Source organism: Kitasatospora sp. NPDC127111 (genome assembly GCF_042677465.1).
Classification (GTDB): domain Bacteria; phylum Actinomycetota; class Actinomycetes; order Streptomycetales; family Streptomycetaceae; genus Kitasatospora.
In genome coordinates, this window is sequence record NZ_JBHXTG010000009.1 from 55,753 (window position 1) to 111,160 (window position 55,408).

General features: G+C 75.3%; 51 protein-coding genes, 1 pseudogene and 1 riboswitch (2 of these 53 running past the window's edge). Of the genes and pseudogenes, 28 read left to right on the forward strand and 24 right to left on the reverse strand.

All coding sequences use genetic code 11. The annotated features are described in order from the left end of the window. Positions 1-1,325 carry the 3' portion of an amino acid transporter gene (locus tag ACFVHB_RS08390; protein ID WP_380317080.1) on the forward strand. It extends 559 nt beyond the left edge of the window, so 1,325 of the gene's 1,884 nt are visible here — the last part of the coding sequence; the start codon falls outside the window, past its left edge; it ends in the stop codon at positions 1,323-1,325. 13 nt (positions 1,326-1,338) lie between these two features. Here the strand turns inward: ACFVHB_RS08390 and ACFVHB_RS08395 are convergent, their stop codons facing one another. The 4 genes from ACFVHB_RS08395 to ACFVHB_RS08410 all read right to left on the reverse strand — a co-directional run bounded on the left by ACFVHB_RS08395 (position 1,339) and on the right by ACFVHB_RS08410 (position 7,588). Next, positions 1,339-1,608: a GlsB/YeaQ/YmgE family stress response membrane protein gene (locus ACFVHB_RS08395; protein WP_380317083.1), complete on the reverse strand. Its 270-nt coding sequence runs from the start codon at positions 1,606-1,608 to the stop codon at positions 1,339-1,341. Positions 1,609-1,732: 124 nt separating this feature from the next. Next, a complete protein-coding gene (locus tag ACFVHB_RS08400; RefSeq protein ID WP_380317086.1) occupies positions 1,733-4,126 on the reverse strand; it encodes a collagenase in 2,394 nt (797 codons plus the stop codon). A gap of 377 nt (positions 4,127-4,503) precedes the next feature. After that, on the reverse strand, positions 4,504-4,704 hold the full coding sequence (locus tag ACFVHB_RS08405) for a hypothetical protein (RefSeq protein ID WP_380317089.1): 201 nt from the start codon (positions 4,702-4,704) through the stop codon (positions 4,504-4,506). A gap of 172 nt (positions 4,705-4,876) precedes the next feature. Continuing rightward, entirely contained in the window at positions 4,877-7,588 is a 2,712-nt protein-coding gene (locus ACFVHB_RS08410; protein ID WP_380317092.1) for a LuxR C-terminal-related transcriptional regulator, read from the reverse strand. A gap of 289 nt (positions 7,589-7,877) precedes the next feature. Between ACFVHB_RS08410 and ACFVHB_RS08415 the strand changes: the two genes are divergently transcribed. From ACFVHB_RS08415 to ACFVHB_RS08435, 5 genes are all read left to right on the forward strand, one after another. After that, positions 7,878-8,339: a DUF6325 family protein gene (locus tag ACFVHB_RS08415; RefSeq protein ID WP_380317095.1), complete on the forward strand. Its 462-nt coding sequence runs from the start codon at positions 7,878-7,880 to the stop codon at positions 8,337-8,339. 76 nt (positions 8,340-8,415) lie between these two features. Then, the gene (locus tag ACFVHB_RS08420; RefSeq protein ID WP_380317098.1) at positions 8,416-8,697 is read left to right on the forward strand and encodes an SHOCT domain-containing protein; all 282 of its coding nucleotides are present in this window, start codon (positions 8,416-8,418) and stop codon (positions 8,695-8,697) included. A 142-nt stretch (positions 8,698-8,839) separates the two neighbouring features. Continuing rightward, entirely contained in the window at positions 8,840-10,480 is a 1,641-nt protein-coding gene (locus ACFVHB_RS08425; RefSeq protein WP_380317101.1) for an MFS transporter, read from the forward strand. Between the two features lie 124 nt (positions 10,481-10,604). Beyond that, entirely contained in the window at positions 10,605-11,228 is a 624-nt protein-coding gene (locus ACFVHB_RS08430; RefSeq protein ID WP_380317104.1) for a hypothetical protein, read from the forward strand. A gap of 152 nt (positions 11,229-11,380) precedes the next feature. Continuing rightward, positions 11,381-11,746, forward strand: coding sequence for a hypothetical protein (locus ACFVHB_RS08435; RefSeq protein ID WP_380317107.1), 366 nt, complete (start codon positions 11,381-11,383; stop codon positions 11,744-11,746). Positions 11,747-11,796: 50 nt separating this feature from the next. Here ACFVHB_RS08435 and ACFVHB_RS08440 read toward each other — a convergent pair whose 3' ends face one another. After that, positions 11,797-12,609, reverse strand: a complete 813-nt coding sequence (locus tag ACFVHB_RS08440) for a HEAT repeat domain-containing protein (protein ID WP_380317109.1) — start codon at positions 12,607-12,609, stop codon at positions 11,797-11,799. A 355-nt stretch (positions 12,610-12,964) separates the two neighbouring features. On the opposite strand from ACFVHB_RS08440, the gene ACFVHB_RS08445 reads away from it, so the two are divergent. Further along, on the forward strand, positions 12,965-15,082 hold the full coding sequence (locus ACFVHB_RS08445; protein ID WP_380317112.1) for an MMPL family transporter: 2,118 nt from the start codon (positions 12,965-12,967) through the stop codon (positions 15,080-15,082). A gap of 96 nt (positions 15,083-15,178) precedes the next feature. On the opposite strand, the gene ACFVHB_RS08450 is transcribed toward ACFVHB_RS08445, so the two are convergent. Then, on the reverse strand, positions 15,179-15,904 hold the full coding sequence (locus ACFVHB_RS08450; RefSeq protein WP_380317115.1) for a TetR/AcrR family transcriptional regulator C-terminal domain-containing protein: 726 nt from the start codon (positions 15,902-15,904) through the stop codon (positions 15,179-15,181). A 143-nt stretch (positions 15,905-16,047) separates the two neighbouring features. On the opposite strand from ACFVHB_RS08450, the gene ACFVHB_RS08455 reads away from it, so the two are divergent. Next, positions 16,048-17,232 (forward strand): FAD-dependent monooxygenase, encoded by a 1,185-nt coding sequence (locus ACFVHB_RS08455; RefSeq protein WP_380317118.1) that lies wholly within the window; start codon positions 16,048-16,050, stop codon positions 17,230-17,232. Between the two features lie 24 nt (positions 17,233-17,256). Here the strand turns inward: ACFVHB_RS08455 and ACFVHB_RS08460 are convergent, their stop codons facing one another. Then, the gene (locus tag ACFVHB_RS08460; protein WP_380317121.1) at positions 17,257-19,176 is read right to left on the reverse strand and encodes a hypothetical protein; all 1,920 of its coding nucleotides are present in this window, start codon (positions 19,174-19,176) and stop codon (positions 17,257-17,259) included. Positions 19,177-19,559: 383 nt separating this feature from the next. Between ACFVHB_RS08460 and ACFVHB_RS08465 the strand changes: the two genes are divergently transcribed. Together ACFVHB_RS08465 and ACFVHB_RS08470 are read left to right on the forward strand one after the other, a co-directional pair. Beyond that, on the forward strand, positions 19,560-20,192 hold the full coding sequence (locus ACFVHB_RS08465; RefSeq protein ID WP_380317124.1) for a CBS domain-containing protein: 633 nt from the start codon (positions 19,560-19,562) through the stop codon (positions 20,190-20,192). 148 nt (positions 20,193-20,340) lie between these two features. Further along, positions 20,341-20,991, forward strand: a complete 651-nt coding sequence (locus tag ACFVHB_RS08470; RefSeq protein WP_380317127.1) for a beta-glucanase — start codon at positions 20,341-20,343, stop codon at positions 20,989-20,991. An 87-nt stretch (positions 20,992-21,078) separates the two neighbouring features. Here the strand turns inward: ACFVHB_RS08470 and ACFVHB_RS08475 are convergent, their stop codons facing one another. Further along, the gene (locus ACFVHB_RS08475; protein ID WP_380317130.1) at positions 21,079-21,450 is read right to left on the reverse strand and encodes a hypothetical protein; all 372 of its coding nucleotides are present in this window, start codon (positions 21,448-21,450) and stop codon (positions 21,079-21,081) included. Positions 21,451-21,592: 142 nt separating this feature from the next. Here ACFVHB_RS08475 and ACFVHB_RS08480 point away from each other — a divergent pair, with 142 nt between their 5' ends. Then, a complete protein-coding gene (locus ACFVHB_RS08480; protein ID WP_380317133.1) occupies positions 21,593-22,027 on the forward strand; it encodes a hypothetical protein in 435 nt (144 codons plus the stop codon). 64 nt (positions 22,028-22,091) lie between these two features. On the opposite strand, the gene ACFVHB_RS08485 is transcribed toward ACFVHB_RS08480, so the two are convergent. Then, entirely contained in the window at positions 22,092-22,502 is a 411-nt protein-coding gene (locus ACFVHB_RS08485) for an organic hydroperoxide resistance protein (RefSeq protein ID WP_380317136.1), read from the reverse strand. 141 nt (positions 22,503-22,643) lie between these two features. Between ACFVHB_RS08485 and ACFVHB_RS08490 the strand changes: the two genes are divergently transcribed. Together ACFVHB_RS08490 and ACFVHB_RS08495 are read left to right on the forward strand one after the other, a co-directional pair. Next, positions 22,644-23,174, forward strand: a complete 531-nt coding sequence (locus ACFVHB_RS08490; protein WP_380317139.1) for a MarR family winged helix-turn-helix transcriptional regulator — start codon at positions 22,644-22,646, stop codon at positions 23,172-23,174. Positions 23,175-23,498: 324 nt separating this feature from the next. Further along, entirely contained in the window at positions 23,499-24,968 is a 1,470-nt protein-coding gene (locus tag ACFVHB_RS08495) for a cytosine permease (RefSeq protein WP_380317142.1), read from the forward strand. A 138-nt stretch (positions 24,969-25,106) separates the two neighbouring features. Here ACFVHB_RS08495 and ACFVHB_RS08500 read toward each other — a convergent pair whose 3' ends face one another. The 11 genes and pseudogenes from ACFVHB_RS08500 to ACFVHB_RS08550 form a co-directional block, all read right to left on the reverse strand. Continuing rightward, complete coding sequence (locus ACFVHB_RS08500) at positions 25,107-25,619, reverse strand: hypothetical protein (RefSeq protein ID WP_380317145.1); 513 nt, start codon at positions 25,617-25,619, stop codon at positions 25,107-25,109. Positions 25,620-25,725: 106 nt separating this feature from the next. Further along, positions 25,726-26,259, reverse strand: a complete 534-nt coding sequence (locus ACFVHB_RS08505; RefSeq protein ID WP_380317148.1) for an NUDIX hydrolase — start codon at positions 26,257-26,259, stop codon at positions 25,726-25,728. A gap of 183 nt (positions 26,260-26,442) precedes the next feature. After that, positions 26,443-26,829, reverse strand: a complete 387-nt coding sequence (locus ACFVHB_RS08510; RefSeq protein WP_380317151.1) for a VOC family protein — start codon at positions 26,827-26,829, stop codon at positions 26,443-26,445. A 147-nt stretch (positions 26,830-26,976) separates the two neighbouring features. Beyond that, positions 26,977-28,194: pseudogene (locus tag ACFVHB_RS08515) on the reverse strand (methyltransferase). Positions 28,195-28,531: 337 nt separating this feature from the next. Further along, positions 28,532-29,530 (reverse strand): STM4011 family radical SAM protein, encoded by a 999-nt coding sequence (locus tag ACFVHB_RS08520; protein ID WP_380317154.1) that lies wholly within the window; start codon positions 29,528-29,530, stop codon positions 28,532-28,534. Then, positions 29,527-30,861, reverse strand: a complete 1,335-nt coding sequence (locus ACFVHB_RS08525; protein ID WP_380317157.1) for an STM4012 family radical SAM protein — start codon at positions 30,859-30,861, stop codon at positions 29,527-29,529. The genes ACFVHB_RS08520 and ACFVHB_RS08525 overlap by 4 nt, the downstream gene beginning before the upstream one ends. Then, positions 30,858-31,805, reverse strand: a complete 948-nt coding sequence (locus ACFVHB_RS08530) for an STM4013/SEN3800 family hydrolase (RefSeq protein ID WP_380317365.1) — start codon at positions 31,803-31,805, stop codon at positions 30,858-30,860. The genes ACFVHB_RS08525 and ACFVHB_RS08530 overlap by 4 nt, the downstream gene beginning before the upstream one ends. 35 nt (positions 31,806-31,840) lie before the next feature. Further along, positions 31,841-33,061, reverse strand: a complete 1,221-nt coding sequence (locus tag ACFVHB_RS08535) for an STM4014 family protein (RefSeq protein WP_380317160.1) — start codon at positions 33,059-33,061, stop codon at positions 31,841-31,843. Positions 33,062-33,071: 10 nt separating this feature from the next. Next, on the reverse strand, positions 33,072-34,016 hold the full coding sequence (locus tag ACFVHB_RS08540; protein WP_380317164.1) for an STM4015 family protein: 945 nt from the start codon (positions 34,014-34,016) through the stop codon (positions 33,072-33,074). 67 nt (positions 34,017-34,083) lie between these two features. Further along, positions 34,084-35,037: an STM4015 family protein gene (locus tag ACFVHB_RS08545; RefSeq protein WP_380317167.1), complete on the reverse strand. Its 954-nt coding sequence runs from the start codon at positions 35,035-35,037 to the stop codon at positions 34,084-34,086. A gap of 200 nt (positions 35,038-35,237) precedes the next feature. Continuing rightward, on the reverse strand, positions 35,238-35,801 hold the full coding sequence (locus tag ACFVHB_RS08550; protein WP_380317170.1) for a DUF6221 family protein: 564 nt from the start codon (positions 35,799-35,801) through the stop codon (positions 35,238-35,240). A 225-nt stretch (positions 35,802-36,026) separates the two neighbouring features. Between ACFVHB_RS08550 and ACFVHB_RS08555 the strand changes: the two genes are divergently transcribed. The 4 genes from ACFVHB_RS08555 (at position 36,027) to ACFVHB_RS08570 (ending at position 39,900) form a co-directional block, all read left to right on the forward strand. Further along, complete coding sequence (locus ACFVHB_RS08555; protein WP_380317173.1) at positions 36,027-36,353, forward strand: hypothetical protein; 327 nt, start codon at positions 36,027-36,029, stop codon at positions 36,351-36,353. 92 nt (positions 36,354-36,445) lie between these two features. After that, complete coding sequence (locus ACFVHB_RS08560) at positions 36,446-37,567, forward strand: DUF6745 domain-containing protein (RefSeq protein WP_380317176.1); 1,122 nt, start codon at positions 36,446-36,448, stop codon at positions 37,565-37,567. Positions 37,568-37,693: 126 nt separating this feature from the next. After that, positions 37,694-38,617 carry a MerR family transcriptional regulator gene (locus tag ACFVHB_RS08565; RefSeq protein WP_380317178.1) on the forward strand — a complete coding sequence of 308 codons (924 nt, stop codon included), beginning with the start codon at positions 37,694-37,696 and terminating at the stop codon, positions 38,615-38,617. After that, complete coding sequence (locus ACFVHB_RS08570; RefSeq protein ID WP_380317181.1) at positions 38,614-39,900, forward strand: glycosyltransferase; 1,287 nt, start codon at positions 38,614-38,616, stop codon at positions 39,898-39,900. Before ACFVHB_RS08565 ends, ACFVHB_RS08570 begins: the two co-directional genes overlap by 4 nt. A 102-nt stretch (positions 39,901-40,002) precedes the next feature. On the opposite strand, the gene ACFVHB_RS08575 is transcribed toward ACFVHB_RS08570, so the two are convergent. Next, positions 40,003-40,431, reverse strand: coding sequence for a VOC family protein (locus ACFVHB_RS08575; RefSeq protein ID WP_380317184.1), 429 nt, complete (start codon positions 40,429-40,431; stop codon positions 40,003-40,005). A 188-nt stretch (positions 40,432-40,619) separates the two neighbouring features. On the opposite strand from ACFVHB_RS08575, the gene ACFVHB_RS08580 reads away from it, so the two are divergent. The 7 genes from ACFVHB_RS08580 (at position 40,620) to lepB (ending at position 48,070) form a co-directional block, all read left to right on the forward strand. Further along, the gene (locus tag ACFVHB_RS08580) at positions 40,620-41,264 is read left to right on the forward strand and encodes a lysophospholipid acyltransferase family protein (protein WP_380317187.1); all 645 of its coding nucleotides are present in this window, start codon (positions 40,620-40,622) and stop codon (positions 41,262-41,264) included. 281 nt (positions 41,265-41,545) lie between these two features. Continuing rightward, on the forward strand, positions 41,546-42,151 hold the full coding sequence (locus ACFVHB_RS08585) for a hypothetical protein (RefSeq protein ID WP_380317190.1): 606 nt from the start codon (positions 41,546-41,548) through the stop codon (positions 42,149-42,151). 196 nt (positions 42,152-42,347) lie between these two features. Beyond that, positions 42,348-43,106: a class I SAM-dependent methyltransferase gene (locus ACFVHB_RS08590; protein ID WP_380317193.1), complete on the forward strand. Its 759-nt coding sequence runs from the start codon at positions 42,348-42,350 to the stop codon at positions 43,104-43,106. A 225-nt stretch (positions 43,107-43,331) separates the two neighbouring features. Next, positions 43,332-44,264, forward strand: coding sequence for a RimK family alpha-L-glutamate ligase (locus ACFVHB_RS08595; protein WP_380317196.1), 933 nt, complete (start codon positions 43,332-43,334; stop codon positions 44,262-44,264). 113 nt (positions 44,265-44,377) lie between these two features. Then, positions 44,378-44,552: riboswitch (M-box (ykoK) riboswitch) on the forward strand. A gap of 359 nt (positions 44,553-44,911) precedes the next feature. After that, positions 44,912-46,084, forward strand: coding sequence for a magnesium and cobalt transport protein CorA (locus tag ACFVHB_RS08600; RefSeq protein WP_380317199.1), 1,173 nt, complete (start codon positions 44,912-44,914; stop codon positions 46,082-46,084). Positions 46,085-46,276: 192 nt separating this feature from the next. Then, positions 46,277-46,969 (forward strand): helix-turn-helix domain-containing protein, encoded by a 693-nt coding sequence (locus tag ACFVHB_RS08605; protein ID WP_380317202.1) that lies wholly within the window; start codon positions 46,277-46,279, stop codon positions 46,967-46,969. Between the two features lie 54 nt (positions 46,970-47,023). Continuing rightward, positions 47,024-48,070 (forward strand): signal peptidase I, encoded by a 1,047-nt coding sequence (gene lepB, locus ACFVHB_RS08610; protein WP_380317205.1) that lies wholly within the window; start codon positions 47,024-47,026, stop codon positions 48,068-48,070. Between the two features lie 72 nt (positions 48,071-48,142). Here lepB and ACFVHB_RS08615 read toward each other — a convergent pair whose 3' ends face one another. Beyond that, positions 48,143-49,090: an AraC family transcriptional regulator gene (locus tag ACFVHB_RS08615; RefSeq protein ID WP_380317208.1), complete on the reverse strand. Its 948-nt coding sequence runs from the start codon at positions 49,088-49,090 to the stop codon at positions 48,143-48,145. Positions 49,091-49,235: 145 nt separating this feature from the next. Here ACFVHB_RS08615 and ACFVHB_RS08620 point away from each other — a divergent pair, with 145 nt between their 5' ends. The 3 genes from ACFVHB_RS08620 (at position 49,236) to ACFVHB_RS08630 (ending at position 51,746) form a co-directional block, all read left to right on the forward strand. Further along, positions 49,236-49,952, forward strand: a complete 717-nt coding sequence (locus tag ACFVHB_RS08620) for an SDR family oxidoreductase (RefSeq protein ID WP_380317211.1) — start codon at positions 49,236-49,238, stop codon at positions 49,950-49,952. Positions 49,953-50,191: 239 nt separating this feature from the next. Continuing rightward, the gene (locus ACFVHB_RS08625) at positions 50,192-50,458 is read left to right on the forward strand and encodes a hypothetical protein (protein WP_380317212.1); all 267 of its coding nucleotides are present in this window, start codon (positions 50,192-50,194) and stop codon (positions 50,456-50,458) included. Between the two features lie 94 nt (positions 50,459-50,552). Further along, positions 50,553-51,746 (forward strand): trans-sulfuration enzyme family protein, encoded by a 1,194-nt coding sequence (locus ACFVHB_RS08630; RefSeq protein WP_380317214.1) that lies wholly within the window; start codon positions 50,553-50,555, stop codon positions 51,744-51,746. 84 nt (positions 51,747-51,830) lie between these two features. Here the strand turns inward: ACFVHB_RS08630 and ACFVHB_RS08635 are convergent, their stop codons facing one another. Both ACFVHB_RS08635 and ACFVHB_RS08640 read right to left on the reverse strand, forming a co-directional pair. Next, on the reverse strand, positions 51,831-53,777 hold the full coding sequence (locus tag ACFVHB_RS08635; RefSeq protein ID WP_380317217.1) for a penicillin-binding transpeptidase domain-containing protein: 1,947 nt from the start codon (positions 53,775-53,777) through the stop codon (positions 51,831-51,833). 422 nt (positions 53,778-54,199) lie between these two features. Next, a complete protein-coding gene (locus ACFVHB_RS08640; protein ID WP_380317220.1) occupies positions 54,200-54,670 on the reverse strand; it encodes a MarR family winged helix-turn-helix transcriptional regulator in 471 nt (156 codons plus the stop codon). Between the two features lie 92 nt (positions 54,671-54,762). On the opposite strand from ACFVHB_RS08640, the gene ACFVHB_RS08645 reads away from it, so the two are divergent. Then, positions 54,763-55,408, forward strand: the 5' portion of a protein-coding gene (locus ACFVHB_RS08645; protein WP_380317223.1) for an SDR family NAD(P)-dependent oxidoreductase. It continues 200 nt past the right edge of the window; 646 of the gene's 846 nt are visible here — the first part of the coding sequence; its start codon is at positions 54,763-54,765; its stop codon lies off the right edge, out of view.

Below are 55,408 nucleotides of genomic sequence, written 5' to 3' on the forward strand. Positions count from 1 at the left end.
AGGTGCTGCGGTCCCCGCACCTGGTCGGGGACTGGGCGGACGCGCTCACCGCGGAACACGGCAACGCCATCGCCATGATCGGCGTCGCCCTGGTGGTCTTCCCCAAGCTGGCGCTCGGCCTGTCCGGCTTCGAGACCGGCGTCGCCGTCATGCCGCACATCGAGGGCGACCCGGAGGACACCGAGGAGAAGCCGACCGGCCGGATCCGCGGCGCCCGCAAGCTGCTCACCACCGCCGCCCTGATCATGAGCGTCTTCCTGATCACCACCAGCTTCATCACCACCCTGCTCATCCCCAAGGCCGCCTTCGAGCCCGGCGGCCCGGCCAACGGCCGGGCGCTCGCGTACCTGGCGCACGAGTACCTGGGCAACACCTTCGGCAGCGTCTACGACCTCTCCACCATCCTCATCCTCTGGTTCGCCGGGGCCTCGGCGATGGCCGGCCTGCTCAACCTGATGCCCCGCTACCTGCCCCGTTACGGCATGGCCCCGCACTGGGCGCGCGCGGTGCGCCCGACCGTCCTGGTGCTGACCGCCATCGCCTTCCTGGTGACCTGGATCTTCGACGCGAGCGTGGACGCCCAGGGCGGCGCGTACGCGACCGGTGTGCTGGTGCTGATCAGCTCGGCGGCCATCGCCGTCACCATCGCCGCGCACGCGGCCGGGCAGCGCAACTGGACCATCGGCTTCGCGGTGATCGCGGCCGTCTTCCTCTACACCACGGCGGTCAACATCGCCGAGCGGCCGGACGGCGTCAAGATCGGCGCCTGCTTCATCGCCGGCATCATGCTGCTCTCGCTGCTCTCCCGGCTCAAGCGGGCCTTCGAACTGCGGGTCACGGACGTCGTCCTGGACGACGCGGCGGAGCGGTTCGTCCGCGACTACACGCACCGCCCGATCCGGCTGATCGCCAACGAGCCGAACAGCCGGGACCTCGTGGAGTACCAGGAGAAGAAGCGGCAGATCCGGGCGGACAACGACATCCCGGCCGAGGACGACCTGGTCTTCGTCGAGGTCACCGTGCGGGACCCCTCGGAGTTCGAGGCCGTGCTGCGGGTGCACGGGGAGGTGCTGCACGACCGCTACCGGGTGCTCTCGCTGGAGAGCTCCAGCGTGCCGAACGCGCTGGCGGCGCTGCTGCTGACGGTCCGGGACCGGACCGGGCAGCAGCCGCACATCTACTTCGAGTGGACCGAGGGCAATCCGTTCGCCCAGTTCCTGCGGTTCTTCCTGTTCGGGCACGGCGAGGTCGCGCCGGTCACCCGCGAGGTGCTGCGCGAGGCCGAGCCGGACCGCGGCCGCCGCCCGCGGGTGCACGTCGGCTGAGCGGCCGGTGACGTCATCTGCCCGGGCGGGACCTGCTCCAGGCGGGGGCGACGAGGGCGACCAGGGCGACGGCGAAGCCGAGCTGGAGCGCGTGGCGGGTCCAGTCGATGCCGCGGGTGCTCCCGACCCCCAGCCAGCCGGCCACCCCGTTTCCCAGCCAGGCGCCGGCCGCGCCGAGCAGCATCGTCAGCCACCACGGGATCGCCTGCGGGCCGCGCAGGATCAGCTTGGCCAGCACACCCAGTACGAATCCGATGAGCAGGATCCAGAGCAGCTGGAACATCGCGGACCACCTCCTGAGGTGTGTCGTCCCATGCTCGCCCGGATCGCCCGTTCCGGCACGTCGGAGACCAGCCCGTGCCCCGGCGGCCCGTGTCCCGCCGGGGCACGGGCTCGGCCGGGCCGGATCAGCGGCGCAGCGGCCCCTCGCAGGTGTAGGCGGCGGTACCGCCCCGGCCGCCGGGCCAGATCTCGACCTTGCCGAAGGAGCAGTTCATGTCGTTGAGGTTGTTGGCGCCGGCGACGTTCTTCGTGCGGCCGAGGATGAAGTAGTCGACGGTGTCGGACATGTCCTTGAAGACCTGGTCGGGGTTGCCGGCGTCGGTGAGGTTGGCGGTGACGAGGCCGGTGCAGACGAAGCGCATCGGCTTGTTGTCCCAGTCGCCGTTGTCCTTGCAGGACGGGGTGGCGCCGGTGGCCCGGACGATGGCGTCCTGGACCTCGGACGGCCAGGCGTGGTCGAGCCGCTCGTTGGGGGTGTAGGTGGTGACCGGGACGTAGAGCTTGTCGACCTCGCCGATCCGGGCGTCGAGGAAGGCGTCGTACTCGGCCTGGAGGGCGGCGTCCGCGCCGACGCGGTTGCGCCAGGCGTTGAAGCCGGCCGGGTCGTCCGCGCGCTGGTAGCCGTACATCTCGCGGAGCAGCGACGGGTGGCGGAGCCAGAGGAACTCGAAGAACGTGCCGGCGTAGTTGTAGAAGTGGAACGCCGGGGTGGACTCGTAGCCGGCGTGGATGAGCTGGTCGACGGTCAGCCGGGGGATGCCCTTGGCCTCGTCGGCGGCGAGCTTGCGGACGAGGGACTTGCGGACCAGGATGCCCTGGTCGCGGGTGGCGCCGTCGAAGAACTCCGCGGTGCCCTCGTCCATCGCGGTGGTCATGTTGTCGGCGTACCAGCGCGGATCGTTGAAGTAGCCCGGGGTGGCCCAGCGGCCGTTGAGGTAGTGCACGTACTCGTGCCGGAACAGCTCCTCCAGGGTGAGCTGGGAGTCCTGGGGCACCCGGCGCTGGTAGGTGTAGAAGGTGGCGCCGCGCTCGATGTAGATGCCGCCGTTGGCGGTGCCGTAGCCGGTCAGCACCGGGTGGTAGACCTCGTAGTCGGCGCGCGACGAGTACAGGTGGATGTGCAGCGTGGTGTTGGTGTCGCCGGCCAGCGGCTGGTCGGTGCCCAGGACGCGGAAGTACTGGCTCTTCACCTGCTTGCCGGCGTAGTACATCTGGTCGACGGTGGCCTTGTCGAGCGCGGTGCGGACCTCGATGGCGCCGTTGTCGTAGCGGTAGGTGTGCGGGAAGAGCCGGTCCTCCAGCTGGCTGACGCAGACGCCGTACTGCTCGCAGACCCCGTAGAAGGCGGCCCAGCCGATGAGCTTGGCCCACGGGTCGGAGTACTCGCCGTACGTCGCCTTCGTGGCGTCGAGGAGCGGGCCGAGGTCGGCGACGACGCCGTCGCGCAGGGCGGCTATCTGGCCGAAGCGGCCGTACTCGGCCATCGCGTCGCGGGCCGCCCAGGCGGTCTTGGTGCCCTTGAGGTGGCCGTAGGAGGCGAAGGCGCGGACGGTGGCGCGGTAGCCGGGGTCGGCGGCGACGGCCGCCATGAACGCCTGGTCCTGGTTGCGGATGCCCAGGTAGTTGAGGTTGAGGGCCTGGAGCACCGCCTTGCTCCACTGGGCGTTGTCCGCGACGGTGGTGCCCGGGGCGAGGACGGACAGGATCCGGCGGGCCAGGGTGAGGTTCCGCTGGCGCAGGCCGTCGCTGCCGGCGGTGATGGCCGTCTCGCGCAGGATCGCGGCCGCCCGGTCGGTGAGGTCGAAGGCGTGGGCGCTCGCGGTGTAGGCGTCGATGGCGCGCTGGATCGCGGCGAGCGTGTCGGCGTCGGTGACGTCGATCTCGCCGTGGCCGTAGTCGTGGTAGACGGTCGCGTGCAGGAACGTCCACAGCTCGTAGAGGTGCGAGGAGCCGGTGCCGTCGTCGGTGGCGGACAGTTCGGTGACGCGGTCGGCCACGGCGCGCACGTGGGCGTCGTCCATGGTGGTGGCGAAGCGGGCGTCCCAGGTCCACAGGATGCCCTTCAGGCAGCCGTCCGCGCTGACCGCGGGGTCGGTGAGGAACGCGACGAGCTGCTGGGGGCCGAGGCCGGTCATGCCGTCGAGGGTGCAGGGGACGCCGGCGGCGGTGGTCGGGGCGGCCGTGCCGGCGGTGTCGGAGGCGATCTGATCGGCCGTCGGGGCGGGGGCGCCGGGCTGGTCGGCCAGCAGACCGGGGATCAGGGAGTCGCCCAGCGAGCCGCCGCCGGGGGCGGGTGCGGCGCTGCCGGGCTCGGCGACGGCGTCGCCGAGGCGGTCGACCTCGTCGTAGGCGGTCCGCTCGGGGACGTCCTGCGCCGTCGTGGGCGCCACCGGGGTGGGCGCGGTGGGGGCCGCCGGTGCGGACGGTGCGGCCTGGGCGCTCTGCAGCGCGGGCAGCGTGAGGGCGGCGGCGAGCGCGGCCGCGAGCAGGATGCGACGTGCGGAGGGGGAGGATGACACCGGGTCTCCTTGCAGGGGGCAGCGGCCGGCCGGGCACACGGTGGCGCGGGCGGCGGCTGCCGGGGTGGGGGTGGGTGAAGGTGCTTCACGGGAGCCGGACAGGGGGCTCCGGCGGTGCATGCGCGGTGCTGTGCTGTGCGGGGCTGTGCTGTGCGCGGTGCTGTGCGGGGCGGTGCGGGGCGGTGCCGGGCGGGAGGATCTCCGCCGTCGGAGGCGTGGCTGGGCAGCCCGGGGCGGCGGCCGCGTTCCGGGTCCGCGGCTGCCGTCGGCGTGATCAGTAACATAGTAATGTGAAATTGCACACGCAAGGGGTGGGAGCCGCCGTTTTCCGCACCCCGCCCGGGGGAGGGTGAATTCGCGTCAGTCCGGCAGCGCCCTCATTCCACCAGTTGCCGGAACTCGGTGACCCGCAGGCCCAGCGCCTGGAAGCGGGCCAGCAGGCCGTACAGGTGGGCCTCGTCGACGATGTGGCCGACCAGCACGGTCTCGCCCGCGAGGAGGCAGCTCTCCAGGTCGGGGAATCCCTCGCGCCGCAGGACGTCCGACATCCAGCCGGCGACTCTGATCTCGTAGCGCATGCGTGGTTCCCCGGATCGGACGTTCCCGGACCGGTCGTTCCCGGACCGGTCGTTCCCGGACCGGTCGTTCCTGGCTCGAACGAGGCCCGGCGGGCCGGTGGCCCGGTGCCGGCCTTCATCCTGACCGGGCCCGCGCGCTCCGGGCATCACCCGACCGAGGTGAACCCGCCCGCTACAGCAGGTGCAGCCGACGGGCCTGCCGGACGGCGTCGGCGCGGCGGGTGGTGCACAGCTTGCGGTTGATGCTCTTCAGATGGGTCTTGACCGTGTTGACCGAAAGGTTGAGCTCGTCCGCGACCTCGGCGGTCGACATCAGTTGCGCGACCCGTTCGAGCACCTCCTGCTCGCGCGCGCTCAGCGGCTCGACCGGCGGCGGGGCGGCCACGGGGGCCGGTGCCCCGCCGTCGGGCAGCAGGTCGGACAGCCACCCGTGGGCGGAGGCCAGCACCGGCCGGCCGCGCAGGAAGGACCGCAGCGACGGGCCGGCCTCCAGGAAGGGCCGGCGCAGCCGGTCGGGCCGGGCCACCGCCAGGGCGTGCGCGACGAGGCGCAGTGCGGCGCCGTCGTGACCGGTGGCCAGATCCGACTCGGCCCGCACCAGCAGGGCGCGAGTGGCGAGGGCCGGGGCGCCGCCGACGTCCCGGGGGAGGGCCTCCAGCGCCGCCTTCCGGTCGCCGCGGGCCAGGTGCGCCCGGGCCGCGACCAGGGCGGCCTCCGGGCCGCAGGCCCGGGCGGCGTCCAGCGCCTCCAGGGCCGCCCGGGGGTCGCCGGTGCCGAGCAGCGCCGCCGCGGCGACGGCGGCCGCGCGCTCCCGGGCCCAGGGCGACGCCTCCCAGGCAGGTGCGGCGGGCGGCCGCCCGTCCGGCGTTCCCTTCGAACGCCCGGGCGGCGCCGGGCGGCCGAGCACGGCGAGGGCTTCGCGCGGGTCACCGCCGGAGAGCGCCAACCGGGCCCGGGTGACGCCGAGCTCCGCCTGCTGCAGGGGGTTCCCGGCGCCTTCCCGGTCCTCCTCGGCGCGCCGGAGGCTGAGCCGGGCCGCCGGCAGGTCGTCGCGCTCCGCCGCGACCTCCGCCAGGACGAGGTGGGCGAGGCCGCACCCGCTGCTCCCGGCCGGCCCCCGCGTCCCCGCGTCGCCCACCGCGTCGAGGGCGTGCGACTCGGCCCGGCCCGGGGCGCCCCTCAGCAGTTCCGCCAGGGCGAGCAGGCTCCGCGACTCCGGCAGGACCACCGGACGGCCCTCCCCGGCCCTCCCGCCGACCGCCGCGAGCAGGCCGGCGCGGGCCTCGTCGACGTTCCCCGCCCACAGCCGGGCGGTGGCGAGCGCGGCCGACGCCAGCGCGGACAGCTCCGGATGGTCGCGCCACCGCTCGGGGACCTCCCGGCGCAGCCGCTCGACGGCGCGCGCGGCCTCCTCGGCTGCCGCGCCGTCCCCGTCCGGGCGGGCCGCCAGCAGGCGCAGGCGCAGCACGGCCGCGGTCAGCCTCGCCGGGACGCCGTCGGCGCCGGGGACGGCCGCGCGCCGCTGGGCGCGGTCCAGGTGGGCGGCGGCGGTTTCGGGGTCCCGCGCGGCCAGCGCCCGGGCGGCCCGGACGAGGTCCGCGGCCGCACCGCCGGTGCCCGGCGGCATCGCGGTGAACACCCCGGTCGGCGCCGCGGCGGCCCGGTCGCCGAAGAACTGCCCGATGGCGAGGTCCTCGACCAGCCAGCTCGCCGCGAGCTCCCACTCCGCCGCGGCGGCCGCGTGCCGCAGCGCCTCGTCGAGCAGACCGGCCGCGTGCAGCCAGCGGGCGGCCGCGGCGTGCAGCTCCTGCGGCAGACCGGGGTGGCAGGCCCGCAGGTGCACCCGGAGGATCTCCGCGAACAGCGGGTGGTGGCGGTACCAGGAGTGGCCCAGCGGGGTGATGAACGCGTTCGCGCGGGCGAGCTCCTCCAGCGTGCGCTCCGCGTCGTCGCGCCCGGTCAGGGCGTTAGCCAGCGACGGGTGGGTGCGGTCGAGCAGGCTGGTGCGCAGCAGCAGGTCGCGGGTCGGCGCCGGCTGGGCGTCCAGGACCTCGGCCAGCAGGAAGTCCGCGATCACGCTGTGCCCGGCCTCGAACTCCTTGAGGTAGCGTTCGCGGTCCTCGGCGTGTTCGGTGGCCAGCGCACACAGGCGCAGGCCGGCCGCCCACCCCTCGGTACGCCTGGTCAGGGCCCGGACGCCGTCCTCGGACAGGGCGAGGCCGTGGCGGCGCAGCAGGACGGCGGCCTCGCCGGGGGTGAAGGCGAGGTCGGCGGCGCGGACCTCGGTGATCTCGTCCGCCGCGCGGTAGCGGTGCAGGGGCAGCAGCGGTTCGGTGCGGCTGACCAGGACGAGGCGCAGACCGTCCCCGGCGTGCCGCAGCAGGGTGTGGAGGTCCGCGGCGAGGCCCGGGGCGGTCAGCCGCTCGAACTCGTCGAGGACGAGGACGACGGGCTCCCGGCGGCCGGCGAGGGCGCCCGCCAGGAGGGCCGGCAGGCCCGGGTCGGCCCGCCCGGAAGGGCGGGCGGGCGCCGGTTCGGCCGGCAGGGGGACGCCGGTGCGGCGGAGCGCCTCGGCGAGCAGGGCCGGGAGGGCGCCGGGCTCGCCGTCCTGCTCCTCCAGGGTGAGCCAGGCGGCGGGGCCCGGCAGCGGCGCGGTCCGCACCCAGTCGCAGACCAGCAGGGTCTTGCCGGCGCCGGCGGGGCCGTTGACGAGGACCAGCGGGTGCTCCCGCACGCCGCGGGTGAGCCGGTCGGCCAGCCGCGCCCTGCGGACGAACGTCGCGGGGACGGGGGGAACCCGCAGGCGGGTGGCCAGGACGGTGTCCGCGGCGGACGGTTCCCGTCCCGGGGGGACGGCGGTCCGGCGCCTCGGCGCTGAGGTCATGGTCATCACCAGCCGTAGTGCCGGACGGGCGTCCGGCGGGGTGCCCTCCCTCGATCCTCGAATGGCCGTCGTCCGGCTGCAACGGCTGGACGGCCCGGATGCGCGGGCCGGGTGTCGCCGGGCCGGTCGGCCGCCGGGTGCCGCCGGGTGTCGCAGGGTCACCCCAAAGAGGTGATCCCGTCGGCGCGGGGCGGCGGTAGCGTCACAGCGGGACGGATCCCCCGGGAACCGGGCCCGGAGCTCGCCCCGGTGCGTCCCGCCGACCGGACCTCTCTCACCAGGAGCGGACGTGAGCAACGAACCCAACAGCGCGCGGCAGCTGGACGAGCCGGGCCCGATCGACTACGTGGTCGTCGAGTTCCCCGGCAGCCGGATGACCGGGGAGGGCATGCCCGTTCTCGTCGACCTGGTCGACCGGGGCATCATCCGCATCCTCGACCTGACCTTCATCAAGAAGGAGGAGGACGGCTCGGTCATCGGCCTGGAACTCGCCGACGTGAACGGCGACGGCGAACTCGACCTCACCTTCTTCGAGGGCGTCTCGTCCGGCCTCATGGGCCAGGACGACCTCGCCGAGGCCGGTGCCCTGATCGGGCCGGGCGACTCCGCCGCGGTGCTGCTCTACGAGAACCTGTGGGCCGCACCGCTGGTCGCGGCCCTGCGCCACGCCGGTGCCCGCATGGTCGCGAGCGGACGCGTGCCCGTCCAGGACGTCATCGAGGCGCTGGACGCGCTCGACACCGTGAGCTGACCGGGGCCGCCCCCGGCTCCGTCCGCCCGCACCCCAAGCCTTCGCACCCCAGCTCTCACACCTCAGGCAGGAAGTCATGCCCGGACTACTTCGAGGAGTCGCACGGACCGCGGTCGTCGCGGGGACGGCCACGGCCGTGTCCAACCGCGTCTCGCGCCGTCAGGCCGGCCGCTGGGCCCAGCAGGAGGCGGCCCAGCAGCCCGTTTACGAGCAGCCCGCGCCGCCGCCCGCCCCGGCACCCGCCGTCTCCATGGAATCCAAGCTCGACCAGCTGAAGGACCTCGCGACGCTCAAGGAGCAGGGCGTCCTGACGGAGGAGGAGTTCGCGGCCCAGAAGGCCCGCATCCTCAACGGCTGAGCCGCAGCCGCAACGGCCCGCCCCGAGCCCGCGCCGCGCCCCAACCCGGCGCGGCCGGTGCCGGGTGGCGCGCCCGCGGTCAGGCGGCCCGGGAACCCCTCGTCCTCAGGACCCCTTGGCTCCAGGACCCCTTGGAGGAGTCGTGAACCGCTGGAAGGCGTTAGCCGTGCTCGGGGCGGCCCAGTTCCTGATGGTGCTGGACGCCTCGGTCATGAACGTGTCGATCAGCCAGCTGGTCGAGGACTTCGACACCGAGGTCACCGCGATCCAGGCCGTGATCACCCTCTACACCCTGGTGATGGCGGCCTTCATGCTGACCGGCGGCAAGATCGGGGACATGTTCGGCCGGCGCCGCGTCTTCGTGGTCGGTCTGGCCGTGTACGGGGTCGGGTCCGGGCTGACCGCGGTCGCGCCCACGCTCGGGGTGCTCGCCCTCGGCTGGTCGGTCATCGAGGGACTGGGCGCGGCGCTCGTCCTGCCCGCCCTGGCGGCCCTGGTCGCCGGCACCTACACCGGCCGCGACCGGGCGGTGGCCTACGGCGTCGTCGGTGGCCTGGCCGGCGCGGGCATCGCCGTCGGCCCGCTGCTCGGCGGCTGGGTCACCACCTACCTGACGTGGCGGCTGGTCTTCGCCGGGGAGGTGGTCCTGGTCCTGCTCATCCTGCTGCTGATGCGCTGGATCCCGCGCGAGCCGCCGCCGGCCCATCGCACCTCCCTCGACACGGCCGGCGTGGTGCTGTCGGCGGCCGGGCTGGCCCTGGTGGTCCTCGCCGTGCTGCAGAGCGGCACCTGGGGCTGGGTCCAGCCGCGCAATCCGCCGTTCACCGTGCTGGGGTTCGCGCCCACCCTGTTCGTCGTCGCCCTCGGCGGCGCGCTGCTGTACCTCTTCTGCCTGCACGAGCGGCGGAGGGAGGCCCGCGGGCGGGAGCCGCTCGTCTCCCTCGACCTGTTCGGCAACGGCGCCCTGCGGTCGGGGCTGACGACGCTGCTCAACCAGAACACCATCCTGCTCGGCCTGTTCTTCGTCATCCCGCTCTACCTCCAGGTCGTGCAGGGGCTCGACGCCTTCGAGACCGGGCTGAAGCTGCTGCCGGTGTCCGTGACGATGCTCGCCGCCTCGTTGGGTGGCTCGCTGCTGCTGCGGGTCGCCTCCCCCCGCACCATCGTGCGCGGCGGGCTGGTGGTCCTCCTCGCCGCCACCCTGTGGCTCATCGGGGCGATCGAGCCGGAGCTGCACGGGGCCTCGTTCGCCGGGGCGATGGCCCTCCTCGGCCTCGGCATGGGGATGCTCGCCTCCCAACTGGGCAACACCGTGCAGTCCAGCGTGCAGGAGGCGGAGCGGAGTGAGGCCGGCGGCCTCCAGTACACCGCGCAGAACCTCGGCTCCTCGCTCGGGACGGCGTTGATCGGCGCCATCCTCATCGGCGCACTGGCCGGTGCCGCGTCCAGCGGGATCGAGTCCGACCCGCGCATCTCCGAGGCGGTCGCCGGGCAGGCGGCCGTCCGGATCGAGGCGGGTGTCTCCTTCGTCCCGGCCGACGACGTGGCGGCGGCGCTGGCCGGCCACCCGGAGGTGCCGCCGGAGGAGGCCGCCGCCCTCGTCGAGAACTACGAGAGCGCGCAGATCGACGGCCTGAAGGCCGCGGTGCTCGCCTGCACCGTGATCACCGCCGCGAGCTTCCTGTTCACCGGCAAGCTCCCGGCGGACCGGCCCGGGCGCGGCCCGACCGGTGGTCCGCCGACCCGACGATCCGCCAGCGACGGGCCGGGCGGCGGGGCCTGAGACCCGGTGACGGCGCGGCGGGCGCGCACGCCGTCCACCCCGGGCACGTCCGCCCAGCGGGTCCGGGCCGGGACCGGCTCGTCCTTCGCCCGGGATTGTCAGTGGCCGGTGCCATGCTGACGGGGTGCTGATCGAGGGATACCCCGGCCCGTTGGTGGCCGGCGAGCCGCTGCTGGACCGCCCGGGTTTCTGGGCGGCCCACCTCCTCGGGCTGTGCGCCCCCGGCCGGGACCAGGATCCGGAGCGGTTCGGCTGCGACGGTGCCGACACCGACGCGCTGACGGAACTGCTGCTCGACCCGGACCGCTGGCTGGTGTTCCGGATACCCGCCGCCGACGGCCGGGTGGTCATGGTCGTCTACCGCAACCTGCCGGGCGATCACGGCGTCGACTGCCTGCTCGGCCGCCCGGGCCGGTCGGTGCCCGAGGAGCTCGTCACCTTCGAGGGCGACCGGGCCGGTCCCGGCCTGCCCTGGGCCGAGCTGGTCGCGTTCGCCGAGTCCCCCGACCGGGAGGCGCCGGGCGTCCAGGACCGTGACGCCCGGCTGCTGCTCCTGCTCACCGCCCTGCGGCGGGGCGGGCTGCCCGCGGACGCCCCGGACCGGCTCGCCCGTGCCCTGGTGGCGGTCGGCGCCCCACCGGACGGGGTGGCCGGTACGGCCCGGCACCTCGTCGAGCACTGGTGCGCCGCGCCGTGGGGTGACGACGCGGCGGGTCCCTCGCCGCTGAGCGGCGGCTCGACGGCCTGAGCGTCGGGTGAGGCCGGTGGGGTGGCTACGGACGGAATCCGGCCGGGGCGCCCCGGGGATCATGGCCGGAAAGGCGCTGTGCGTGGGCGGACGGTCACGACAGGATGGCGGCTGACGCGGACACGCCGTGTCGCCGAGAGAGGAGCCGCCTCATGTCCCGCCTCCGGAACGTCGCCCTGACCTTGGGGTGTACCGCCGCCGCGCTGACGCTGTCGATGACCACGGCGCACGCCGCGCCCGGGGACACGACGACCATGTGCGGGAGCTCGCTCACCCCGGCCGGGTACGTCGACGTGCAGTGGTGGAACAGCTTCAGCTGCGGCTCCACGTTCAACCCGAACATCAAGAAGGTCATGCAGCTCAGCGGCTACCCGGTCGGCACCGTCGTCAACGCCTGCGCCTCGACCTGGCCGCCGGCCGGCTGGGTGCAGGTCAGCGAGTTCTACAGCTCCGGCTGCAACTACTCCGCGGTGCCCAGCTTCAACAAGAACTCCTGGCAGCTGAAGCGGGTCTCCTGACGCGGCAGCCGGGCAGCCGGGCAGCCGGGCAGCCGGGCAGCCGGTAGCCGTCAGTCGTCGTCCCGCACCGCCTCGACCGCCTCGCGGACCTCGGGATCGGGGTCGTCCGCGAGGCGGTCCAGCAGCGCGCCGACGCCGGGGGTGGACCAGCCGCAGACCGCCCACACCACGGCCTCCCGGACGGCGGGGTCCGGGTGGGCCGCGAGCGGCGCGAGCGCGCCCACCGGGCCGCGGCGGCGCAGGCCGAACCAGCCCAGCGTCTCGCGCAGCAGGGCCGGGTCACCCGGGTCACTCGGGTCACCCGCGGCCGCGATCCGCGCGAGCAGAACGGGCACGGGGGGCGGCGGGCCGTCCAGGGGATGCGCGAGGCGGTCGCGCATCCGGCGGCCGCCGTACTCGCCGCGGACCCGGCAGGCGCCGCAGGTGCACGGCCGGGTGCCGTGCGCGTCGGGGCGGTACCGCCAGCCCACCACCTGCGGCGCGGTGCGGATCCGGTGCACCTCGCGGGCGGTCACGGCCCGCGGCAGGAACACCTCCCAGCCGCGCGGGTCGTCCAGCGCGCCGATCCGCCGTACCGCCTCCGCCGCCGGCACCCGCTGCTGGGCGCCCTCGGCGCGGTGCGTGTAGTGGCCGACCAGCACCGGCTGCTCGTCGTCCAGCCGGACGTGCACCGCCACCAGCCCGCCCCGCGTCCCGAACCGGGCCAGCTCCCGCAGCCATTGGTGGGTGAGCTGGTACGAGGGCAGCACCGGAAAGCAGTAGACGCCCCGCACGCCGCCCTGTCCCCGGCTCTCCGCCCGGACACCCGCGCGCCGGATCCGCGCCGCGCTGCCCGCCGAAGTCAGATGCACGAAGATCGCCATGGGCCGACATGCTAAGGCGTGTCTGACGATTCCCGCCGGGCGCGCGACGCTCCTCCAGCCTTCGGCCGGGAGGTACCTCCGGGCACGCACCTCGCCGCGTCGTCGGTCGCCGATGGTCCCCAGCCTCCGGCCGGGTGGGGTCCCCCCAGCCTCCGCCTGGCGATGCGCGCACCCCGACGCCGCGCGCCGATCCGACGCGCATCGTCCGACACGCCCGAGGGCCCCGCCGGGTCGTCGCCCGTAGCTCCCCGGCCGCGGGGGCGGCGCGCCGGGCGGAGTGGTGGCCGGGTCGGCCGAGCGCCGGGGGATAGCATGCGACGGACCGTCACCGCCCCGCCGTGAAGGGCGTTTCCCGATGCGAACCGGCAGCCCCAGCGCCCGGCGTCGAGCCCGGCTGTTGATCCCCCTCGCACTCCTCGTCGTCTGGCTCGGCCTGGGCGGGGCGTTCGGCTCGTACGCGGGGAAGCTCTCCGCGGTGGCCACCAACGACCGGGCCGCGTTCCTGCCGCGCAGCGCCGAGTCCACCGAGGTCGCGCGGCTCGGGCAGGGGTTCCAGAGCGTCGCCGCGGTGCCGGTGATCGTGGTCTGGGAGAGCCGCACCGGGGCCGTCGACGCCACCCAGCGCGCCGCCGCCGAGCAGGCGTTGCGCGCGGCCGCGGGCGTCCCCGGCGCGACCGGGCGGGTCTCGCCCGCGGTGCCCGCCGAGGACGGCCGGGCGTTGCAGGGCGTCGTGCAGCTGCGCGCCGACCTCGGGCGGGGGACCGGTGACAGCGTCCGGGCCGTGCGCGCGCTCGCAGTCCGGGTGCCGGACGCCACCGTCGGTCTGGCCGGGCCGGCCGCGATGGCGGCCGACCTCGGCAGCGCCTTCGCCGGGATCGACGGGCTGCTGCTCGGCGTCGCCCTCGGCGTGGTGCTGCTGATCCTGCTCGTCGTGTACCGGGCCGTGCTGCTCCCGCTGCTGGTGATCCTCGGCGCCGTGTTCGCGCTCGGGATCGCCTGCGCGCTGGTGTACCTGCTCGCCCGGCACGACCTGGTCCGGGTGGACGGCCAGGTGCAGGGCCTGCTGTCGATCCTGGTGATCGGCGCCGCCACCGACTACGGGCTGCTGCTCTCCGCCCGTTTCCGCGAGGAACTGCACCTGCACGGTGACCGGCTGGCCGCGATGCGCACCGCCTGGCGGCGGTCGGTCGAACCGATCGCCGCCTCCGGGGCCACCGTCGCCCTGGGCCTGCTCGTGCTGCTGCTGTCCGACCTGACGAACAACCGGGCGCTCGGCCCGGTCGGCGCGATCGGGATCGGCTGCGCGGTGCTGTCCGCCCTGACCTTCCTGCCGGCCGCGCTCGCCCTGCTCGGCCGCGCCGCCTACTGGCCGGCCCGGCCGGCCGCCGACGGGCGTGCCCCGGTGCACGCCGTCTGGGACCGGGTGGCCGCGCTGGTCGGCCGCCGGCCGCGCGCGACCTGGGCGGCGAGCCTGGCCGTGCTGGCCGCGCTGGCGGCGTTCGCGCCCACCCTGGACTCCGGGGGCGTGCCGCAGAGCGAACTGTTCATCAAGGCCCAGCCCTCGGTCGCCGGGCAGCGGCTGCTGTCCGCGCACTTCGCGGGCGGCGCCGGCAACCCGGCCGTCGTGCTCGCCGCGGCCGGGCAGGCGGAGGCGGTCACCGCCGCGGCCGCCGTCCCCGGCACGGCCGGCGTCCGGCCGTTCACCGGCGGCGCCCCGGGCGGTCCGCCCAGGGTGGTGGACGGGCGGGTGCGGCTGGACGTCACGCTCGCCGACCCGACCGACAGCGACGAGGCGATCGCCACGGTGCGGCGCCTGCGGCAGGCCGTGCACGCGGTGCCGGGGGCGGACGCGCTGGTCGGCGGCTACACCGCGCAGCAGTACGACACCCGGGTCACGGCCGAGCGCGACCGCGCGTTGATCATGCCGGTGGTGCTGCTCTGCGTCCTGGCCGTGCTGGTCCTGCTGCTGCGCTCGCTGCTCGCGCCGGTGCTGCTGGCCGCCACCGTGGCGCTCTCCTACCTGGCGACGCTCGGCGTCAGCGCGCTGGTCTTCCCGCACGTGTTCGGCTTCTCCGCCACCGACCCCTCGGTGCCGCTGTACGGGTTCGTGTTCCTGGTCGCGCTGGGCGTGGACTACAACATCTTCCTGATGACCCGGGTCCGTGAGGAGGCGCTGCGGGTGGGCACCCGGGAGGGGGTGCTGCGCGGCCTGACCGCGACCGGCGGGGTGATCACCTCGGCGGGGGTGGTGCTCGCCGCGACCTTCGCCGCGCTCGGGGTGATCCCGCTGGCCTTCCTCGCCCAGATCGCCTTCATCGTCGCCTTCGGCGTGCTGCTGGACACCCTGCTGGTGCGTTCGCTGCTCGTCCCCGCGCTGGTCCGCGACCTGGGCGACCTGGTCTGGTGGCCGGCCCGGCCGGCCCGGGTGACGGACCGTCCGAGGGTTCCGGCGCAGGTCGGCGAACCGGTCTGACGACGCGGCGCCGCGCCCCGGCCGGCCCGGCCGGTGGGGGTGGCGCCGCCCGTCCCGGCCGGGAGGCCGCGCGAGCCCCGCCCGCTCCGCCGGGGCTCAGACGGGCGGCCGGGCCCGGCGGGCGATCAGCGCCTCCAGCCCGTCGAGGATGCGCTCCAGGCCGAAGTCCAGCGCCTGGTCGCGGCCGTCCGGCGCCGTCATCGCCGCCGCGAGCGCCGGAAAGCGGTCGGCGTGTTCCCGGACCAGCCCGCCGAGGACGGCGAGCAGTCGCGACTCGGGTGCGCCGCCCGGCCCGGCGGCCCGGGCCTGCTCGGCGATGCCGCGGACGTGTCCGGCCAGCAGCGCGGCGGCGTCCATCCGCTCGGGGCCGGTCAGCCCGGTGCCGTCCAGCGCGGCCACCACCCGCTCCAGCCAGGCGAGTTCGGTCGGGCCCATCACCCGGGGGCCGACGGTGGCGTCCAGCAGCCACGGGTGGGCGCCGAAGGCCTCGGCCAACTGGCGGGCCCAGTGGTCGAGCTGCCCGCGCCAGCCGGGAAGGCCGGAGTTCCCTTCGGGTGAGCCGACCGCCGCCTCGACCATCAGCGCGACCAGCTCCGCCTTGCCGGGCACGTAGCGGTAGAGCGCCATCTTGGTGTGGTCGAGCAGCCCGGCGACGCGTTGCATCGAGACGGCGCCGAGCCCCTCCGCGTCCGCGATCTCGATGCCCGCCCTGGCGATCCGCTCCAGGCTGAGCGCCGGCTTCGGCCCCCGGGTCGGCTTCGGGTGCGGGCCCCAGAGCAGCCGTGCCGTCCGGCCGGGCCCGTCGTCGGATCCGCTGGTCAATCGCCGCTCCCGTCTCGTGCCGACGGGGCCCCTTGCCGAACCCCTCAACTGTGTCTACCGTACACAGCAGCAATCAGTGTCCATCGGACACAGTTTTGGACCCCGGCGGAGCCCGGCGGATCCCGACGGACGGAGTGGTTCTCATGGGCGCCAAGGTCCTCATCTCGGGCGCGAGCATCGCCGGCCCCGCGCTGGCCCACTGGCTGGGGCGCTACGGCTTCGAGCCGACCGTGGTCGAGCTCGCCCCTGCCCTGCGCGGCGGCGGCCAGGCCGTCGACTTCCGCGGCGAGACGCACCGGACCGTACTGGCGCGGATGGGCCTGCTCGACGAGCTGCGCCGGCTCGGCACCGGCGGCACCCCGATGACCTTCGTCGACGAGCGCGGCCGCCGGCTGCTGCACCTCCCCGCCGACTTCGCGGGCGGCGAGATCGAGGTGCCGCGCGGCGAGCTGGCCCAGGTGCTCCACCGGCACAGCCTGCCCTCCACCGAGTACGTCTTCGGCGACTCGATCACCGCGCTCCGGGAGACGGCCGCCGGCGTCCGCGCGGAGTTCCGGCGCGGCACCCCGCGCACCTTCGACCTGGTGATCGGCGCGGACGGGCTGCACTCCAACGTCCGCCGGCTCGCCTTCGGCCCCGAGCAGCGCTACGTCCGCCACCTCGGCTACTACGCCGCCACCTGGCAGTTGCCCAACCACCTGGGCCTGCCGCCCGGTGCGGTCGGCCTCAACGTGCCCGGCCGGCTCGCCGCGCTCGGCGCGGACCACCGCGACCACGCCCGGGCCGGCGCGTTCGTGCTCTTCGCCTCGGCCGGGCTCCGCTACGACCGGCACGACACCGAGCAGCAGAAGGAGCTGGTCCGGCACGCGTTCGCGGGCCTCGGCTGGGAGGTGCCGCGGCTGCTGGACAGCCTGCGCGAGGCCCCGGAGCTGTACTTCGACTCGATCAGCCGGGTGGACGTCCCCGGCTGGTCCAGCGGCCGGGTCGCCCTGCTCGGGGACGCCGCCTGCGGCGCCACCATCGGCGGCATGGGCACCGGCACCGCCGTGGTCGCCGCGTACGTCCTGGCCGGCGAACTCGCCCGCGCCCGCGGCGACCACCGCACCGCCTTCACCCGGTACGAGAGCATCGTGCGCGGCTACGCCGAGGGCTGCCAGAAGGGCGGCGACCGCACCGGCCCGTTCCTCGCCCCGCGGACGGCCGCCGGGCTGCGGCTGCGCAACGCGCTGCTGGGCCGGCCGTGGATCCTGAACCGGATGCTGGAGCTGGGCAAGAGGGTCAGCACCGTCGCCCTGCCGGACTACCCGGCCGAGCTGACGCCCCGTTGACCCGGGGCCCGTCCGGCCCCGTCCTCACTTCGGCGGGGTGATCCGGCCGCCGCCGTCGAGCACGGCCTCCACCGACACGGCGGCCCGGGCAGGGCGTTCGACGGCGAGGGTGTGGTCGGGTGCGGGCCGGTCGGCCGCCCAGTCCGGGCCCTTGACGGTGAGCCGGGTGACCCGGCGGCTGCCCGCCGCCAGCAGGAACTCGGTGCCCTGCGGGGAACGCCACCACGTCCAGCCGACGGTGTCCGGCTCGAACCGGCTGCACGCCCGGCCGGGGCCGCCGCCGGTGCGCTGCGGGCCGCGCGCCCCCGGCAGCAGCACGGCCGTCACGGCGCTGCCCCCGCCGTTCCAGCGGTCCGCCCGCAGGCAGACCCAGGAGGCGGCGCCCGCGTTCTGCGGCAACTGCTGCACCGCGAACGCCCAGAGGTTCAGCTCCTTGACCCCGGGCGTGCCGTCCGGCACGGCGCAGCCGGCCCGCGCCCAGGCCTGCAGCGCGTCCGGGGTGACCGCCTCGCGCGGCTCGGTGGCCGACTGGCCGCGGTCCGGCGGCGGGGTGTAGCCGAGGTGGGCGGGGACGAGCCCGCCGAGGTCGGCCAGCAGGAACGCCTGCTTCTCCGGGAGCACGGGGGAGGAGCGCAGCTGGAGCACGGTGGCGCCGCGGCAGTCCGCGAACGCACCGGGGGAGTTGGGGCCGGTGGCGACGGCCGGCGCGGTGGCCGTGACGCCGTCCGCCCGGTCCAGCGGCTTGGCGGGCGCGTCCGGCTGGTCGATCCGGCGGGTCTCCGCGGTGTCGATCCAGGGGGCGAGCAGGTAGCGGGCGGAGGTGCCCTGGCGGTGCAGCACCACCGCGCCGGCCGTGGTGACGGAGGAGTCGTCGGCCCGGGCGAGATCGAGCCCGCCGCCGCGCCCGTCGCCGCCCCGGCCGTCGGTGTAGCGGGCGAGCCGCCCGCCGTCGTACAGCACCACCACGTCGGTGCCGTCGACCGTGCCGGCGAACAGCAGCTGCGGCGGGCCGGCGGGCGGGCCGGTGGCGGTCCCCGGTTCGGCCCTGGTCTGCGGGCCGGGGCGGGACCAGGCGGCGAGGGCCCGGCCGAGCAGCGCGGCGTCGTCGCGGCGGTCGCCCCGGGCCGGCCAGGCGGAGAAGTCGACCCGGGCGGTGTGCTGCCACTGGTCCGGCGCCACCCGGACCAGCGCGGCCGGATCGGGCGCCGTCCCGGCCGGCGGGACGGGGAGCGGGCGGGCGGGTGCCGCGGTGGCGCCGCCGCCGGTGCCGGCCAGGGCGGCCGCCGTGCCGGTGAGCGCGAGCGCGGCCACCGCCACGGCGGCGCCGAGGGCGCGGCGGCGGCGCAGCAGGTCGGTCGGCTGGACGCGGACGGCGCAGGGGTCGAAGGCGGGCCGTCCGGCCTCCGGGGCGGGCAGCGCCGCCGCGGCGGCCACCGCCCGCTCCGGGTCGGCCACTCCGGCCCGCCGCAGCAGCTCGGCGGCCGCGCCGGACGCCAGCCCCTCCACGGCCAGCAGCGCGAACGCGGCCCGGGCGGGCACCGGCAGGGCGGCCAGCGCCCGGTCCAGCGCCGCGTCCTCCTCGCCGCCGCCCGGCGTGAACAGCCGCAGGCCCCAGACCCGCGGCGCGAACAGCCGGTCCGCCGGCCGTGGGCGCAGCGCGGACCGCAGCACCCGCAGGCGCAGCGCGCCGTACACCGCGTCCTCGTCCTGGCCGGCCGGGGCGTCCGGGCCGCCGGAGCGGCGGGTCCAGCGGGACGGCAGGGCCCGTTGGACGGCGGCGTGCGCGGCGAGCACCCGGGTGTGCCGGTCCCGGTCGGCCGGCAGGGCGAGGTACGCCAGCCGCACCAGGCGGCGGTAGTGGCGCACCAACGCCGCCTCGGCCCGCGCGACCGGGTGCGCGGCGGCACCCCGCAGCGGTGATCCGCCCTCCGACCGTCCTGCCACCGTGGCCTCCCGCCGCCGTGAGTCGTGCTGGTGGTGGACGGTCCAACGAGTCGATCATGTGATGGTTGCGCCGCCCGGGGCGGGCGGAAGCCGGCGGCCCCCGGCCGGGGCAGGGGTCCGCCGGTCCGGCGCGTCGGCGCCGGGGAACGTCCTCAGTCCGGCGAGGGGGACGGGCGAGCCGCACGCGCGCCCGGTCCCGCGGGGTGTGGGGGCGGTGTTCGCCGGGCGGGGCCGTTGGTCCTTCGCGTTCAGCCCCTTGGCCCCTGGCGGGGCGCACGGGGAGGAGCGATGCTCCAGGTAACGGGCCGGACGGGGGTCGTCCGGCCGTCCGACGCTCGCGGACGAGGTGAACCGGCGTGCGGCATGCCACCGTCGAATCAGTGATGACCAGCCCCGTGGTCCGGGTCGCGCCCGAGACCGGCTTCCGGGAGATCGTCGCGCTGCTGGCCGAGTACGACATCACCGGTGTCCCGGTGGTGGACGCCGACGGACGGCCGCTCGGCATCGTCTCGGAGGCGGACCTCCTGCTCACCCTCGCCGCCCAGGAGGACCAGGGCAGCCTGCTGCCGGCCCCCGAACTGGCCCGGACCGGTCCGGGCGGCGCCGTCACCGCGGCGGACCTGATGACCGGCCCGGCGGTGTGCACCACGCCCGGCACCAGCGTGGTCGCGGCCGCGCGGCTGATGCGCCGGCACGGGGTGAAGCGGCTGCCGGTGCTGGACGCGGAGGGCCGGGTGTTCGCCATGGTCAGCCGCGGTGACCTGCTGCGGATCTTCCTGCGCGAGGACCGGGTGATCCGCCGGGAGATCGTCGAGGAGGTGCTCGGCCGGGTCGAGGGGGTCAGCCCGGCCGAGGTGGGGGTGGAGGTGGACCAGGGCCGGGTGGTGCTCAGCGGCAGCGTCCCGGAGCCGCACCTGATCCCGATCGTGCTGAACCTGTGCCGCTCGGTGGACGGCGTCGTCTCGGTCACCGACCGTCTCGGCAGCAGCGGCGCGGCGCCGACCCCGGTCGGGTGACGCGGCGCCCGGCCGCTCCCTCGGGCCGCACCCGCCGCGGACCCGGAGGATCCGCTTCGCATACTGCGGACGGTGCCGGGTAAGTCACTCTTTGTGTGCGCGGCGGCGCCGTGGTCGTCGCGCACCCGGAGGCACCGGGGAGGCGGCCGTGGCAGTCGTGTTCGACGCGGACTTCACTTCGACCAGGCAGTGGACGGCGGGGCGCACCAGCGCCTATCCCCGGATGGGGCCGACCAACAGGGGGGACCACAAGCTCGACTTCCTCAGCCGGGCCTACTGCCCCGGCGGCCGCTTCACCGCGACCCGCCGCCGCGGCGGGGAGCTGTGGACGTGCAGCCTGCTCACCACCGAGGGGAGCCCGGAGGGCTTCCAGGTGCGCACCGGTGACGTGCTCGGCGCCCGGGTCACGCTCCCGGTCCAGCTGGGGGCCTGGCCGGCCATCTGGACCTGGCGGGACGGCGGCAACGAGGTGGACGTCTTCGAGTACCACCCCGACAACCCGGACCTGCTGGAGATCTCGAACCACGTCCGCGGGGGCTTCCGCTACTGGCACGGCGGGTCGGCCGGGATAGCCCCGGGGGCGACCTTCGGCCTGCGCGTGGTGCTCGGCGCGTACTCGGTCGACTGGTTCGTCAACGACACGCTGGTGCACGCCGACCGGCGCGGGGTCGGGCCGGACTGGCACGCGTACCTGATCGTCAACCTCTCCGTGGCGGACGGCACCTACCACGACCGCCCGCCGCTGGGCGGGCCGAACGTGCTGAGCTGGGTCTGCCACGGCCTGTGGGTGGAGCGCTGACCGGCGGGGCGGTTCCGGGGCGGCCGCCGCTCCGGGGCCGTCCCCGGTTCGGGCGTCCGGCTCGGACGTCCGGTTCGGGCGGCCGGTTCAGGCGTCCGGCGGGAAGGTCGCGGTGATCGGGCCGCCCGGGCCGGAGCGCTGGAACCAGACCACCCGGCGGTACGGGCCGATGAACGCCGGGTGCGTCACGTAGAGGTCGTCGCGCGGGGCCCGCTCGTTGCCGGGGGCGAGTGCGGCGTCGACCGCGTCCGCGGCGATGGTGCGCAGCAGCGCGTGGGCGGTCGCGGTGGCCGCGGACGGGGCGATGGCGAGCGCGGTCAGCTCGTTCCAGAGCCGGGTCGAGACGTAGCTGATCGGAGCGTGGCCGAGCGCCGGGTGCCGGTACCCGTCCTCGTAGCGGCGCAGCACCCCGGCCGCGACGAGCCGCTCCCGGTCGTCGCCGGGCGGGTGGTGGTCCATGGCTCGCAACGCTACCCCGGCGGGCCGGGGTGGCGTGACGGGAGTACCTTTCCGGACATTCTCAGACAATCCTCAGGACCGGCCGGTCGTTTCCGGGCGCACGATGGTGAGTGGGGCGCCTCGGCGTTGGGAGGTAGTCGCGATGCGGCACTGGAACGGGCACGGGCACGGCCTGAGCGGCTGGGGCCTGGGGCTGATGGCGATCATGATGCTGCTGGCGCTGGTGGTGCTGGTGCTGGCCGCCGTCGCGCTGGTGCGCCACCTCTCGCGGACGCCGAAGCCGGTGCCGCCCGGCGGTTGGGGTCCGCCGGGCGGGGCGGCCGGGGTGCCGCCGGGCCGGGCGGCGTCGCCGGCGGCGGAGCAGCTGCTCGCCGAACGGTTCGCGCGCGGGGAGATCGACGCCGGGGAGTACCGCCACCGCCTGGACACCCTGCGCGCCGCGAACGGGCCGGCGCCCGGGAGTGGGCCGGCGTCCGGGGGTGGATCCGGCGCGGGGTGGGGAGGGTCGGGAGGGTCGGGGCCCGCTCCGGGGTCGGCTCCGGGGAGTGGGGCGGGGAGCGGGGCGGCCGGGGGTTGAACGGGCGCGGGGCCCGCCGCACGGGTGTGCGGCGGGCCCTGCGGTCGTAGCGGGTGCGCGGCCCTTACTCGACGACGAGCTCGACCGGGATGTTGCCGCGGGTGGCGCGGGAGTACGGGCAGACCTCGTGCGCCTGCTTGACCAGCAGCTCGCCGTTCTCGCCCGCGAGCGCGTCCGGCAGCTCCACGCGCAGGACGACCGCGAGGCCGAAGCCGGCGCCGTCCTTGCCGATGGAGACCTCGGCGGTCACCGAGACCTCGCTGGTGTCGACCCGCGCCTGCCGGCCGACCAGGCTCAGGGCGCTCGCGAAGCAGGCCGCGTAGCCGGCCGCGAACAGCTGCTCGGGGTTGGTGCCCTGGCCGTTGCCGCCGAGGGCGGCGGGCATCGCCAGCGCCAGGTCCAGCTGTCCGTCGGAGCTGACGGCGCGGCCCTCCCGGCCGTTCGCGGTGGCCACTGCGGTGTAGAGCGCGTCCATGGGTCCGTGTCCCTTCCGTCCTGCATCGGTCGTGCTTCTGTCCTCGGCGGTCCGGTGGGGCCGCCTTCCGGAGACAAGTAGAGCACGCAATTCAATTGCGCACAACTGAATGGTGCACGCGGTGGTCGGTACGATGGATCCATGGCCAAGCTCCCCGAGTCCGCGCCCGCGACCGACGTCGTCCGCCCCGAGCCGGACGACGCCGGCCTGCTGCGCGACGAGCACCTGCTCCGTCTCGACCAGCAGATCTGCTTCTCCCTCAACGCGGCCTCGCGCGCCTTCGGCGGCGTCTACCGGGTACTGCTCAAGGACCTCGGCCTGACCTACCCCCAGTACCTGGTCATGCTGGTGCTCTGGGAGCACGGCGACCTGCCGGTGAAGCGGATCGGTGAGCGGCTTCGGCTCGACTCCGGCACGCTCTCCCCGCTGCTCAAGCGGCTGGAGGCGGCCGGCCTGGTGCGCCGCGAGCGCAGCCCCGAGGACGAGCGCTCCGTCACCGTCAGCCTCACCGACGCCGGGCTGGCCATGCGCGACCGCGCGGGCCAGGTGCCCCGCCGCCTCCTCGCCGCCACCAGCCTCCCGGTCGAGGACCTGGCCGCCCTGCGCTCCCTGCTGGACCGGCTCACCGGCGCGCTCGACACCGCGGTCCTGGCGGCCGGCACCGACGACTGACCCCGGACCGGCCTCGGACGCCTCGCCCCGGCCTCCCCGGAGGCGGAGGCGGTGGCGCGTACCGCCGGCCGCTGAACCGGCCACGGCGGTGGTCCGCCGTGTGCGCCCGGCGACGCGGAGTCCGCGGGAGGGTGACGGCGGCCGTAGCACCGAACAGCCGCCCCCGGGCGCGCGGCGCCGCGCTGTGGAGGATCGGACGGTGTCGCCGCGCGCCTCCGGCACGAACCATGGATGAGTCGCGCCGTCCGGGCCCCGGCCCGGCTCCCGCGACAGCCGCGGCGATCCCCTCCCCGTGACGTGGCGAGCACCAGGAAGACGATGCCCATGTCCCACGCCCCGTCCGCCGGCCACGCGCTGATCGAACAGCACGGCGTCGACACCATCCCCGAGGCCGAGCGGACCAGCACACCGCGTGACGTGCTGTCCATCCTGGTCGGTTCGAACCTCGCCTTCGGAGTCGTGGTCTTCGGCTGGCTCCCGGTCTCCTTCGGGCTCTCCTTCTGGGCCTCCGCCACCGCGCTGATCCTGGGGACCGTCCTCGGCATCGCGCTGACCGCGCCCCTCGCCCTGGTGTCGCTGCGCACCGCGACCAACCTGTCCACCAGTTCCGGCGCGTTCTTCGGCGTCCGCGGGCGGCTGCTCGGCTCGGTGATCGGCCTGCTGCTGTCGCTGGGCTACACCGCGCTGGCGCTCTGGGTCGGCGGCGACGTCGTGGTCGGCGCGCTCAACCGGATGTTCGGCCTGCCGGCCGGCGGTGCCTCGTACGTGGCGACGTACGGCGTGCTGGCCGCGCTCAGCGCGACGGCGGCCGTCTTCGGCTACCGGCTGCTGCTGAAGCTGGAGCGCGTGCTGATGTGGGCCGTGGGCGCCCTGCTGCTCGCCGGTCTGTTCGCCTTCGCGCCGCACTTCGACGGCTCGGCGCACGGCGGCTACCTGCTCGGCGGGTTCTGGCCGACCTGGCTGCTGGCGGCGGTCGCGGCCGGGCTGAGCGGCCCGATCGCCTTCATCACCCTGCTCGGCGACTACACCCGCTACGTCTCCCCGGCCCGCCACGGCGACCGCCGGGTGCTCCGGGCCACGGTCGCCGGCCTGTTCCTGGGCCTGCTCGTCCCGCAGCTGTTCGGCGCCTTCACCGCCGTGGCCACCGGCGCGGGCGACGACTACGTCGGCGGCCTGATCGCCGGCGCGCCGCTGTGGATCCTGCTGCCGCTGCTGCTCAACGGCCTGCTCGGCAGCGCGGGCAACACCGGCCTGATGCTGTACAGCATGGGCCTGGACCTGGACGCCGTCCTGCCCCGCGCGACCCGGCCGCAGGCCACCTACGTGGTGGCGGGGGCGGCGACCGGCCTGGTCTTCCTCGGCCACTTCGTCTGGAGCGCGCAGGACGCCGTCACCTCGTTCGTGCTGGTGCTGACCGCGATCGGGACCCCGTGGGCGGTCATCACGCTGATCGGTCACCGGCGCTGCCGCGGCGACTACGACCGGGGGTCGCTGCAGGTCTACAACCGCGGCACCCGGGGCGGCATCTACTGGTACCGCGCGGGCTGGAACGTGCCGGCCACCGTCGCCTGGGCCGCCGGCGGCGCGATCGGGCTGTGCGCGGTGGACACGCCGGTCTACCGGGGTCCGCTGCTGCCGCTGACCGGCGGCATCGACCTGAGCTTCGTCCTCTCGGGCGCGCTCGCGGCGCTGCTCTACGTGCTGCTGTCGCGCCCGTCGCGCGGCCGGGCGGGCCGGCTCCCGGCACCCGTGCCCGGGGCGGCGGCGCTGGACCGGGCCCCGCTGGACGGCTGACGCGGGGGCGGTGACCGGGTGGGCTGTGGCCGGGTTGCCGCGTGGCCGGTGGGCTGTGGCCGGGTTGCCGCGTGGCCGACGGCCGCGCTGCCGGGAGCGGGCTGCCGGGAGCGGGCTGCCGGGCCCGTGGTGTCCGGCTCAGTGGGGAGCGGCGTCCGGCTCGGCGCCGTGCGGGCAGGGGGTGACCTCGGGCCACACCATCCGGGCCGGCCAGGGCAGCCGGTCGTGGGCCAGGCCGTCGGGCAGGTCGGTGGCGGGGAGACCGGCTGCGAGCGCGTTCCAGCGGTCCGCCCACGGCTGTGCCAGGGCCGGGCAGCACCAGACCCGGCGCCAGTTCCAGTTCATCTTGTCGCGGACCCGCACCACGGCCGGGCTGAAGACGCCCTTGACGCGGAAGTTCTCCAGATGGCGGCGGAAGACGACGAAGCCCACGTGCCGGCTGCGGCCGCCGCGGTGGAGTCCGACGACCTCCACCTGGTCGTCCTCGGTCGGGTAGCGCGGCGGCAGCACCCAGACCCGCGCGCCGGGCCGGTAGTGCCGCAGGCCCTGCTGGACGTCGGCCCCGCCCGGGCCGTGGAAGGTCTCCCGGGACACGTTCGCCACGACGCCCCACTCAAGGGGAGCGCCCGCCCCCTGTTCACCCTGGTTCACGGGAGGATTCTGCGGGTCAGCGGGCCGCGGGCGCCATCGGGTTCGATCGGCCGCGGCGACAGCGACCGGGGGAGAGCCGTTCCGGACCCCACCGGTCGGACACGCCTCAGGTCCGCCGGGCGAGGAGTTGCAGCAATCCGGTGACGGCAACGCCCGCCACGATCTCCCGCCGATCGATCATGCCCTGGATCCGGTCGAGGGGAATCCATTCGATCCGGTCGGCCTCGTGGGTGTCCACAGGCGGCGCGATGTACTCGGCGCTGCGCGCGAGGAACACGTGGTGCTCGGCGTTGCTCATACCGCCCACCGGTTGGTTGTAGGCGAGCGGCTCGACAGCGGCCACCCGCCAGCCGGTCTCCTCCTCGACCTCGCGGACGGCAGCCGCCTCCGGGGATTCGCCGTCCTCGACGATGCCGCAGGGGATCTCCCAGTTCCAGGTATCGGTGGTGAACCGGTGTCGCCACATCATGAGCACGTGGTCCTCCTCATCGAGGACCACGGTCGCCGCGACCGGCGCCCACCGGACCAGGTGGTGTTCGTAGCGGGGTCGGCCGGGCGGCTCCACGTCGACCAGGTCGAGTTCCACCCAGGGGCTGGTGTAGATGGTCCGGCTCCCGTGGACGGTCCATTCGCTACTCACGGACACCTCATGATCTCGGTGGGCTGGTCAGGGCAATCCTGTCAGACCACGAGGGACCACTCGGTTCAGGAGGTGGTCCGGGGCGGACGACCGGGCGCCCCGTCGATCGAGTCCGGCGCGGGAGCGGCGCAGCGCCCCGGGCTCCGGCGAGCGGAACCCGGGGCGACTGCCCCGCTCCGGGTGCTAGGTGGTGGTGCGCTCGTTCACGCAGAGGATGTTTCCTTCGCTGTCCTTGAACCAGGCCGCGCGCATGCCCTCCGCCTCCGCGACACCGTTGACGGTCTTCAGGCCCGGCAGGTCGTACTCCTCGAAGACGACGCCGCGCTCGCGCAGTGCGGCCATCTCGCCGTCGAGGTCCGCGACCTTGAAGCTGGCCAGCGTGTGTGCTGCCTGCCCGGCGCTCGGCGTCTCGTAGAGGCCGAACTCCGTCCCGCCGCACTCGAAGGTGAGATCCTGCGCGCTCTCCTCCTTGAGCTTCAGTCCGAGGGTCTCGGTGTAGAAGTTCTTGGCCCGGGCCAGGTCGGCGGCCGGAATGATCGCCAGCAGTGGTGCGTCTCCAAGCATTGCCATCGCCTCCTCCTTCCAGGCTAGGTACCTCGGCGCTCGGCCGCGCGATCGGGCGATGGGTGACCGGGTGCCCGTCGGGTGGTGGGTCGGTGTCGGCGGGTCGGTGGGTCGGTGGGTCGGTGGGGGCCGGGTGGGTCGGATCGAGGGGCGTCAGCCCGCGGCGGGGCGCCAGAGGGAGGTCCGCTCGGCGGTACGGGCGGCGTGCAGGGGGTCGGGCGGGCCCGACCGGGTGGCGGCGGTCGTGGCGCGGGGGTGGCCGGGTCGGGTGTCGAGGCGGTCGACGACGCGCGGCCCGGCCGCGCTGAAGGCGGTCAACAGGTCGGCGCGGGAACGCAGCCCCAGCTGTTCGGCGAGGTCGGAGAGGATCAGCCAGCCCTCGCCGCCCGGCTGGAGCCGCTCGGGCAGACCGTCCAGGAAGCCCTGGAGCATCCGGCCGTCCGGGTCGTGGACGCCCTGTTCGAGGGCCGAGCTCGGGCGGGCCGGCGGCCAGGGCGGGTTGCAGACCACCAGCGCCGCGCGGCCCCCGCCCGGTGGGTAGAGGCCGGGGCCGACCGGGAGGACCCGGTCGGCCGGACCGAGGCGATGGGCGTTGTCCCCCGCGCAGGCGAGCGCGCGCGGGTTGGCGTCCGTGGCCAGGACGCGGGAGAAGCCGCGCCGGGCCGGTACGGCGGCCAGCGATGCCGGTGCCCAGGTCGAAGGCGGGACCGGTGGTGGGGCCGGTGCCGGGCCCGGCCGCGAGAGGCAGCGGCGCCCGGGCGACCAGATCGACGTACTCGCCGCGGACCGGGGAGAACACGCCGTAGTGCGGGTGGATCCGCGCGCCGAGCGCGGGTACGTGCACGCTCCGTGCGCGCCACTGCCGGGCGCCGATCACGCCCAGCAGCTCGCGCAGCGAGATCACCAGGGGCCCGCGGGCCGGCCCGTACGCCTCGGCGCAGGCCTGGCGGACGTCGGGGCGCGGCGCAGCCGGAGGCCGTGGTCGGCGTCGAGGGCGACCAGCAGCCGGCCGGGTACGCGGGCGAGCCGGGCGCGTTCCCGCCGGTGGTGGTGGAAGGCCTCGGCGGGCCTGGTCTGCGGCGCGGCATCCAGGAGTGCCGCCTCCAGGAGTGCGGTGTCCCGGCGTGCGGCGTCCGGAGCGTCCGGACGGGGGCTGAGTCGCCGGCTCGGCTGCTCGGCGCGGCGGGCCATGGCGCGCAGCAGTTGGCGCGCGTTCTGGTAGTCGCCCTGCCAGGGCAGGGCGGTGCCCTCGCAGGCCAGGCGGTACGCGGTGGCGGCGCGCAGGGTGTCGTCGGCGAGGACCAGGTGGCGAGGCGGTGGCGCGCCGTTATCGGCGTGCCAGCGGCCGGGCAGGGCGATGGAAGACGGCAGGGTCGTCGGGGTGGTGACGGGGCCGGCGGAGGCGTCGGCGGCTGCGTCGGGCCGGTGGATCTCGGACACCCGGGGCTCCTCGTGGTCGAACGTGCGGATGGGCACGAAGAGCACTTCGACGAGGAGGGGAGCGGGGCTCAGTGGCCGGTCAGCAGAGGTGCGGCTCCCGCGTCGAAGTGCGGACCGGGGAGTCGCCGAGCAACAGGCCGGGCACCACACCGGGGGCCACGGCGCCTGTCGTACCGCCCGTCATGAGGAGCGCCTTCCGGGCGCGAGGAGTCGGGTACGGACGATCACGGAAACGCTGTCACGGCCGGCCGTTCGCCGGCAAACGCTTTCACCAGCCGTGTGGCACCCGCTCCAGCACACCGCCGGCGAAGACCTCGTAGAGCGGCAGCGTCTCCAGGTGCACATAGCCGATGTGGCAGTCGCAGACCGGCAAGGGGCAGCTCCGCGGGCGGAGCCGGGCGCGGTACGTGCCGTCGTACAGGTTGCCGAGGACGTCCCGGACGAAGTGGCAGCGGCGGACGGTGCCTTCGCCGTCGACCGAGAGCACCGACTCGCCGGTGCGGCAGGGCCGGCCGGCGCTGGGGTGGGCGTGCCGGCTGTAGCCGAAGAGCGGGTCGAGGGCCTGCCAGTCGGCCGCCTCGGCGTCGGTGTAGCGGTGGCCCTCGGCGGCGTTGATCCACAGGTAGACGCCGGGGGAGAGCGCGGCGCGCAACCGGCGGGCGTCGGCGAGGTGCTCGGGCCGGCCCACCACACCGACGCTGTACCGCACGCCGAGCCGGTCGAGCTCGCGGCACTTGGCCAGGAAGCGGTCCTGGCCGACCTGGCCGGGGTGGTACGTCACCCAGAGCGCCAGCGTGCTGAGGTCGGCCTCGGCCAGCCAGTCGGTGCGGCAGCTGAGGTTGGTCTGGATCGCCACCCGTCGCACGTGTGGCAGCCGGCTCAGCCCGACCAGCGCCTGCCGGTACCAGGAGCGCACCAGCCCCTCGCCCCAGGGCGTGAACAGCAGCGCCAGCGTGTCGCCGGTGCCGGCCCGGCCGGCGGCCCAACCGGTGAACCGCTCCAGTGCGGCGCGGTCGGTCCGCAGCTGTTCGGGGGTGTCGCGGCGCTTGGCGAACGGGCAGTACGAGCAGTCGTAGTCGCACGAGGCGAGCGGGCCCCGGTAGAGCAGGGTCAGGTCGAGGCCGCCGTCCGGGGAGGGGGCGCCGGTCGGGACGGGGCCGGGCTCCGGCGAGGCGCCGCCGTGCTGGACGGGGCCGCCGTGCTGGGCGGGGCCGCCGTTCGGGGCGGCGGCGGCCGGGGGCGGGGCGGGCATGCCGAGGAAGGTCATTTCGCCTCGTACTCGGCCATCAGGCGGTGCACCTCGGGCGAGAACAGCATCGGACCGGCGAGGTCCGAGTGGGCGAGGCCCTCCGGGGAGAGCACCAGCCGCAGCGGATCGTCCGCGAGCCAGCCCCGGGTCTCGAACGCGGCCAGCTCGGCCGGGAAGTCCTCGGCCGGTGTCGAGCCGAACCGGGCCCGGTACTCCGCCACGGGCATGCCCTCGGCCTGGAGCAGCGACTGGACGAGGTGCCGCCGCCGGGCCTCCTCCGGGGTCGTGTACCGGCCGACCTCGGCGCGGTGGAAGTCCTCGGTGGCCACGTAGTCGTCGATGATGCCGCGCACCTCGGTGGCGTTGACCGCGTAGTCGAAGGAGTAGTGCAGCCGCGAGGTGTACGAGCGGGCGCCGCAGCCGAGGCCGACCATGCCGTCGGTCTGGCAGGCGTACTCGCTGCGGCCGGCCTGCGCGGCGGCGGCGCGGCGGAACATCCGCATCGACACCTGCTGGTACCCGTGCGCGAGCAGGTGGTCCCGGCCGGAGCGGTAGAGGGCGAGCCGCCGGGCGTCCCAGTCGGCCTGGCTCTCGAGTTCGCCGCGCCGGGCCAGGCCGGTCAGCGGCCGGACGTACAGCGGGTAGAGGTACAGCTCCTCGGGCTGCCAGGCCAGCGCGGCGTCCAGCGAGTGCAGCCAGCTGGCCTGGGTCTGGCCGTCGATGCCGTAGATGAGGTCGATGTTGAGGACGGGGAAGCCGGCGGCGCGGATCCGCCCGAGGGCGGCCTCGACCTCGGCCCGCTTCTGCGGCCGGACCGCCGAGCGGGCCTCCCGGTCGACGAAGGTCTGCACGCCCAGGCTCAGCCGGGTGGTGCCGCGGTCGGCCAGGACCTCCAGCCGGTCGGCGGTCGCGGTGGCCGGCGAGGCCTCGACGGAGAGCGGGACGGCCCGCAGGTCGGCGCCCATCCGCTGCTCGGCGATGTCGCAGAGCCGCTCCAGCTCGGCGGCGGTCAGGTAGGTGGGCGTGCCGCCGCCGAACGCGGCCAGGGCGAACCGGGCGTCGGAGTCCAGCGCCTCGCGGACGGCGGTGGCCTGCCGGTCGAGCGCGTCCAGGTAGGCCGTGGTCAGGCCGTCGGGGCTGCCGATCCGGGTGAACAGGTTGCAGAAGCCGCAGCGGACCTCGCAGAACGGGACGTGCAGGTAGAGCGAGAGCGCGTGCTGCGGCTCGCCGCCCCAGAGCTCGCGCAGCACCGGGCGTTCCGGCAGCGGCCGGTACGCGGTCTTGTGCGGATAGGCGTACACGTACGACCGGTACGGCGACTCGGCCGGCCGGACGGGTGCCGGGGTCATGCGCTCTCCTCCTCGGCGGGGGCGGTCGGGGCGTCGGCCGGGCGTGCGGCGTCGGCCGGGGCGTCGCCCGGAGGTGCGGTGTCGCCCGGATGTGCGGCGTCGGCCGGGCCGGTGGCGGGCGCGGTCGGGCCGGCGGTGTGCGCGGCCGGGATGGTGAAGTGCGCGTACGGGACCGTCCAGACCACCTCGTGGCCGATCCGGTGGCCGGTGTAGCCGTCCTCGCCGTAGGCCGTGCCGTGGTCGGAGCAGACGACGGCGAAGCACGGCCGCCGGGCGCTCATCGCGGCGAAGAGCCGGCCGATGTGCGCGTCCACGTACTCCAGGGCGGCCGCGTGGCTCTCCCTGCTGTCGCCGTGCTCACGGGTGGCGCCGGGCAGGTGGAACCAGTTGGGCTGGTGCAGCGCCGAGACGTTGACGAAGAGGAAGAGCGGCCGGTCGGCGGGCTGCTCGGCGGCGACCTGCTCGGCGCGGGCGACCTGGGACTCGAAGGAGGTGGGGGAGGGGACACCCATCTCGGGCGTCCAGTGGCTCTCCTGGAACAGACCGGGCAGCACCGAGCCGAGCGCGCCCTGCTTGTTGAAGAAGCCGACGCCGCCGATGCAGACCGTCCGGTAGCCGGCCGCGGCGAGCGCGCTCGGCAGGTCGGGCGTGTCGAACACCCAGGTCCGCGGGGCGGTGCTCTCCGAACCGGCGAACCGGGCGGCGAACAGCCGCGGGTGCGGCCCGTCCGGGGAGGCCGGGGTCGGCAGGAAGCCGGCCAGGATCGCCTGGTGCGCGGCGTAGGTGAAGCTGCCGGGGGAGTGCCGGCGCTCCCAGCGGCCGTCGGGGAGGAACGCGGCGAGGTTCGGGATCCGCCCGGCCGCGGCCAGCTCCTCGGCGACGTCGAAGCGCAGCGTGTCGAGGGTGACGAGGAGCAGGTCGTGGCTGCCGACGACCGCGTTCATGTCGGGAGCGGCGGGGGAGTGGACGGTGTGGTGGTTCATCGGGTCAGTTCCGTGCGTGGGGTACGTGGGTGGTTCATCTGTTCCGGTTCCGGTTCCGGTTCCGGGACGGGGACGGGAGCGGCGGCGGGGGCGAGGACGGCGAGCTGGGCGGCGTAGGTGTCCAGGCCCTCGGCGGGGCCGCCGGGCAGGCCGGTGAGGTTCGGCAGCAGGTCGCCGAAGGCGTTGACCTCGCCGACCAGCGCCCGCCGCCAGCCGGCGGTCGGCAGGACGTCGACGCCGACCATCGGGGAGCCGGGGAAGCAGGCGGCCGCCCGCTCCGCGGTCTCCAGCAGGCCGGGCCAGGCCGGCCCGGCCGTCTCCCGGGCGAGCTCCAGGCTGCCCCGGGCGCCGCCGAGGTGAAGGTTGGTCATCGGCTGGAGGCTGGTGCGGACCACCACGTGGGTGGCCCGCCCGGCGGTCACCACGACCCGGAGGTCGGCCGAGCGGCCCGACTGCGCGGCCTTCGGAATCCACTGCTCGACGTGCAGCCCGTCCGGGGCGAGCCGGTCGACCAGCTCCGCCACCAGCCGTTCGTCCCGGTACCGGCGGACCCGCAGCGAGTTGTGCAACCGCCCGTCCGCCAGCTCCACCGAGGTGGTCGCCTGTACCTGGCCGCGCGGTCCGGACTCCAGCGCCACCACCCCGGAGGCCGAGGAGCCGTGGGCGGGTTTGACGAAGACCCGGCGCAGCCCCGCTGCGGCGAGCCGCTCGCGCAGGTCCGCCCAGCCGGTGACCGCGCCGCCGCCCAGGGCCCGGGGCACCGGCACGCCGGCCGCCGACAGCAGCGCGTGCGCCCGCCGCTTGTCGAACATCACCGCGATCTCCTCGGGGTCGCCGAGCAGCCGGACGCCGGGCCGCGCCGCCAGGGTGCGCAGCGCGGCCGTCACCCCCGCGTACCAGGCGGCGCCGCCCTCGACCCTGGTCGGGGCGTAGTCGTCGCCGAGCGCCGGGCCGCGCAGCAGGGCGTCCACCGCCTCGTCCTCGCCGGGCGACTCGATCCGCACCAGGCTGCCCACCGGCAACCGGTACGTGCCGCGCAGCACGTCGATCCAGGGCAGAACGGCGGGCTCGGGCAGGCCGGCGGCCCGGGCGGCGGCCGCGAACAGCGTCACCCGGCGGTGGCCCGGGTTGCCGAGCACGGTCAGCCGCCCGGACGGCGGGAGCCGGTGGCCGGCCCGGGCGGGGGCCGGGACGCCGGCGTGCGTGGTGGTCCGCATCGTCACCCGCCTACTCGGCCACCGCGACGTAGCGCCACCCGTCGTCCTCCTCCTCGGCCTCCGAGAGGTCGAGGGCGACGCCGGGGAGGGCCTGGCGCAGCCGCTCCTGCATGGCGTCGGTGAGGTAGTGGTGGTGCAGGTCGAGCGCCTTGAGGTGGGTGAGCGGCTGCCCCTCCAGCAGCGCCGTGGCGCCCTCGTCGGACAGCACGCCCATGGACAGGCTCAGCGACTCGAGCCGGGCCACCACCGGCGCGTGGGCGACGGCGGCGGCGATCTCGTCCTGGAACTCGCTGTTCTGCAGGCCGAGGTGGCGCAGCGCCGGGAACCGCGCGCCGTCGAGGAACGGCGCCAGGTCGTCGATCGTCGCGTCCCCGCCGTACTCGCTGACGCCGAACCAGAGCTCCAGGCTCTCCAGGGCGGGCAGTTCGCTCGCCGCGACCGCCTGCACCACCTCTGCGGGCAGCCCGCCCGCCTCGAACCGCAGTCCGGTCAGCCGGTCGTGCCGGACGGGGCTGAGCCGCAGGTCGTTGCCACCGCGCACGACCAGCTCGGTCAGGCCCGGGAACGCCGTCACCACCGGGGTGACGTCCGACATCTCCAGCCAGGAGATCTCGCAGTCCTCGTACGTGACGTCCGCGACGAACAGCGCCTCCAGGCAGGGGAACCGGTCGGCGTCGGCGACGACGGTGGCGAGCGTGCCCTCCACCGGGACGTAGCTCTGGACCCACCACGGGCCGATGAGCAGCGCGCGGACACCGGCCGGGTCGACGGCGGCGAGGAAGGCGGCCCACACCTCGTCGAAGCCGCCCTCCGAGCCGTAGGCGACGCGCAGGCGCCAGGCGGCGGCGCCCGCCTCCGGCAGGTCGGCCGGGTCGGACGGCAGGGCGGCGTCGCTGACGGAGAACTCGACGACGGGCAGCCCGTGGAACTGCTCGCTGGTCCGGGTGAAGATCACGGTGCCCCCTCGGGCTGCGTTGCTGGCTGGTGGTGATGAGGGTGGACGGCGGCTGCTCGGCGCTCGGCTACTCGGCGACCGCGACGTAGCGCCACCGGTCGCCGGGCTTGCCGGCCTCCGAGAGGTCGACGGCCACACCGGGCAGGGCCTGGCGCAGCCGCTCCTGCATGGCGTCGGTGAGGTAGTGGTGGTGCAGGTCGAGCGCCTTGAGGTGGGTGAGCGGTTGCCCCTCCAGCAGCGCCGTGGCGCCCTCGTCGGACAGCACGCCCATGGACAGGCTCAGCGACTCGAGCCGGGCCACCACCGGCGCGTGGGCGACGGCGGCGGCGATCTCGTCCTGGAACTCGCTGTTCTGCAGGCCGAGGTGGCGCAGCGCCGGGAACCGCGCGCCGTCGAGGAACGGCGCCAGGTCCTCGACCGTCGTGTCGCCCCCGTAGGCCCGCGCCCCCAGCCAGAACTCCAGCCGCTCCAACGCGGGCAGCTCGCTCGCCGCGACCGCCCGCGGCACCGCGACGGGCAGCCCTCCCGACTCGAAGCGCAGCGCCCGCAGGTGCTCGTGGCGCACCGGCGTCAGCGACACGCCCTCGCCCATCACCGACTCCTCCGAGGCACCGCGCACCACCAGCTCGGTGAGCAGCGGGAACGTCGTCAGGACCGGCGTCACGTCGACCATGTCGATCCAGGAGATCTCGTTCTCCTCGTACGTGATGTCACCGATGAACAGCCCGCGCAGCGCCGGCAGCCTGTCCGCCGCGCCGAGGATCGCGGCCAGCGGCTCGGCGAAGCTCTCCGGCCCGTCCATCGACCACTCACCGACCACGACGGCCGCGACCCGGCTCGGGTCGACCGTGTCGACGAACTCGTTCCAGCGCTCGACCCAGCCCTTCGGCGCGTCGTACTCGACGCCGATCTTCCAGGCCACCGCGGCGGGCTCCGGCAGCTCGGCGCCCTCGTCGACGGCCGCGACGAAGTCGAGGACCGGGAGGCCGTGGAACTCCTCGATGTGCTTGTTGACCGTCATGCGCTGCTCCTCGGGCGTCGGTGCGGGCCGAACACGTGTCTACCAGGCGGGTCCGACAATCCGCTCTCCGGGGCCGATACCGGGCGGCCCGAGGCCTGCGGCCGGGGCCGGGGCCGTGACGGAACGTCGGCTCGCGATGGTGGCCGACCGTGGGCGGCGGTGGCCGGGACGGGGTGACGTCAGAGCGGGCGTGCCGGCCGTCACCGCTCGGGCAGCGTCCAGATAGGGTCGTAGTCGGGGTGTTCCCGGTAGGCCATGGCCAAGGCCCGCACCGCGTCCCGCAGCGCCTCGCGGGCCGGCCCGGACTTCGCCGCCTCGAAGAGGTCGAGGACCGCGCGGCGACCGTAGGCGTTCTGGATCGCCGGCCAGGGCCCCCAGGTGGCGATGTGATCCGCGACGACCCGGAGCGGGGCTTCGACCACCAGCTCGTCGTGATCGTCGACGACCCGCTGGCTGCGGCGGGGCCAGTGCCGCCAGGAAGTGATCCCGGCGGCACCCGCGGTCTCCAACTCCTCGTCGAGGCGGTCGCGGAGGAAGTCGGCGACGGGCTCGTGCGGGTGCTCGTCGTCCGGCCGGCCGTCCGGCCGGTGGTCCGCGTCGTCCGGCCCGTCGTCCGGCGCGGTCGGGTCGCCGCGACCGGGGTCGTCGGCGGGGCAGTAGGTCAGCCATCCCCGCTCACCGCGCATCAGCAGTCCGCCGCCGGGCGGGACGTAGGTCTGGCAGTCGGCGGCCGCGCAGACCGCGCCGTACTTGTTGGTCCTCACCGGCCAATTGTGCGACTCGGAGTCGCGGGCCCACGCGGCGGGCCGGGCCGCGGCGGCCCCGGCGCGGCACGCCCGCCCGTTGTGGCCGGGGAGTCGGAGGCGTCGGAGGCGTCGGGGGCGTCGGAGTCGGAGGCGCTCACCCGGGGACCGGCCGATTGTCAGACCCCTCGGCTACGTTGCGGAGCGTGTGATTCCGACGTCCGTCGGCCGGATCGGGGAGGGTTCGTGTACCGCCGGGGAGACGTGTTGATGGTGCCGGTGGAGGAGGCCGCGGTGCCGCCCCGGGTGGCGGCGCTGGCCGCCCAGCCGCGGGACGCGCGGGGCCGGCTGGTGCTGGCGCTCGGCGAGGTGACCGGGCACGCGCACGCCGTGGTCGGGCCCGGGTGGTTGCGCCGGGAGGCGGGGCCGTTCGGCGCCGCCTGGCTGCACCTGCCGGAGGGCGGCCGGGTCGTGCACGAGGAGCACGCGGCGATACCGCTGCCCAAGGGCTGGTACCGGGTGGTGCGTCAGCGCGAATACGTGCCGGGCGCGGTGCGCGTCGTCGCGGACTGACCCGGGTGGCTCCTCGTCGCCGTGACGGGGGTGGTGGACATGGGCGGTGTCGGACGGCCGGGCGGGGTGACCGGCCGGGAACGGAGCGGGTGATGGGGACGGAACAGACGGTCGCGTCGGCCGAGGTGACGGCGCGCTGGCGGGCGTGCGCGGCGGCCACCGGACCGGCCGACCGCGCCGCGGTCGAGGGCGCGGTGCGGGCCGCCTACCGGGCGGCCGGGCTGGCCGGGCCGGCGGAGGTGCGCTGGTTCGGCTCGCCGGTCTCGGCGGCCGAGGCGGCACTGGAACTCCGGGCGGCCGGTGCGGTGAGCGTGCGGGAGGCCGTGCGCACGGCGCCGTGGGAGGCGGCCCGACGGCGGGCCGTCGAGCGGGCCGGGGCGGCCGGCTGGGCGCCGCTCTGGTCGCTGACCGGCGGCGAACTCGGCCCGGTGACCAACGCGTTGGCCGACCGGATCCGCAACGCCGTGCTCGACCGGCTCGCCCCCGAGCCCGGTACCGAGGAGGAGCCCGGCGACGTGGTCGAGGCCTCCCGCGACCGGCGCACCACCGTCCGGCTGGCCCTGCTGGACGCCGTCCGGGGCCAGCACGACGCGCCCTGGTTCGCCGCCTTCGAGACGGCCGGGGTGCTGCGGACCGCCCCCGCCGGCCCATCGGAGGGGGACGGCGCGGGCAACGCGATCGCCGCGCTCGCCGAGGTGGCGTGCGGGGCCGGCTGGTGGTGGCCCTACGAGGACGTGGTGCTGATCGGCGAACGGCCGGTCGCCCTGCACCGGGACGAGGCCGGCAGGCTCGACCGCGCCGACGGCCCGGCCCTCGAGTTCGCCGACGGCTTCGCCCTGCACGCCTGGCGCGGCATGCCCGTCCCGGCCGACTTCCTGACCGGCCTCGGCGACGTCACCGTCGAGCGGATCCGCACCGAGGAGAACGCCGAGCTGCGCCGCGTCCTGCTGGAGCACTACGGCTACGAGCGCTATCTCGCGGACTCCGGCGCCGAGCCGGTGCACCGCGACGAGACCGGTGTGCTCTGGCGGATCCCACTGCCGGACGACGAGCCGGTGGTGATGGTGGAGGTGGTCAACTCCACCGCCGAGCCCGACGGCACCTTCCGCACCTACTGGCTGCGCGTGCCGCCGAGCACCCGCACCGCCCGCGCCGGGGTCGCCTGGACCTTCGGCATACCCGAGTCGGAGTACCACCCGCAGCGCGAGACCTGAGCGGACGGCGTCCGTCCTGCACCCCGGCTGCGGTGCCGCTGACCTGCGAGTCTTGACCCTGACCCCACGTCAGGGCACACCGTGGGTCGGGCAAGAGGCGAGCGAGACGGGTACGAGGTGGGACGGATGAGTTGGTCGGTCGGGCAGGTATCGGGCTTCGCCGGGGTGACGGTGCGGACACTGCACCACTACGACCGGTGCGGGCTGCTGTCGCCCAGCGAACGCAGCCCGGCCGGCTACCGCCGCTACAGCGGCTCCGACCTCGCCAGGCTCCAGCAGATCCTGTTCTACCGGGAACTCGGCTTCCCGCTGGACGAGATCGCCACCATCCTGGCGGACCCGCAGGCCAACGCCCTCGACCACCTGCGCGCGCGGCGGGAGGCGCTGAGCGAGCAGATCACCCGGCTGCAGAAGCTGGTCGACGTGGCCGAGCGGGCGATCGAGGTCCAGCGCACCGGGGTCGAGCTGACCCCCGAGGAGCGGTTCGAGGTCTTCGGGGACGTCGTCTTCGACCTCAGCTACGCCACCGACGCACACCTCAAGTGGGGTGAGGGGGAGGGGCACCAGCAGGCGCTCGCGCGCGCCGCGAGCCACTCGAAGGAGGACTGGCGGCGGCTGATGGCCGAGGCCGCCGCCTGGCGGCACCAGTTGCTGGCGGCCTTCGCGGAGGGCGCGGCGCCCGACGGCGAGCGCGTCCTGGAGCTCGCGGAGGAGCACCGGCGGCACATCGGCCGCTGGTTCACCCCGTGCCCGCCCGAGATGCACCGCCGGATCGCCGAGGACTACGAGGCGGACGCGCGCGCCTTCGCGCTGGTCGTCCCGCCGGCCGACCAGCGCCCGGGACTCGCCTGCTACCTCCGTACCGCCATCGAGGCCAACGCCCGGCGGCTCACGGGCGGCAGCGCCACGGGCGTTGGCGTCACCGGCGTTGGCCTCACCGGCGCCGACGCCACCGGCCGTGGGACCGGTCGTGGCGCGCCCAACTGTGGCGCGACCAGCGGTGGCGCGACCAGCTGTACCGCGACCGGCCACGGGGAGGACGTGCGATGAGGATCCTCATCACGGCCGCGGGCTCGCACGGCGACGTCGCCCCCTACACCGGCCTCGGTGCCCACCTCCGTGCCGCCGGCCACGAGGTGGCCCTGGCCGCCCCGGAGTGCTTCGCCACCCTGGTCGGCGACAGCGGTCTCGACTTCCGCCCGCTCCCGGCCGATCCCCGCTCGGATCCCGGCGCCGGCCCGGACACCGGTGCGGGTACCGGCGCCGGCCCCGGGACAGGTACCCGGGCGGGGCGGCGCGGCACCGGCGGCCGCACCTCGCTCCTCGCCAGGGCGGCGGCCTTCATCGACCGCCTCGGCGACGGGCTCGCCGATGCCGCCGCCCCCGGTGCCGACCTGCTGCTGCTCTCCACCACCACCGCCCCGCTGGGCTGGCACCTCGCCGAAGCCCTGCGGTTGCCCAGCGCCGGGGTCTACCTCCAGCCCGTGCTGCCCACCCGCGCGTTCCCGCCGGTCGTCGGCGGCACCCGCTCGCTCGGCCCCTGGGGCAACCTGCTGGCCGGTGCGCTCGGCCAGCGCGTGGTCGACCGACTGCACGCCGACGCGGCCCGGCGGCTGCGCGAGCGGCTCGGCCTGCCCGCCCGCGCGCAGGGCGCGCAGCGCCGCCGCCGGGAACAGCGGAACTGGCCCGTCCTGCACGGATTCAGCCCGAGCCTGCTGCCCCGCCCGGCGGACTGGCGGCCCGGCCTCGACGTGGTCGGCAACTGGTGGCCGTACGCGCCGGCCGGGGCTCACCTGCCCGGCGAGGTCGAGGACTTCCTGCAGGCCGGTCCGCCGGCGGTGTTCATCGGCTTCGGCAGCATGGCCGCCGGGGACGGCGAGCGGCTGAGCGAGCTCGCCGTCCGGGCGCTCCGCCGGGCGGGCGTCCGAGGCCTGCTGCAGTCCGGCTGGGCCGGCCTGGCCGCGGCCGGCGACGACCTCCTGACCGTCGGTGAACTCCCGCACGCCCACGTCCTCCCGCGCACCGCCGCGGTCGTGCACCACTGTGGCGCGGGCACCTCCGCAGCCGGCCTGCGCGCGGGCGTGCCGGCCGTCCCCGTCCCCGTGCTGGCCGACCAGCCGTTCTGGGCCGCCCGCCTCGCCCGGATCGGCGCTGCCACCGCACCGGTGCCGTTCGCCGAGCTGACCGTCGACCGCCTCGCGGCCGGCATCCGCCGGGCCGTGACGGAGGAGTCCCTGCGACGGAAGGCGCGCGCCGCCGCCCGGGCGATGGCCACCGAGGACGGCGCGGCGCGGGTGGCCGAGGCGGTCGAGCGCCTGGCCGACGGCCGGTGAACCGCCGACGGCCGGTGAACCGGCTGCCGCGAAGCGCCCCCGCCCGCACGGCGCCGCCCGCACGGCGCCGCCCGCACGGCGCGGCCCCGCACCGGAGGATGCTCAGTCGACGCAGAACTCGTTGCCCTCGATGTCCTGCATCACGATGCACGAATCGTGGCCGTCGTACAGCAGTCGCACGCGCACCGCGCCGAGCGCGACCAGCCGTGCGCACTCGGCTTCGAGCGCGGCGAGGCGCTCCTCACCCACGAGGCCGGTGCCGACCCGCACGTCCAGGTGCAGCCGGTTCTTGACGACCTTGCCCTCGGGGACCCGCTGGAAGTACAGCCGCGGGCCCACACCCGAGGGATCGACACAGGCGAACCACGAACCCCGGTCCTCAGGGGACCGGGAACGGTCGTGATCGTCCCAGGTGGCGAACCCCTTCGGCGGCGGCGGTACGACGTACCCCAACACGTCGCACCAGAAGCGGGCGAGGCGCTCAGGTTCCGCGCAGTCGAAGGTGACCTGGAACTGCTTGATCGATGACATGGGCGCACACCCTAACAGCGGTGTTCCTCGCGGTCATGAGTCCCCGTCAGGCCCGCCGCGCCGGTCCCCGGGACGGCCCGTCCGGGTTGGGTATCGGGTTGAGTACGGGTACTCAGGTGCGACACGGCAGGGGCGGCGAAGACTGGAGCCGACAGTTCGCCCGGCTCCCAGAGGATCACGTCAGCGCCATGCTCAGCCGCACCGCCGCCCTGCTCGTCCCCGCCTTCGGCTCCCTCCGGGTCACGGCCGACCCGGGGGCCGTCCTCGCGCCCGGGACCATCGTCGCGGCCAACCACACCTCGCTCGCCGACCCGGCGATCGTCCTGGCCGCCCTGCACCGGCTCGGCGCCCGGCCGGTGGTGCTCGCGGCGGCCGGGCTGTGGCGGGTCCCGGTGCTCGGCGGGCTGCTGCGACGGGAGGGCCACATCCCCGTCCACCGCGGCACCGCGCACGCGGCCGACGCCCTCGACCAGGCCGCCGAGGCGGTGGCCGCCGGGCACGTGGTGCTGATCTACGGCGAGGGCGGCCTGCCCCGGCGCCGCGACTCCGGCGAGCGGCCGCCCGGCCCGTTCCGCAGCGGCCTCGCCCGCCTCGCCGCCGCCACCGGCGCGCCGGTCGTCCCGCTCGGCCAGGCCGGCGCCCGCCGCCTCACCTCCGGCAGCCCGCTGAAGCAGGTGGCCGGACTCGCCACCGCCCCCGCCCGCCGCCCGTCCCTGCACGTCCACCTCGGTACGCCGCTGCGCCTGGCCGGTGAGCCGGCCGCCGCCACGGCGCTGGCGCACGGCGCGGTGACGGCGGCCTGGGAGCGGGCGGTGCGCGCGGCGGCGGCGTAGCGGAGCGAGGACGTCGTTCCGGCAGCGCCCGACGTTCAAGGGATCCCGCCGCGTTGGTGACGACGGACCGCGACTCGGAGGGTGGCGCCGACGGCTCGAAGAGTCAGGACGGCGAGATGGGGAGCCGCCCGGGGCGGGGATATGCTCCGTGGGCGGACGGCTGTTCGGGCCCGGGCCGGCCCTTCCGTGCCCGAACGGGCGTTGCCGGGCATCGGAACCGCCGGGCCGCCGTTCGGATCGCCCGGTGCGACCGCCCGCGCCACCTCGGAGGCAACCGCGCCATGACCCTGGCCCCCTACCGTCACGTCTGGATGAACCTCTGGGTGAGGGCGCCCGAGGAACAGGGCGCCGAACTCACCCGTGAGGTCGCGGCCGCACTGGCCCCGCTGGGTCGGGTGACGGTCGTCTCCCGGGGCCCGTACCGGCGCAGCCCGGAGCTGCTCGCGTTCGACGTGGAGCTCGAACCCGTGACGTCCACCACCGACTGCCTTCTCGCCCTGGGGTTCCGCCCCGACGAGCACGGCTTCTGGCCGGGCTGGGAGCGTCGCGGGGACGAGGTGTTCCTGCACCCCGCTGTCGTCGGTGCCCAGCCCGGTGAGGAGGAGGCGGCCGCGCCGTCGCCGTTCCGGAACGGCGAGGTCGTGGTCATCCTCGACTGCCCGGCCGCCCGGGAGGAGGGCCTGGTGGGTGCGGAGGCCGTTGTCCACAGCTCGTTCTACCCGGACGAGCCCGACCCCCTGCTCCGCCGGTGGCACCACCAGGTCCTGGCCGGGGGCCGGGAGCGGCTGGAGCCCTTCGAGAGCGCGGAGCTGCGTGCCACCGGCCGGCGCGGCGTGGTCGTGGGACCCTCGGAGGCGGTGCACGTCGCCCGCGCCGGCGTGGCCTGAGGGCCCGGCGTCGCCACAGGCCCCCCGGCCGTGCCCCGTCCGGGCAGCGGGCCTGCCGCCCGCAGACTCCGCAGACTCCGCAGACCCCGTGGGCCCGCGGACCTGCAGACCTCGCGACCCCGTGGACCCGCGGACAGGTCCGTCGACCGGTGGAAAATCGCTGGCCGGGGCCGCCGCCGGCCGGGAAGATGCCGGTATGTCGCGTACGTTCGAAGAGTTGATCGCCGAGGCCGGGGCCGTGTCCGTCGACGGTTGGGACTTCTCCTGGCTGGAGGGGCGGGCCACCGAGGAGCGGCCGTCCTGGGGGTACCAGCGGCTGCTGGGGGAGCGGCTGGCGTCGGCCTCGGCGGCGTTGGACATCCAGACCGGCGGCGGTGAGGTGCTGGCCGGGGCGGGCGGGTTCCCGCCGGCCATGGTCGCCACCGAGTCGTGGCCGCCGAACGTGGTCAAGGCGACCAGGCTGCTGCACCCGCTGGGCGCGATCGTGGTCGCGGACCCGGACGAGCCGCCGCTGCCCTTCGCCGACGAGGCGTTCGACCTGGTGACCAGCCGTCACCCGGCCACGGTCTGGTGGGCGGAGATCGCCCGCGTGCTGCGGCCCGGTGGGACGTACTTCGCGCAGCACGTCGGGCCGGCCTCGGTGTTCGAGCTGGTCGAGCACTTCCTCGGGCCGCAGCCCGAGGCGCGCGAGGGCCGGCACCCCGACCGGGAGAGCGCCGACGCGCGGGCGGCCGGGCTGGAGATCGTGGACCTGCGGTCCGAGCGGCTGAAGGTGGAGTTCTTCGACATCGGCGCGGTGGTCTACTTCCTGCGGAAGGTGATCTGGATGGTGCCCGGCTTCACCGTCGACGCCTACCGCGACCGGCTGCGCGAGTTGGACGAGCGGATCCGGGCGGAGGGCTCGTTCGTGGCGTACTCGGCGCGCTTCCTGATCGAGGCCCGCAAGCCGGCCTGAGACCCGGGCCGGGCCTGAGACCGGGGCCGGGTCTGAAACCGGGGCCGGGTCTGAAGCCGGGGCCGGGCCTGAAATCGGGCCCGAGGCCGGGGGCCGGTCGGGCGGTCGGGCGGTCAGGTGGTCGGTTTCGGCCAGCCGGCGGGCCCGTTGGCGGCCGAGGCGGTCTTGCCGCCACGGCCGGCCCGGCCGTTCCATGACCGTATGGCGCGCAGCGAGCTCGTTCTGATGACCGATCACAGCTCCACCGAGGGCAGCCGGGACGTCCTCTCCACCGCCGTGCGGATGCTCACCGGCCGGGCGCCCGTCCTGGTCGACGCGCGGCACTTCATGACCGGCGGCACCGGCCGGATCGGCCCGGCCGCTTCGCGCGGGCCGGCCGGGGCGGGCGGCGCGGTCCGGCTGGAGGTGCCCGCCGACGGCGTCGACGTGACGGCGGAGGCGGTGCTGGTCTACGAGATACCGCCGCACCGGCGGCGCGACTTCGAGGCCTGCCAGCGACTGCTGCGCGAGCACGGCGCCCGCTCCCTCGGGACGGACGCGGAGGCCTGGCGCACGGCCACCGAGAAGGACCGCACCGTCGAGCGGTTCGCCCGCGACGGCATCGCGCAGATGCCCGCCGTCGCGCTCTCCCGGCCGACCCCGGAGGCGGCCCTCGGGGCGTTCGAGCGCCTCGGCGGGGACGTCTGGGCCCGGCCCACCGTCGGCATGGGCGGCAGCGACGTCTTCCACGTCACCGACCGTGCCCAACTCGCCGCCACCGCGCGCCACTACGCCGCGGCCGGCACCGACTGGCTGCTCGCCCGGGACGCCGGGAACTTCACCGTCGACGGTCGGCGTCATCAGTACCGGGTGGTGGTGCTGGCCGGGCGGGTGGTCCGCGCGGTGGAACACGTGCAGCCGGACCCGGACGCGCCCTGCAACGAGTGCCAGGGTGCCGTCTCCACCCTGCTCGATGAGAGTGAACTCCCGGCCGGTCTGGCGGAGTTGGCGGTGTCCGCGACCAAGTCGATCGGCCTGCCGCTGGCCGGGGTCGACCTCGCCGCGGAGAACGGCGGGGTGGTCTTCGAGGTCAACGTCCACCCGGCGTTCGGCTCCGTCGGCGGCCTGGAGACGGTCGCCCTCCCGTACGCGGCCGCGCACCTCGATCGGCGGCGGTAGCGGCCGCCGCGGCCGGCCGCCGCGGCCGGCCGTCGCGGCCGGCCGGGAGGAACCGCCGCGCGCACCCCCGTCGGAGGCGGGCGCGCGCGGGTACTAGACTCGGTGAGGTTGTGAAGGCACCTCGTTCGGTGAGGCGTCGCCACGGACACAGGCCACTGACCCCACGACGTCGAGAGACGCCCAGGTTCAGGACAGGTCTCCCCGGCCTAAGGGGTGACCCCAAGTGGCTGCACCCCCCGGGTGCTACGCCGTGGCGTGCCAAAGCTCTGACGAGATCAGGGGTGCTCACCCGTCCCGCGGTCCCGTGCGTGCGCGGCCGTGCCGGGTGGATCCTCCTGAGCGCCCGGTAACGGCGGCCCGGTGTGCGGGCGCCCGACGGTGAGGAGGTGAGACCTGTGGAGTCCAGTAGTCCGGGCCGAAGTCGGCCCCGCCCCAGGATGTCCCCCTCATCTCCGGGCACCCGGCACTCCTCCTCCCGCACCGCTCCCGCCCCCTGCCGCCGTACCGCGCGCCGCTGACACCGGCCGGCGCCGCCGCGCGGCCGGGCGCCGTGCGCGGTGGAGGACGGCCGGGCGCCTCCCCGCCCGCCCCGCCCCGGCGACGCCCGTCCCGGGAGCGGCGGCCACCGAACCGTGGAGGTCCCCGCCATGTCCGACTGGCGTGTGCGCGCCGTGCGCGCGAGCAAGCGTCCGTTCTCCCGTCCCGTCGCCGGCACCGTCCGCAGCCGCGACGCCCAGCCGGCCCCCGAGCACTCGATGGACCCGCGGCACGACCAGCCCACCGAGCCCGTCACGCTGGAACGTTCCGTCGTGGACGCGGCGGTGTACCGCGACGGCCGCCGGATCGGCGAGCCCGCCGGCCTGGCCGACATCTACCGCGGGCTGCCCGGCAAGCCCGGCACGATGGCCTGGATCGGGCTGTTCCGGCCCGCCGAGAGCCAGCTGCTGGAGGCCGCCGAGCGGTTCAACCTGCACGAACTGGCCATCGAGGACGCCATCGTCGCCCACCAGCGGCCCAAGCTGGAGCGCTACGGGGACACCCTGTTCGTCGTGCTGCGCGCGGCTCGGTACCTGGACGACGTGGAGGAGGTCGACTTCGGCGAGATCCACCTCTTCGTCGGCCCCGACTTCGTCCTCACCGTGCGCCACTCGCAGGCCCCCGACATCTCCGCCGTCCGCCGCCGCCTGGAGGCCGACCCGGAGCTGCTCGCGCTGGGCCCGGAGGCGGTGCTGTACGCGGTGCTGGACGCCGTGGTCGACGGCTACGCGCCGGTGATCGCCGGCCTGCAGCACGACATCGACGAGATCGAGACCGAGGTCTTCGGCGGGGACCCGCAGGTCTCCCGCCGCATCTACGAGCTCTCCCGCGAGGTCATCGAGTTCCAGCGGGCCACCCGGCCGCTGCTGGAGATCATGAAGAGCCTGGAGGCCGGCTTCGGCAAGTACGGCACCGACGACGAGCTCCAGCGCTACCTGCGCGACGTGGCCGACCACGCCACCTACGCGGCCGAGCGGGTGGACGGCTTCCGGCAGATGCTGCAGAACATCCTCACCGTCAACGCGACCCTGGTCTCGCAGCGGCAGAACGAGGAGATGAAGCAGCTCGCCGAGGCCGGGCACGCGCAGAACGACGAGATCAAGAAGATCTCCTCCTGGGCGGCCATCCTCTTCGCCCCGACCCTGATCGGCACCGTCTACGGCATGAACTTCGAGAACATGCCCGAACTGAAGTGGGCGTTCGGCTACCCGTTCGCGATCGCGCTGATGGCGCTCGTCTGCACCGGGCTCTACCTGGTGTTCAAGCGCCGCGACTGGCTCTGACCCGGTCCTGCGGCGGGCGGTGGCCCGGTCCTGCCGCCGAGGGCGGTCCTGCCGCCGGCCGTGGCCCGGTTCGGCCGGTCCGGTAGGTCGGGTCGGCGCGCTGACGGGCACCGCCCGCCCACGAAGCCGCCGGACCGCCGGGTGGGTGGTGCCCGTTTGACAAAGCCGCTTGCCGGAGCGGCAGATAGAGGCATGGCCCATCCCCCGCACGCCGGCCGCCACACCGACGGCCCCGCCGCACCCGTCACCGGCCCGGCCGGCCCGGCCGACGCGACCGACCCGTCCGGTTCGCCCGGCGACGAGCTCACCACCGTCCTGGACGCGGTGGGACCTCGGTTGCGCGCGTTGCGGCGGGAGCGGGGAACCACCCTGGCCCGGCTGAGCGAGGCCACCGGCATCTCCCTCAGCACGCTGTCCCGCCTGGAGTCCGGGCAGCGCAAGCCCACCCTGGAACTGCTGCTCCCGCTGGCCCGGGAGTACCGGGTGCCGTTGGACGAACTGGTCGGCGCACCGGCCACCGGCGATCCCCGGGTCCACGCCCGGCCGTTCACCCGGGGCGGCCAGACCTTCGTCCCGCTCACCCGCCACCTCGGCGGGCTGCACGCCTACAAGCAGATCATGCCCCCGGGCTTCCGCTCCGGCCCCGAACTGGAGACCAGGGTGCACGAGGGCCACGAGTGGGTCTACGTGCTGGCGGGCCGGCTGCGCCTGGTGCTCGGCACGCAGGACCTCGTCCTCACCGCGGGCGAGGCCGCCGAGTTCGACACCCGGATCCCGCACGCCTTCGGCAACGCGGGCCCGAACGCGGTCGAGTTCCTCAGCCTGTTCGGGGCCCAGGGCGAGCGGATGCACGTCCGGGCGCGGCCGGGAACCTCCGTTCGTTAGCTGACAACGGGGCCCACGGCCGGGCCCCGCCAGGCCGTTCGGAGGGGCCCAGGGATGAGTGGCGAGAACACCGCGGAGACCGGCGCGGCGGGCGAGGCGGCGGCCCCGGGCGGCGCGGCGGGCCGGGGCGGCGACGTCGCGCTCAGCGACGAACGCGCGGGCGGTGACGGCGGTTCGACGACCGGGGACGCGACCGGGGACAGGGCTGGGGACGCGACCGGGGACAGGGCTGGGGACGCGACCGGGGACAAGACCGGGGACAAGACCGGCGACGCGGCGGGGGAGAACGGGGAGACGGCGGAGAGCGGCACGACGGAGCGCAAGAAGCGTCCGTTCTGGCAGGAGCTGCCGATCCTGGTGGTGATCGCCCTGCTGCTCTCCCTCGCCGTCAAGACCTTCTTCGTCCAGGCCTTCTCGATCCCCTCGGGGTCGATGCAGCCCGCCCTGGAGAAGGGCGACCGGGTGCTGGTCGACAAGCTGACGCCGTGGTTCGGCGCCACGCCCGAGCGCGGCGAGGTCGTGGTCTTCCGCGACCCGGGCGGCTGGCTGGAGACGGCGCCCCAGGAGTCCGGCAACTCCGTCGTCCGGGCCGTCACGAAGGCGCTCGGCGTGGTGGGGCTGATGCCCTCGGCGGACGAGAAGGACCTGATCAAGCGGGTGATCGCGGTCGGCGGCGACACCGTCGAGTGCAATAGCGGCAGCCCGGTCAAGGTGAACGGCGTCCCACTGGACGAGCCCTACCTCTACCCGGGGGCGACCCCGTGCGACGACGCGCCGGCCGGCACGGTGAAGGTCCCCGAGGACCGGCTCTGGGTGATGGGCGACCACCGCAACGACTCCAGCGACTCCCGCTTCCACGTCAACGGGCCCGACGGCGGCTTCGTCCCGGTGGACAACGTGATCGGCCGCGCCTTCGTCGTCGCCTGGCCGGTCTCGCACTGGGCCGCCCTGTCCGTACCCGGCACCTTCGACCGGAAGGGCCTCGACGACCAGCACGCGCGGGGCGGCGGCCCGGCCGCCCTGGAGGAACTGCCGGCCCCGGAGGCCGCCGCGCTCGTCGGCGCCCTCCCGCTCGTCCTCCTCCGCCACCGCCGCCGGTGAAACGTCCGCCGGCACGCCGCTTCGAGAGCTCCGCGGTTCGCCACCACGTGAGCGGCGGCCCGGCCCCCACCGTCAGTCGTCTCCGCCCGGGTCGTCGCCTGCCGTCCTGGCCTGCCTGCGGTAGGCCCCCGGCGGCGACCCGAAGTGTCGTTTGAAGGCTTTGGCGAAGGCGAACTCCGACGTGTACCCCGCGTGCTGCGCGATCGTGCTCAGCGGGGTCGGCGAGTGGTGCAGCAGCCGCGCCGCGGTGGCCATCCGCCAGTTGGTCAGGTAGGTCAACGGCGGCTCGCCGACCACCTCGGCGAAGCGGCGGGCGAACGCCGAGCGGGACAGCCCGGCGCGGGCGCCCAGCGACTCCACGGTCCAGGGGTGGCCGGGATCGTCGTGGATCGCCTTCAGGGCCGGGGCCACTGCCGGGTCGGTCAGCGCGGCCGCCCAACCCCGGGTCCGCTTCTTCGGCAGTTCGGCGTACCACGACCGGAGGATGTACAGCAGCAGCAGATCGACGAGCGCCGTGACGACCGCGTCCGAGCCCGGCTGCGGCGCGTGGAACTCGGCGCAGAGCTGATCGACCGCCGAGCGCAGCACCGGGTGGCGGCCGGGAACCGCGGGGAGGTGGATGACCTCCGGTAGATCGCTGAACAGCGGATGCGGGCGATCGACGTCGATCGCGTACGCGCCGCACACCAGCACCGTGCGCGGCCCCGGTCCGTCCACGGTGACCTGGCCGATCGGCGAGGAACGGTCCACGCGCTCCGGTACGAAGTCCACCGGATCGCGGTCCGGCACGTCGCCCAGGGTGTGTCCGCTGCCGCGCCGCAGGAACACGATGTCGCCGGGTCCGAGCGCGAGCGGTTGGCCGCGCGGTGGCAGCAGGTGGCAGTGCCCTTCCACGACCACGTGGAATCCGGCTCCGGAGACGGGTTGGAACGTCAGGGCCCACGGGGCGTGCGCGTCGGTGCGAGTCACCATCGGGCGTCCCGTGCGCAGGACTTCGAGGGTGTCGCTCAGGATGTCCATGGCACCACTCTAGTGCCGGTACGGCGAGACGATATGACAGGGAATCGGGATCTTCAGGCATTCACCGTCTCGATGGGGAGGCGTATGTTTCTTGCCATGGCGGTTGCCGAAACCCCGGCACCGCATCGACGAAGGAACGGATCCCATGTCTCTGGCCGGCAAGAAGATCGTGATCATCGGTGGAACCTCCGGCATCGGCTTCGCCGTGGCCCGACAGGCCGCGGCGGCCGGCGCGGCCGTCGTGGTCGCCTCCAGCAGTCAGGACCGCGTGGACGCCGCGACGAAGCGGTTGGGCGAGCCGGCCGAAGGCCACCGCCTGGACGTCGCCGACGGCAACGCCATCGCCGCGTTCTTCGAGCTGGTCGGGGAGTTCGACCACCTCGTCTACACCGCGGGCGAATCCCTGCTGATCAAGCCGTTGGTCGACACCACCCCGCAGGAGGCCAGGGCCGTCTTCGAGCGCCGGTTCTGGGGCGCGTTCCTCTCCGCCAAGTACGCCGCACCGCGACTGCGCGACGGCGGCTCGATCACTTTCAGCTCCGGCGTCCTCGCGATCCGCCCCCTGCCCGGAACCGCGCTCACGGCGGGCATCACCGGCGGCATCGAGGCGCTGTCCCGGGCACTCGCCGTGGAACTCGCCCCGCTGCGCGTCAACGTCATCCAGCCCGGCGTGATCCGTACCGAGCTGTGGGAGGGCAGCGTCCCGGACCCGGAGGCCTTCCTCCAGGGCGCCGGGTCCGACCTGCTCACGCGGCGTGTCGGCACCGCCGAGGAAGCCGCGGCGGCCTATCTCTTCGCCTTGTCCAACGGCTACGTCACCGGCACCACGCTCGCGATCGACGGCGGCGCGGCACTGGTGTGACACGGATGCCCGCATGACACGGACGCCCCGCACCACGGCCAGCGGAGCGACGCCGCACCGCCGCGACGCCTTCTCGCCGCGGCGTCGGCGGCGGGCATGGTGTGGTGCGCGTGGTGCGCGGTTCCGGCCCCTGGTGCTCTACACGGCTGTAGAGTCGGGCGGGTGAGCTGTACGTCCGGTCGCGTGGCCGTTCCCTGCCCGGGAGTCCGCGGCCGGATCCGGAAACGGGAGGCGGAACCGTGGTGGAGAGTCGGCGAGGTCCGGTGCGGGGCGGCGGGCACGGCGACGGCCCGGCGGTCGCGGAAGCGGACGTCGAGTGGGTGTACCAGCCGGTCGAGGTGCACTTCGGCGACGGCAGCTGGGCGCTCGGCCGGATCAGCGGCTGGTGGCACGACGGGGTCGGAACGCGCTGGTGCCGGCTGCGGGTCGCGCGGAGCGGCCGCCCGGCCCGCTGGGAGCCGTACGACCCGGCCCGGATGGTGCTGCTGCCGGCCGGGGGGCTCTGAGCGGGGTGACGGCGGGTCAAGCAGCCCGGAGAGCAGGCCACTTGACCAGGATTGGCCCTGGTCGCCACCCGCCGGGCGACCGAGGATGGTCGGCATGAGCGACTTCCACCGCGCGCTGCGCCCCGAGAGCCGGACCGTCCACCCGCCCGTCCAGGAGGTGGCGGGCAGCCGCCCGCTGGGGGTGCCGCTCCACCAGGGCCACCTGTTCGCCTTCGCGGACTCCGACGCGCTGGTCGGCGCCTTCACCGGCCCGGACCAGGCCTTCTTCTACAACCGCTTCGGCAACCCGACGGTCCGTTCGCTGGAGACCGCGGTGGCCGGGCTGGAGGGCGGCGCGGGCGCGATCGCCACCGCCTCCGGCATGGGCGCGATCAACACCGTCCTGCTCGCCCTGCTGCGCTCCGGCGACCACGTGATCGCGCAGCGGAGCCTGTACGGCGGCACCTTCGCGATGCTCGCCGACCTCTCCCGGCGCTGGGGCGTCGCGGTCACCCACGTCCGCGGTGACGACCCCGACGAGGTGCGGGCCGCGCTGCGCCCCAACACCCGGCTGCTGCACCTGGAGACGATCTCCAACCCGACCACCCGGGTCACCGACCTGCCGGCCCTGCTGGCCGTCGCTCGGGAGGCGGGGGTGGTCGGCGTGGTGGACAACACCTTCGCCAGCCCGCTGCTCTGCCGGCCCGTCGAGCACGGCGCCGACATCGTGATCCACTCCGCCACCAAGTACCTCGGCGGGCACGGCGACGTGCTGGCCGGCGTCGCCGTCTTCGCCGATGCCGAACTGCACCGCACGGTCTGGCAGTACGCCACCGAGCTGGGCGCCTCGGCCGACCCGTACGCGGCGTGGCTGACGCTGCGCGGGATGCAGACGCTGGCGCTGCGGATGCGCCGGCACAGCGACACCGCGCTCGACCTGGCCGGCCGGCTCGCCGCCCACCCGGCCGTCGCCGCCGTCCACTACCCCGGCCTGCCCGGCCACCCCGACCACGAGCTGGCCCGCCGGCTGCTGCCCGAGGGGCAGGGCGGCGTGCTCGCCTTCGACCTGGCCGGCGGCCGGGAGGCGGCCCGCACCCTCACCGAGTCGGTCAGGCTCGCCTCGCTCGCGCCGTCCCTCGGCGGCGTGCAGACCCTCGTCCTGCATCCGGCCAGCACCTCGCACCGCCAGCTCTCCGACGCCGAACTGGCCGCCGCCGGCATCGGCCCCGGCACGGTCCGCGTCGCGGTGGGCGTCGAGCACCCGGAGGACCTGTGGGCGGACCTGGAGCAGGCCTTGGCCAAGGTCTGACACCGGACGTTCGGATCGAACGCCCGACCGGGCCGCCGCGGCACAGGGGTGTGCGGCAGCGGCCCGGTGCCCGGGTGGCGGCCGTCAGCCCTTGCCGCCGGCCTTCAGCACCTGGGCGGCGGCCACCCCGGCCGCGCTGTTGCCGTGGCCGCCGCCCTCCACCTCGGCCGCCACCGCGAGATCGCCGCGGTAGGCGATGAACCAGCTGTTGGTGTCCTTGCCCGCACCGGCCTCCACGGTGCCGGTCTTGGCGCCGATCTGGCCGCTCAGCCCGGCCATCGGCCGCTGCGCGGTGCCCTGGGTGGCCGTCTTCGCCATCATGTCCCGCAGGTCCTGCGCGACACCCGCCGGCAGCTTCTCGGGGGCGGTGACCCGCTTGGCGTCCTCCCGCAGCACGGGCTGGCGGAACGTTCCGCTCTGCACGGTGGCCGCCACCGAGGCCATCGCCAGCGAGTTCACCTGGATCTGGCCCTGACCGATGTACTCGGCGGCCGCCTCGTCCCTGCTCTTCGGCACCGGGATCGTGGCGTCCCGGCTCTCGACGCCGATGTGCCACTCCAGCCCGAGGCCGAACTGGTTGCGGGCGACACTCGGCAGCGTCCCGAGCTGCAGCTTCTCCAGGCCCTTGTCGATGAAGCCGGTGTTGCAGGAGTGCGTGAAGTCGTCGATGAGGGTGTAGTCGGGGAAGTCCCCGCGCTCGTCGTTGTGCCAGGCCCGCGGGGAGTTGGTGGTGTCCTTGCACGGCGCCGCCGTGTCCGGGCGCAACCCGGCCTCCAGCAGGGCCGCCGAGGTGATCACCTTCATGGTGGAGCCCGGCGGCTGCCCGCCCCCGAGGGCGCGGTTGAACTTGTCGTCCGCGTACGCGATCGCGAGGATGTGGCCGGTGCTCGGCTGGATGGCGACCAGCGAGGCCGGCTTGCCGCCCGCCGCCTGCTGCTTCACCGCCTCCTCGGCGGCCTGCTGGAGGTCGGCGTCCAGCGTGAGCCGGATCTCCGGCGCGCTCGGCGGGGTGAGGACGAACAACTGCTCCGGCGGCTTCCCGCTGCCGTCGGAGATCACCACGGCCTGCCCGGTGACCACGGACGAGCCGTCGGCCGGCGTGATCTTGGCCAGGACCGTCCGGAGCGACGGGAACGCGTCGAGCGGCTTCCCGTTGCGGTCGGTCGGCTTCACCACCGGGTTGGGCAGTGCCCGGACGCCGATCGTCTCGCCCGCGTCCAGGTGCGGGTGGATGACGTTCGGCGACCAGCGCACGACCGTCCGCCCGTCCGACGCCCGCACCACGCTCAGCGCGCCGTCGTACTCCCAGGCGCCGGCCGAGCCCTCGAACTCCGCCTTCGCCCGGAAGCCGAGCGCCGGCTCGCTCGGCGTGGCGGTGGGCGCCGGGCCCGTCCCGGTCAGTGTGAACGAGCGCGTCCGCACCGCCTCGCGGAACGCCGTCAGGGCCGTGCGGGCGGTGTCCTGACGGTCGGTCAGGGCGGACGCGGCGGCGACGTCCCCCCGGCTCCAGGCCGCCAGGAACTCCTTCGCCACCGCGTCGGCCTGCTCGGCGGTCGGCGGCTGTTGCGCCGCCGCCGTCGTCGTCGCGGCGGCGGCGTGGTCCCCGTGGTCGCCGTCCCCCGGGGAGCCGTTCGTCACGGCGTTCACCACGTTGTACGCGCCGTACCCCCCGGCGGCCAGCAGTCCGACGACGGCCGCACCCACGGCCAGCTGCCAGACCCGGCGCGACCGCGACCGGGCCGGGGCCGGGGCGTCCGCCTGCTCGGCAGGCTCCTCGTACGTGGTGGATTCCTCGTACGCGGTGGCTTCCTCGTACGCGGTGGGCTCGGTGGGCTCCTCGTCGTGGATATGCTCCCCGTACTCGGCGTGCTCCCCGTACTCGGCGTGCTCCCCGTACTCGGTGGGCTCGCCGTAACGGGCGGGTTCCCCGTCATCGGCGTGTTCCTCGTACTCGGCGTGCGGCCGGTGTTCCGCGTGGCGCCGGTACTCCGCGTACTCGTCGTACCCGCCGGTTCCCTGATCTCCGGACATCGCTCTTCCCCCCCCAGATCTCTCCTGCTACGGGCCCGACCCCCACCCCCGCTCCGGCGGCCGGACGGCCGCCCGGCGGGATCGTTCGGGCCCGGTTCAGCGTAGTGCGGTGCCGGTGACCGCCCGACGGCGGGGCCGCGATCGTGCGCGCACGGTGCACCCGCGCCGGAAGCGGGAGGAGCGGGTGTGCGGGGCGGTCTCGGCGGAGCAGCCCCGGCCCAGGTGGCGCGCCCTCCGGGCGGGGCCGCGGGCGGGCGGCGAGGACGGCGATGTCGTCCTCGGCCGCCGGGGCGGACGGGCCGGTCGGGGCGAGGACGTGCGGGACGGCGTCGAGCAGGTCGTCCGGTTCGCCGGTGGCGGGCAGGTGCGGGCGGCGAGGCGGTCGAGCGAGACGTCGATGTCCTCGCCCCGCCGCTCCGGAGTCAGGCTCTCGATCCGGCGGGCGGCTGCTTGAGCTTGGCCCAGACCGCCTCCAGGGCCGCGATGTCCGCGTCGTCCAGGCGGTCGTCGAAGACCTCGGCGAGCGCGGCGCGACGGGTGGCGTCGGCGGCGGCGAAGAGCCGGCGGCCCTCGGCGGTGAGCGCGATCCGCACCGAACGGGCGTCGGTGGGGGAGGGCGCGCGCTCGACCAGCCCGCGCGCCTGCAGCGAGTCCGCCACCCGGGACACCTGGCTGCGGCTGAGCAGCGTCTTGGCGCCGAGGTCGGAGGCGGCGACCGGTTCCTCCTGGCCGTGCAGCCAGAGCATCACCTCGAACCAGGACAGCGGCAGGTCGTGGGCCTTCGCCAGGGCCTGGTCGACGCGCGCGCTGAGGGTGGTGCCGGCCCACACCAGGCCGTAGAAGGCGTGGTCGCGGGCGGTCAGTTCTCCCAGGGTGAGGTCGGTGCGCGCCATGCCGAGAACTCTACCCGTTTGCGTGCGCGCGCACGCATTGCCTATGGTGTGTGTGCACGCACACAAACGCCGAGCGTTCCGGGAGCACCTCCATGAGCACCACCCGCACCGTCCTCATCACCGGCACCTCCTCCGGCATCGGCCTCGCCGCCGCCGTGGACGCCGCCCGTGCCGGCTACCAGGTCATCGCCACCATGCGCGACCTCGGGCGCTCCGACGCGCTCCGCGCGGCCGCCGCCGAGGCCGGGGTCACCGACCGCGTCGAGGTCGCCCGGCTCGACGTCACCGACCCGGCCTCCGTCGCCGACTGCCTGGCCTCGGTCGTCGCGCGGTACGGCCGGCTCGACGCCGTGGTCAACAACGCCGGCGCCGGTTACGTCGGCACCCTCGAACAGAGCGGCCTCGACCCCGTCCGCGCCACCATGGAGGTCAACTTCTTCGGCGTGGTCGAGGTGACCCGGGCCGCGCTGCCGCACCTGCGGGAGAGCGGCGGCCGCGTCATCACCGTCACCAGCGTCGGCGGCGTGATCGGCCAGCCCTTCAACGAGGCCTACTGCGCCGCCAAGTTCGCCGTCGAAGGCTTCATGGAGTCGCTCGCCCCGGTCGCCGCCGGCGTCGGCGTCCACGTCTCGGTGGTCGAACCGGGCGCCGTCGCCAGCGAGTTCGTCGCCAGCCAGGGCATCGACCTGCCCGCCCTCCTCACCGCCGCCGGCCCCTACGCCCCCGCACTCGCCGCCT

Excerpts from the sequence above, each read along its gene's own strand:
- ACFVHB_RS08535 (WP_380317160.1), bottom strand. The coding sequence starts at position 33,061 with ATGCGGACCACCACGCACGCCGGCGTCCCGGCCCCCGCCCGGGCCGGC.
- ACFVHB_RS08510 (WP_380317151.1), bottom strand. The coding sequence starts at position 26,829 with ATGGCAATGCTTGGAGACGCACCACTGCTGGCGATCATTCCGGCCGCC.
- ACFVHB_RS08585 (WP_380317190.1), top strand. The coding sequence starts at position 41,546 with ATGACCCTGGCCCCCTACCGTCACGTCTGGATGAACCTCTGGGTGAGG.
- ACFVHB_RS08600 (WP_380317199.1), top strand. The coding sequence starts at position 44,912 with ATGTCCGACTGGCGTGTGCGCGCCGTGCGCGCGAGCAAGCGTCCGTTC.
- ACFVHB_RS08590 (WP_380317193.1), top strand. The coding sequence starts at position 42,348 with ATGTCGCGTACGTTCGAAGAGTTGATCGCCGAGGCCGGGGCCGTGTCC.
- ACFVHB_RS08480 (WP_380317133.1), top strand. The coding sequence starts at position 21,593 with ATGCGGCACTGGAACGGGCACGGGCACGGCCTGAGCGGCTGGGGCCTG.
- ACFVHB_RS08465 (WP_380317124.1), top strand. The coding sequence starts at position 19,560 with ATGACCAGCCCCGTGGTCCGGGTCGCGCCCGAGACCGGCTTCCGGGAG.
- ACFVHB_RS08455 (WP_380317118.1), top strand. The coding sequence starts at position 16,048 with ATGGGCGCCAAGGTCCTCATCTCGGGCGCGAGCATCGCCGGCCCCGCG.
- ACFVHB_RS08520 (WP_380317154.1), bottom strand. The coding sequence starts at position 29,530 with ATGACCTTCCTCGGCATGCCCGCCCCGCCCCCGGCCGCCGCCGCCCCG.
- ACFVHB_RS08405 (WP_380317089.1), bottom strand. The coding sequence starts at position 4,704 with ATGCGCTACGAGATCAGAGTCGCCGGCTGGATGTCGGACGTCCTGCGG.
- ACFVHB_RS08570 (WP_380317181.1), top strand. The coding sequence starts at position 38,614 with ATGAGGATCCTCATCACGGCCGCGGGCTCGCACGGCGACGTCGCCCCC.
- ACFVHB_RS08420 (WP_380317098.1), top strand. The coding sequence starts at position 8,416 with ATGCCCGGACTACTTCGAGGAGTCGCACGGACCGCGGTCGTCGCGGGG.
- ACFVHB_RS08490 (WP_380317139.1), top strand. The coding sequence starts at position 22,644 with ATGGCCAAGCTCCCCGAGTCCGCGCCCGCGACCGACGTCGTCCGCCCC.
- ACFVHB_RS08445 (WP_380317112.1), top strand. The coding sequence starts at position 12,965 with ATGCGAACCGGCAGCCCCAGCGCCCGGCGTCGAGCCCGGCTGTTGATC.
- ACFVHB_RS08620 (WP_380317211.1), top strand. The coding sequence starts at position 49,236 with ATGTCTCTGGCCGGCAAGAAGATCGTGATCATCGGTGGAACCTCCGGC.
- ACFVHB_RS08485 (WP_380317136.1), bottom strand. The coding sequence starts at position 22,502 with ATGGACGCGCTCTACACCGCAGTGGCCACCGCGAACGGCCGGGAGGGC.
- ACFVHB_RS08435 (WP_380317107.1), top strand. The coding sequence starts at position 11,381 with ATGTCCCGCCTCCGGAACGTCGCCCTGACCTTGGGGTGTACCGCCGCC.
- ACFVHB_RS08630 (WP_380317214.1), top strand. The coding sequence starts at position 50,553 with ATGAGCGACTTCCACCGCGCGCTGCGCCCCGAGAGCCGGACCGTCCAC.
- ACFVHB_RS08560 (WP_380317176.1), top strand. The coding sequence starts at position 36,446 with ATGGGGACGGAACAGACGGTCGCGTCGGCCGAGGTGACGGCGCGCTGG.
- ACFVHB_RS08605 (WP_380317202.1), top strand. The coding sequence starts at position 46,277 with ATGGCCCATCCCCCGCACGCCGGCCGCCACACCGACGGCCCCGCCGCA.
- ACFVHB_RS08545 (WP_380317167.1), bottom strand. The coding sequence starts at position 35,037 with ATGACGGTCAACAAGCACATCGAGGAGTTCCACGGCCTCCCGGTCCTC.
- ACFVHB_RS08410 (WP_380317092.1), bottom strand. The coding sequence starts at position 7,588 with ATGACCTCAGCGCCGAGGCGCCGGACCGCCGTCCCCCCGGGACGGGAA.
- ACFVHB_RS08640 (WP_380317220.1), bottom strand. The coding sequence starts at position 54,670 with ATGGCGCGCACCGACCTCACCCTGGGAGAACTGACCGCCCGCGACCAC.
- lepB (WP_380317205.1), top strand. The coding sequence starts at position 47,024 with ATGAGTGGCGAGAACACCGCGGAGACCGGCGCGGCGGGCGAGGCGGCG.
- ACFVHB_RS08635 (WP_380317217.1), bottom strand. The coding sequence starts at position 53,777 with ATGTCCGGAGATCAGGGAACCGGCGGGTACGACGAGTACGCGGAGTAC.
- ACFVHB_RS08475 (WP_380317130.1), bottom strand. The coding sequence starts at position 21,450 with ATGGACCACCACCCGCCCGGCGACGACCGGGAGCGGCTCGTCGCGGCC.
- ACFVHB_RS08395 (WP_380317083.1), bottom strand. The coding sequence starts at position 1,608 with ATGTTCCAGCTGCTCTGGATCCTGCTCATCGGATTCGTACTGGGTGTG.
- ACFVHB_RS08595 (WP_380317196.1), top strand. The coding sequence starts at position 43,332 with ATGACCGATCACAGCTCCACCGAGGGCAGCCGGGACGTCCTCTCCACC.
- ACFVHB_RS08525 (WP_380317157.1), bottom strand. The coding sequence starts at position 30,861 with ATGACCCCGGCACCCGTCCGGCCGGCCGAGTCGCCGTACCGGTCGTAC.
- ACFVHB_RS08580 (WP_380317187.1), top strand. The coding sequence starts at position 40,620 with ATGCTCAGCCGCACCGCCGCCCTGCTCGTCCCCGCCTTCGGCTCCCTC.
- ACFVHB_RS08615 (WP_380317208.1), bottom strand. The coding sequence starts at position 49,090 with ATGGACATCCTGAGCGACACCCTCGAAGTCCTGCGCACGGGACGCCCG.
- ACFVHB_RS08530 (WP_380317365.1), bottom strand. The coding sequence starts at position 31,805 with ATGAACGCGGTCGTCGGCAGCCACGACCTGCTCCTCGTCACCCTCGAC.
- ACFVHB_RS08575 (WP_380317184.1), bottom strand. The coding sequence starts at position 40,431 with ATGTCATCGATCAAGCAGTTCCAGGTCACCTTCGACTGCGCGGAACCT.
- ACFVHB_RS08565 (WP_380317178.1), top strand. The coding sequence starts at position 37,694 with ATGAGTTGGTCGGTCGGGCAGGTATCGGGCTTCGCCGGGGTGACGGTG.
- ACFVHB_RS08440 (WP_380317109.1), bottom strand. The coding sequence starts at position 12,609 with ATGGCGATCTTCGTGCATCTGACTTCGGCGGGCAGCGCGGCGCGGATC.
- ACFVHB_RS08495 (WP_380317142.1), top strand. The coding sequence starts at position 23,499 with ATGTCCCACGCCCCGTCCGCCGGCCACGCGCTGATCGAACAGCACGGC.